Source organism: Paraburkholderia bannensis (genome assembly GCF_014200455.1).
In the GTDB taxonomy this organism is placed as follows: Bacteria; Pseudomonadota; Gammaproteobacteria; order Burkholderiales; family Burkholderiaceae; genus Paraburkholderia; species Paraburkholderia bannensis_A.
The window spans coordinates 170913-228583 of record NZ_JACHBW010000012.1 but is presented as its reverse complement, the minus strand read 5'-3'; the positions used below and the strand labels follow the sequence as shown (position 1 = coordinate 228583).

49 protein-coding genes and 1 pseudogene (1 of these 50 only partly in view) are annotated in these 57671 nt (G+C 63.1%); 38 read left to right on the top strand and 12 right to left on the bottom strand.

The window, feature by feature from the left end:
• Positions 1-222: 222 nt before the first annotated feature.
• From F4827_RS21150 to F4827_RS21140, 3 genes are all read left to right on the top strand, one after another.
• Complete coding sequence (locus F4827_RS21150; RefSeq protein WP_183726719.1) at positions 223-1710, top strand: sugar ABC transporter ATP-binding protein; 1488 nt, start codon at positions 223-225, stop codon at positions 1708-1710.
• Between the two features lie 151 nt (positions 1711-1861).
• On the top strand, positions 1862-2797 hold the full coding sequence (locus F4827_RS21145) for an ABC transporter permease (protein ID WP_183726823.1): 936 nt from the start codon (positions 1862-1864) through the stop codon (positions 2795-2797).
• A gap of 78 nt (positions 2798-2875) precedes the next feature.
• On the top strand, positions 2876-3952 hold the full coding sequence (locus F4827_RS21140) for a substrate-binding domain-containing protein (protein WP_183726718.1): 1077 nt from the start codon (positions 2876-2878) through the stop codon (positions 3950-3952).
• Between the two features lie 83 nt (positions 3953-4035).
• Here the strand turns inward: F4827_RS21140 and F4827_RS21135 are convergent, their stop codons facing one another.
• Complete coding sequence (locus F4827_RS21135) at positions 4036-4398, bottom strand: cupin domain-containing protein (protein WP_183726717.1); 363 nt, start codon at positions 4396-4398, stop codon at positions 4036-4038.
• 367 nt (positions 4399-4765) lie between these two features.
• On the opposite strand from F4827_RS21135, the gene F4827_RS21130 reads away from it, so the two are divergent.
• Entirely contained in the window at positions 4766-4990 is a 225-nt protein-coding gene (locus F4827_RS21130) for a hypothetical protein (RefSeq protein ID WP_183726716.1), read from the top strand.
• Positions 4991-5115: 125 nt separating this feature from the next.
• Here the strand turns inward: F4827_RS21130 and F4827_RS21125 are convergent, their stop codons facing one another.
• Positions 5116-5775 (bottom strand): glutathione S-transferase family protein, encoded by a 660-nt coding sequence (locus F4827_RS21125; protein ID WP_183726714.1) that lies wholly within the window; start codon positions 5773-5775, stop codon positions 5116-5118.
• A 214-nt stretch (positions 5776-5989) separates the two neighbouring features.
• Here F4827_RS21125 and F4827_RS21120 point away from each other — a divergent pair, with 214 nt between their 5' ends.
• Both F4827_RS21120 and F4827_RS21115 read left to right on the top strand, forming a co-directional pair.
• The gene (locus F4827_RS21120; protein WP_183726711.1) at positions 5990-7369 is read left to right on the top strand and encodes a polyhydroxyalkanoate depolymerase; all 1380 of its coding nucleotides are present in this window, start codon (positions 5990-5992) and stop codon (positions 7367-7369) included.
• 137 nt (positions 7370-7506) lie between these two features.
• Positions 7507-8682, top strand: coding sequence for a diguanylate cyclase (locus F4827_RS21115; protein ID WP_183726709.1), 1176 nt, complete (start codon positions 7507-7509; stop codon positions 8680-8682).
• A 40-nt stretch (positions 8683-8722) separates the two neighbouring features.
• Here the strand turns inward: F4827_RS21115 and F4827_RS21110 are convergent, their stop codons facing one another.
• A complete protein-coding gene (locus tag F4827_RS21110; RefSeq protein WP_183726707.1) occupies positions 8723-9484 on the bottom strand; it encodes a YkgJ family cysteine cluster protein in 762 nt (253 codons plus the stop codon).
• A gap of 280 nt (positions 9485-9764) precedes the next feature.
• On the opposite strand from F4827_RS21110, the gene F4827_RS21105 reads away from it, so the two are divergent.
• The 4 genes from F4827_RS21105 to F4827_RS21090 all read left to right on the top strand — a co-directional run bounded on the left by F4827_RS21105 (position 9765) and on the right by F4827_RS21090 (position 14923).
• Positions 9765-10181: a universal stress protein gene (locus F4827_RS21105; RefSeq protein ID WP_183726704.1), complete on the top strand. Its 417-nt coding sequence runs from the start codon at positions 9765-9767 to the stop codon at positions 10179-10181.
• 268 nt (positions 10182-10449) lie between these two features.
• Positions 10450-12273, top strand: coding sequence for a methyl-accepting chemotaxis protein (locus F4827_RS21100; RefSeq protein WP_221303750.1), 1824 nt, complete (start codon positions 10450-10452; stop codon positions 12271-12273).
• Positions 12274-12391: 118 nt separating this feature from the next.
• Positions 12392-13108 (top strand): gluconate 2-dehydrogenase subunit 3 family protein, encoded by a 717-nt coding sequence (locus F4827_RS21095; RefSeq protein ID WP_183726700.1) that lies wholly within the window; start codon positions 12392-12394, stop codon positions 13106-13108.
• A 45-nt stretch (positions 13109-13153) separates the two neighbouring features.
• A complete protein-coding gene (locus F4827_RS21090) occupies positions 13154-14923 on the top strand; it encodes a GMC family oxidoreductase (protein WP_183726698.1) in 1770 nt (589 codons plus the stop codon).
• Positions 14924-14931: 8 nt separating this feature from the next.
• Here F4827_RS21090 and F4827_RS35470 read toward each other — a convergent pair whose 3' ends face one another.
• Entirely contained in the window at positions 14932-15126 is a 195-nt protein-coding gene (locus F4827_RS35470; RefSeq protein ID WP_260175343.1) for a hypothetical protein, read from the bottom strand.
• Between F4827_RS35470 and F4827_RS21085 the strand changes: the two genes are divergently transcribed.
• The 6 genes from F4827_RS21085 (at position 15118) to F4827_RS21060 (ending at position 21481) form a co-directional block, all read left to right on the top strand.
• The gene (locus F4827_RS21085) at positions 15118-16287 is read left to right on the top strand and encodes a cytochrome c (protein ID WP_260175342.1); all 1170 of its coding nucleotides are present in this window, start codon (positions 15118-15120) and stop codon (positions 16285-16287) included. The two genes, F4827_RS35470 and F4827_RS21085, sit on opposite strands and share 9 nt — an antisense overlap.
• Before the next feature lie 273 nt (positions 16288-16560).
• Entirely contained in the window at positions 16561-16941 is a 381-nt protein-coding gene (locus F4827_RS21080) for a helix-turn-helix domain-containing protein (protein ID WP_183726696.1), read from the top strand.
• A 2-nt stretch (positions 16942-16943) separates the two neighbouring features.
• Complete coding sequence (locus F4827_RS21075; RefSeq protein WP_183726694.1) at positions 16944-17768, top strand: IclR family transcriptional regulator; 825 nt, start codon at positions 16944-16946, stop codon at positions 17766-17768.
• A 122-nt stretch (positions 17769-17890) separates the two neighbouring features.
• Entirely contained in the window at positions 17891-18325 is a 435-nt protein-coding gene (locus F4827_RS21070) for a phosphate-starvation-inducible protein PsiE (RefSeq protein WP_183726691.1), read from the top strand.
• Positions 18326-18674: 349 nt separating this feature from the next.
• The gene (locus F4827_RS21065; RefSeq protein ID WP_183726688.1) at positions 18675-19625 is read left to right on the top strand and encodes a choline ABC transporter substrate-binding protein; all 951 of its coding nucleotides are present in this window, start codon (positions 18675-18677) and stop codon (positions 19623-19625) included.
• Positions 19626-19834: 209 nt separating this feature from the next.
• Positions 19835-21481, top strand: coding sequence for an APC family permease (locus F4827_RS21060; protein ID WP_183726686.1), 1647 nt, complete (start codon positions 19835-19837; stop codon positions 21479-21481).
• Between the two features lie 164 nt (positions 21482-21645).
• Here F4827_RS21060 and betA read toward each other — a convergent pair whose 3' ends face one another.
• Genes betA through betI form a run of 3 tightly spaced genes read right to left on the bottom strand, consistent with a single transcriptional unit; the run spans position 21646 to position 25487 of the window.
• Complete coding sequence (gene betA, locus F4827_RS21055; RefSeq protein ID WP_183726684.1) at positions 21646-23364, bottom strand: choline dehydrogenase; 1719 nt, start codon at positions 23362-23364, stop codon at positions 21646-21648.
• Between the two features lie 25 nt (positions 23365-23389).
• On the bottom strand, positions 23390-24859 hold the full coding sequence (gene betB / locus F4827_RS21050) for a betaine-aldehyde dehydrogenase (protein ID WP_183726682.1): 1470 nt from the start codon (positions 24857-24859) through the stop codon (positions 23390-23392).
• 16 nt (positions 24860-24875) lie between these two features.
• Positions 24876-25487 carry a transcriptional regulator BetI gene (gene betI, locus F4827_RS21045; protein WP_183726680.1) on the bottom strand — a complete coding sequence of 204 codons (612 nt, stop codon included), beginning with the start codon at positions 25485-25487 and terminating at the stop codon, positions 24876-24878.
• A gap of 272 nt (positions 25488-25759) precedes the next feature.
• Between betI and F4827_RS21040 the strand changes: the two genes are divergently transcribed.
• From F4827_RS21040 to fdhA, 8 genes are all read left to right on the top strand, one after another.
• Positions 25760-26902, top strand: coding sequence for a porin (locus F4827_RS21040; protein ID WP_183726678.1), 1143 nt, complete (start codon positions 25760-25762; stop codon positions 26900-26902).
• A gap of 717 nt (positions 26903-27619) precedes the next feature.
• Positions 27620-29005, top strand: a complete 1386-nt coding sequence (locus tag F4827_RS21035; RefSeq protein ID WP_183726676.1) for an L-serine ammonia-lyase — start codon at positions 27620-27622, stop codon at positions 29003-29005.
• 31 nt (positions 29006-29036) lie between these two features.
• Complete coding sequence (locus F4827_RS21030; protein WP_183726674.1) at positions 29037-30281, top strand: sarcosine oxidase subunit beta family protein; 1245 nt, start codon at positions 29037-29039, stop codon at positions 30279-30281.
• Positions 30282-30311: 30 nt separating this feature from the next.
• Positions 30312-30626, top strand: a complete 315-nt coding sequence (locus tag F4827_RS21025) for a sarcosine oxidase subunit delta (RefSeq protein WP_183726672.1) — start codon at positions 30312-30314, stop codon at positions 30624-30626.
• On the top strand, positions 30623-33631 hold the full coding sequence (locus F4827_RS21020; protein WP_183726670.1) for a sarcosine oxidase subunit alpha family protein: 3009 nt from the start codon (positions 30623-30625) through the stop codon (positions 33629-33631). The genes F4827_RS21025 and F4827_RS21020 overlap by 4 nt, the downstream gene beginning before the upstream one ends.
• Positions 33621-34265: a sarcosine oxidase subunit gamma gene (locus F4827_RS21015; protein ID WP_183726668.1), complete on the top strand. Its 645-nt coding sequence runs from the start codon at positions 33621-33623 to the stop codon at positions 34263-34265. The genes F4827_RS21020 and F4827_RS21015 overlap by 11 nt, the downstream gene beginning before the upstream one ends.
• Positions 34262-34705: a dihydroneopterin aldolase gene (locus F4827_RS21010; protein WP_183726666.1), complete on the top strand. Its 444-nt coding sequence runs from the start codon at positions 34262-34264 to the stop codon at positions 34703-34705. The genes F4827_RS21015 and F4827_RS21010 overlap by 4 nt, the downstream gene beginning before the upstream one ends.
• A 100-nt stretch (positions 34706-34805) precedes the next feature.
• Positions 34806-36002, top strand: coding sequence for a formaldehyde dehydrogenase, glutathione-independent (fdhA, locus tag F4827_RS21005; RefSeq protein ID WP_183726664.1), 1197 nt, complete (start codon positions 34806-34808; stop codon positions 36000-36002).
• Positions 36003-36127: 125 nt separating this feature from the next.
• Here fdhA and F4827_RS21000 read toward each other — a convergent pair.
• Positions 36128-37165, bottom strand: a pseudogene (locus F4827_RS21000) (GlxA family transcriptional regulator); the annotation flags it as partial.
• 527 nt (positions 37166-37692) lie between these two features.
• Between F4827_RS21000 and F4827_RS20995 the strand changes: the two are divergent.
• From F4827_RS20995 to F4827_RS20935, 13 genes are all read left to right on the top strand, one after another.
• On the top strand, positions 37693-38967 hold the full coding sequence (locus F4827_RS20995) for a serine hydroxymethyltransferase (RefSeq protein WP_183726660.1): 1275 nt from the start codon (positions 37693-37695) through the stop codon (positions 38965-38967).
• Between the two features lie 21 nt (positions 38968-38988).
• Positions 38989-39960 carry a dipeptidase gene (locus tag F4827_RS20990; RefSeq protein ID WP_183726658.1) on the top strand — a complete coding sequence of 324 codons (972 nt, stop codon included), beginning with the start codon at positions 38989-38991 and terminating at the stop codon, positions 39958-39960.
• Between the two features lie 49 nt (positions 39961-40009).
• On the top strand, positions 40010-40552 hold the full coding sequence (locus tag F4827_RS20985) for a DUF5943 domain-containing protein (protein ID WP_183726656.1): 543 nt from the start codon (positions 40010-40012) through the stop codon (positions 40550-40552).
• A gap of 104 nt (positions 40553-40656) precedes the next feature.
• Positions 40657-42720 (top strand): NADH:flavin oxidoreductase, encoded by a 2064-nt coding sequence (locus F4827_RS20980; RefSeq protein WP_183726654.1) that lies wholly within the window; start codon positions 40657-40659, stop codon positions 42718-42720.
• Positions 42721-42723: 3 nt separating this feature from the next.
• The gene (locus tag F4827_RS20975; protein ID WP_183726651.1) at positions 42724-44658 is read left to right on the top strand and encodes a (Fe-S)-binding protein; all 1935 of its coding nucleotides are present in this window, start codon (positions 42724-42726) and stop codon (positions 44656-44658) included.
• Positions 44659-44662: 4 nt separating this feature from the next.
• Entirely contained in the window at positions 44663-45832 is a 1170-nt protein-coding gene (locus F4827_RS20970; protein WP_183726649.1) for an electron transfer flavoprotein subunit alpha/FixB family protein, read from the top strand.
• The gene (locus F4827_RS20965) at positions 45829-46641 is read left to right on the top strand and encodes an electron transfer flavoprotein subunit beta/FixA family protein (RefSeq protein WP_183726647.1); all 813 of its coding nucleotides are present in this window, start codon (positions 45829-45831) and stop codon (positions 46639-46641) included. The genes F4827_RS20970 and F4827_RS20965 overlap by 4 nt, the downstream gene beginning before the upstream one ends.
• 93 nt (positions 46642-46734) lie before the next feature.
• On the top strand, positions 46735-48036 hold the full coding sequence (locus tag F4827_RS20960; RefSeq protein ID WP_183726645.1) for an SRPBCC family protein: 1302 nt from the start codon (positions 46735-46737) through the stop codon (positions 48034-48036).
• A 1-nt stretch (position 48037) separates the two neighbouring features.
• Positions 48038-49177: a hybrid-cluster NAD(P)-dependent oxidoreductase gene (locus F4827_RS20955; protein WP_183726643.1), complete on the top strand. Its 1140-nt coding sequence runs from the start codon at positions 48038-48040 to the stop codon at positions 49175-49177.
• Between the two features lie 123 nt (positions 49178-49300).
• Positions 49301-50158, top strand: coding sequence for a glycine betaine ABC transporter substrate-binding protein (locus tag F4827_RS20950; protein ID WP_183726641.1), 858 nt, complete (start codon positions 49301-49303; stop codon positions 50156-50158).
• 127 nt (positions 50159-50285) lie between these two features.
• Positions 50286-51506, top strand: a complete 1221-nt coding sequence (locus tag F4827_RS20945) for a glycine betaine/L-proline ABC transporter ATP-binding protein (protein ID WP_183726639.1) — start codon at positions 50286-50288, stop codon at positions 51504-51506.
• Positions 51499-52395, top strand: a complete 897-nt coding sequence (gene choW, locus F4827_RS20940; RefSeq protein WP_183726636.1) for a choline ABC transporter permease subunit — start codon at positions 51499-51501, stop codon at positions 52393-52395. Before F4827_RS20945 ends, choW begins: the two co-directional genes overlap by 8 nt.
• Positions 52396-52505: 110 nt before the next feature.
• The gene (locus tag F4827_RS20935) at positions 52506-53519 is read left to right on the top strand and encodes a GlxA family transcriptional regulator (protein WP_183726634.1); all 1014 of its coding nucleotides are present in this window, start codon (positions 52506-52508) and stop codon (positions 53517-53519) included.
• Between the two features lie 42 nt (positions 53520-53561).
• Here the strand turns inward: F4827_RS20935 and F4827_RS20930 are convergent, their stop codons facing one another.
• Positions 53562-54680, bottom strand: coding sequence for a GlxA family transcriptional regulator (locus F4827_RS20930; protein WP_183726632.1), 1119 nt, complete (start codon positions 54678-54680; stop codon positions 53562-53564).
• Between the two features lie 297 nt (positions 54681-54977).
• Between F4827_RS20930 and F4827_RS20925 the strand changes: the two genes are divergently transcribed.
• Complete coding sequence (locus F4827_RS20925) at positions 54978-55268, top strand: hypothetical protein (RefSeq protein ID WP_260175340.1); 291 nt, start codon at positions 54978-54980, stop codon at positions 55266-55268.
• 45 nt (positions 55269-55313) lie between these two features.
• Here the strand turns inward: F4827_RS20925 and tssE are convergent, their stop codons facing one another.
• From tssE to tssK, 3 genes are all read right to left on the bottom strand, one after another.
• Entirely contained in the window at positions 55314-55745 is a 432-nt protein-coding gene (gene tssE / locus F4827_RS20920) for a type VI secretion system baseplate subunit TssE (protein WP_183726630.1), read from the bottom strand.
• Between the two features lie 92 nt (positions 55746-55837).
• A complete protein-coding gene (locus tag F4827_RS20915; protein ID WP_183726628.1) occupies positions 55838-56503 on the bottom strand; it encodes a DotU family type IV/VI secretion system protein in 666 nt (221 codons plus the stop codon).
• Positions 56500-57671 carry the 3' portion of a type VI secretion system baseplate subunit TssK gene (gene tssK / locus F4827_RS20910; protein ID WP_183726626.1) on the bottom strand. Its footprint extends 190 nt past the window's final position, so only the last 1172 of its 1362 coding nucleotides appear in the window; the start codon falls outside the window, past its right edge; it ends in the stop codon at positions 56500-56502. The genes F4827_RS20915 and tssK overlap by 4 nt, the downstream gene beginning before the upstream one ends.

Below are 57671 nucleotides of genomic sequence, written 5' to 3'. Positions count from 1 at the left end.
ATCGGCGTACGGATGTTGGGCTATCTACCGATTCTAGAGACGGGCTGCGTGCAGCAGAACCAAGCGTTTCGCATAACCATATGGAGCGTTGCGCAATACTGCGTGACCTGGCGCTTTAGCAAAAGCGCTCGCATGGATATGAACATCGCTTCGTTGGGAGCGTGCGTGCGGCTCGCTACGATGATCGGCAATTCAGATTCGTCCGCCCGGAGCCGCCGCGCCATGTCCGCCCCCGTATTGACCGCCCGTGCAATCGCGAAGCGCTTTGGCGCGACCACTGCGCTCGCGCGGCTGGACCTGTCGATTGGGGCGGGCGAAGTGGTTGCGCTGATGGGCGCAAACGGCGCGGGCAAGTCCACTTTCGTGAAAATCGTGAGCGGCGTGCAAGCCGCCGACGAAGGCGCGATGACGCTCGACGGGCAAGCCTATGCGCCCGACTCGCCGCTGGCCGCGAAACGCCTGGGCGTGGCGACGGTGCATCAGTCCATCGCCGACGTGGTTGTGCCCGACCTGTCGATTGCGGACAACCTGCTGCTCGACGAACTCTGCGGCGGCGTTGCCACGATCTGGACGCCGCGCGCCCGCCGTCTTGCGCGTGCACGCGAACTGGCGGCGCGCGTGGGCCTGGAAGGCGTCGATCTCGACGCGCCGCTCGGCACGCTTTCGCTGGCGGCGCAGCAGCGCGTGGTGCTGGCGCGCGCGCTGGCCACGCGCGCGCGCCTGCTGATTCTCGACGAGCCCACCGCCAGTCTTTCCGCCGCCGAAGCCGAACGTCTCTATACCTTGATCGATGGGCTGCGCGCCGAAGGCGTGGCCGTGCTGCTGGTCTCGCACCGGCTGGCCGATCTGCGCCGGTTGGCATCGCGCGTGGTGGTGATGCGCGATGGACGCATCGTGGCCGCACAGGATGCGCCCATCGATTTTGATACCGCGCTGGAGACGATGATCGGGCGGCGTCTGCCCGACACGACTGCCGCGAAGGGCGAAGTCGCGCAGCACGCCAGGGCGGCGCTCGAACTGCGGGGGCTGCAACTCAGTTCGCATTCCGAGCCATTCGATCTCGACGTGCGCGAAGGCGAAATCGTCGCCGTAGTCGGACCGGTGGGCGCGGGCAAAACGCGTCTTGCACAGGTGATCTTTGGCGCGACGCGCGCGAGCGCGGGCGCGATGCGCCTCTACGGCGCACCATGGCGCCCCCGCACGCCGCGCGAGGCGATTCGCGCGGGCGTCTTTCTGGCGGGCGAGGATCGCTGGCGCAGTTCGCTCTTTCCCGATGCCGTGCCGTTCGCCTCGATCGCGGGCAGCATCGGCTTTCCGTTTCTGCCGCGCTGGAGCCGCGCGGGCGTCGCTGGCATCGTTTCGCGGGCGAAGGAGCGCGAGGTCGCGCGCGAATTCATCGACACTTTCGGCATTCGCTGCAACGGTCCCGACGACCGCGTGGCGCGCCTCTCGGGCGGCAACCAGCAGAAGGTACTGCTCGCGCGCTGGCACGCCGAACCCGCGCGCGTGCTGCTGCTCGACGAGCCGTTTCAGGGCGTCGATGCGGGGGCGCGCGCCGATATCGCCGCGACCCTGCGCCGCCGCGCCGCCGGGCGCGCCACGCTGGTGTTCGTGAGCGATCTCGAAGAAGCGCACGAGGTGGCGGACCGCATCGTGTATTTCGATCGCGGCACGCTTGAGCGCGCCACCGACACTCTGACTTCAACTTGAGACTCCCAACGTGAAATCCGGCACACCGACGCTCGCTAACGATTCCGCGCAATCCGCACCCTCGGCACAAGGTCGCGCCACTACGCTTTCGCGCCGCCGCGCCGCGCTTGCGTGGCTCGAACGCCTGAGCCTGCTGAGCGTACTCGCCGCCATGAGCGTGCTGTTCGCGGTGCGCGAACCGGCGTTCGTGAGCGTCGAGAATCTTTTCAGCATCCTGCAGGCCGTGTCGATCGTGGCGCTGCTCGGCATTGGCGTGACCATCACGCTGGCGGCGGGCGGCTTCGATCTTTCGGTGGGCAGCGTGGCCGCCACCGCCCAGATGGCGGCGAGCTACGTGCTGGTGGTCTGGCACGGCAACGCATGGGAGGCGGCCGCGGCTTGCCTCGCCCTTGGCGTCGCGGCGGGTCTCTTCAACGGCGTGCTGATTACCCGCCTGCATGTGCCCGATCAACTCGCGACGCTGGGCACGCTGTTCCTGCTCGCCGGGCTGCAACTGATTCCCACGGGTGGACGCTCGCTCGCCACCGGCACGATCCTGCCCGACGGCAGCGAGGCAAGCGGCACGTTCCCCGCTGCATTTCTCGCGCTAGGCCGCGCGCGTCTGTTCGAAATCGTGCCCGCGCCGGTACTGGTGCTGCTGGCGCTGACGCTGCTGGTCTCGGCGGTGATGGCGTTGACGCGCTGGGGCCGGGTGATTTACGCGATCGGCGGCAACGAAACGGCGGCGCGCCTGGCGGGTGCGCCTGCCGCGCGCTATCGCGTGGCGGCTTACGTGGCTTCTGGTGCGATTGCTTCGCTTGGCGGTCTGCTGATTGCGGCGCGCGTGGGACGCGGCGACGTCAGCGCGGGCCATTCGCTGCTGCTCGACGCCGTGGCGGCCGCGCTGGTGGGCTATGCCGTATGGGGCGTGAAGCGGCCCAACGTGCCGGGCACGGTGATCGGCGCGGTTTTCGTGGGCGTGCTGCTCAACGGTCTTACCATGCTCAATGCGCCGTATTACCTGCAGGATTTCATCAAGGGCGCATTGCTGGTGGTTGCGCTGGCGTTCACGTTCAGCATCGGACATCGCGGCGGCGCGCGCGTTTAAGGCAGCCAATCCAGCGCTGCGCAATTCACGGCTTCAGATAAATAACCATGCAATCCTGATGATATGGAGAGGGGAATCATGAAGGCAGCAAAGCACGCATCGGCGCCTCGTCAAGCACTTGCCCGTGCGGTCGGCACGCTCACACTCTGCGCGGCAGCCCTGCTGGGCGCGGGTGTGGCGCACGCGGGCGCACTCAAAGGCGCACCCGCGCCGTTCGACAAGGGCGGCGTGAAGATCGCGCTGGTCAACTACCTGTCCGAAGGCGACTTCTTCCAGGCCTACGAGGCGGGCGCGCAGAAGCAGGCCAAGGCGCTCGGCGTCGATCTGCGCATCTATGAAGGCCGTCAGGACGCCGCGCAGCAGCGCGATCAGATCCAGCAGGCGATCAACCTGGGCGTATCCGCGATCATCGTCAATCACGGTCTGCCCGAATCGCTCAAGGACGTGGTGCAACAGGCGCTCGACAAGGGCATCAAGGTGGTGGCCTTCGACGTCGATCTGGCCAATCCGCGCGTGCCGCAGATCGAGCAGAGCGATCACGATCTGGCCTCGCTGCTGCTGCAACAGGCAGTGAAGGACAACGGCGACGCGTTCTCCGCGGGCTATGTGTATGTGGCGGGCTTCGCGCCGCTCGATCGCCGCGATGCGGTTTGGCAGGCCTTCAAGAGCGCGCATCCGAAGGTGCACGAGCAGGCGCGCTGGGGCACCGTGGATAACCCCATCGCGCAATCGGTGGCGAACCAGGCGTCGGCGGCGTATCGCGCGCATCCGGATATCCGCGTGGTGATCGCGCCTTATGACGAGTTCGCGCGCGGCGCGAGCCTGGCGGCGGGCGAGGCGAATCTCGGCGGCAAACTGCGCATCTATAGCGCCGACATTTCGACCGCCGATATCGAGGCGATCCGCGCGCCCAACAGCGCCTGGGTCGCGACGGCAGCGACCAACCCGGCGGTGGTGGGCGCGGTGTCGGTGCGCGCGGCGGCGCTGGAGGTGGCAGGGCAACCGCTCGACCATCACATCACGGTCAAGCCCACGCTCGTCACGCGCGACGATCTCGTGAAGAACGATATCCATACCATCGCGGAACTGGGCGCGAAGTTTCCGGCGTTCCGCGTGAGCACCGCAGCGACGGCGGGATGGATTCCGGTGGAGTGATTCCGGCTGAATTCGCGGGAATCCAGCGACAGCAAAAGCCCCGTGCCGCGCGGCTACGGGGCTTTGTTACTTCAAGGGCCGCGTTAGCCCTTGAATTCGACGGAAACGAACACCTTTTTGCAGCGCTCGACCACTTCCCAGGTGCCTTTGAAGCCCGCCGGGATCAGAAACCGATCACCCGCGCGCACGGTGCGCTCAGCACCTTCCTCGTCGCGCAGCACCGAGACACCTTCGAGAATTTCGCAGTACTCGTTCTCGGTGAAATTCACCGTCCACTTTCCCGTTTCGCTTTCCCAGATGCCGGTGGAAAGCTGGCCGCAGGCGCTCGTGAAGTGCATATGCGCGGCCTGGCGCGGCACGCCGGAAATCACGGCTTCGGGCTTCGGCTCCCATTCGAGGGTCTCTTTGGCGGGCTGCGAGTAATCGACGATATCCAGAATGCGCATGATGATCAGCGTAGTGAAGGGACTAGCTTGATACCCCGACAAAATGCGGCTGGCAAGCCAGGCGCGGCCCGCATCGGCATCTGGCGGTTCATCGTTGCGTCAAAGCTGGAATGAAAAAATATAATTGATCGATGAAATAAGGCTGGTTTTCTTCATGATCGAGCGCTTCCATGACGCGTGCCGTTTCCTGCATGCATTCCACGCAAACTCCACGCAAACTCTATTGGATGGCGGCGCAAATGGGCTGAGGCGTCGCCCTGATCGGGCATCACGGGCGCGTCTCGGGGCGCTTTTGTCGATGGCTTTAACGTTGCGTGCACAACTGTTATAACCTGTCGGCAATCACGAGAGCGGGAGCTTGCACGCTATGGCGGAAGAATATCGATTCGATGTATTTGGCCGCAGGATGGCCATCGCCAGGAACGAGGGGGCGTGGGTCGCGTACCTGATCGGCGAGGAGGGCAAGCGCAGACGCGCATCGTTTGAGATCCCCGATTGCGTGGCCGCCGATGAGCTCGCGCAGTACCTGGACGATATCTTTCACGAGGATGCGAGCCCGGAAAGGCCAACTGTGGTGTCAATCCTACGGTGACCTCGCAGATACAGGCGCTCGAACAGTAGCACGGGGTTCAGCTATTTCACCGGCGCGGCCGGCGTGTGGAGCCTTCGGAGGTGGGGCTCGATCTGTTGCCGGTCGCTGCGTGCCGATCGCGGCGATCAGAACTCCATGTCGAGCTCGTCGATATCCACGGTTTCCGACTGCGCCGCTGCGATCCATTCGGCCACATAGGGCTGCTTGAGCACGCGCAGGCAATATTCGCCGATATCGGCATCGATCGGCACTTCGTAGGTGAGCAGGCGCGTGACGACGGGCGCGTACATCGCGTCGGCCGCGCCGATTTCGCCGAATAGCCAGGGGCCGCCATATTGCGCGAGGCACTCGCGCCAGATCGCTACGATGCGTTCGATATCGGCCTGCGCGCGCGACCAGATGCGAAAGTTCGGAAAGTGGCCGCGCAGATTCATCGGCAACGCGGAGCGCAGCGCACTGAAGCCGGAGTGCATTTCCCCGCAGACCGATCGGCAGTGCGAGCGCGCCTTGCGCTCGACGGGCAGCAGTTTCGCATCCGGGCAGATTTCGTTGAGATATTCGCAGATGGCGAGCGTGTCCCAGACTTCGATGCCGTCGTGCCGCAGGCAGGGCACGAGGATCGAAGGCGAGAGCAGCAGGAGTTCGGCGCGCGCGGCGGCATCATCCACGGGCACGGTCACCGTTTCGAATTCCAGGCCCGCGAGCCTTGCGAGCAACCAGCCGCGCATCGACCACGACGAATAGTTGCGGCTGCTGATCGTGAGGCTCGTATTTGTCTGATTCATGCAGGTCTCCTGAGCACTGCGCACATGGCACGGGCGCGGCGCACCGCGAAGGTCGCCGTCATGCACTACCTTGAAGCACGCAGACCGCGCTGGCGTGGCCTGCGATGCCGCGCATGACGAGGCATGCAAATGCGGGTGCAAGGCCCATGCCAATGGGCTGCGTGTTGGCATAGCTATTGCCTGCCATGCAGGAACACTCTTGCTTGGGCGCGCTATGAATCTGCTGGCTTATCCCGCGTATCAGGCGTTCGCGGATCTCATGCTGCCGTGGCGCGCTGCCGCGTCGCTCACGCGCGCTACTTTGGCTGCGTGGCCCGACCTGTGGCCGGCAATCAATACAATCAATACGCGTGAGATCGACGCCTGGTGTGAATTGATCGAACTGGCCGGGCTTACGCACGCACGGCCGCCTTTCGGCATCGATTCGGTGCTGGTGGATGGCGAGCGCGTGATGGTGACCGAGGAAGCGGTCAAGCGCACGCCGTTCGCGACGCTGCTGCGCTTTCGCAAGGAGCGGCAGGACGCAGGCGCACCGCAGCCGCGCGTGCTGCTGGTCGCGCCGATGTCGGGGCACTTCGCCACGCTGCTGCGCGGCACCGTTCGCACCATGCTGGCCGATCACGATGTCTATATCACCGACTGGCACAATCCGCGCGACGTGCCGCTGGCGGCAGGGCGTTTTGGTTTCGACGAATACGTCGAGCATTTGATGGCCTTCATTCGCCGCATGGGCCCCGATGCGCATCTGGTGGCGATCTGCCAGCCCACCGTGGCTGCGCTTGCGGCGGTGGCGCTGATGGCCGCCGATAACGACCCCGCGCAGCCTGCGAGCATGACGTTGATGGCCGGTCCCATCGATTGCCGCGTGAATCCCACCGCGGTCAACGATCTCGCCAATAGCAAGCCAATCGAATGGTTCGAGCGCAATCTGATCGGCCTGGTGCCAGGGGGCTTTGCGGGCGCACGCCGGCGTGTTTATCCGGGCTTCGTGCAACTGGGCGCGTTCATGTCGATGAATCTCGAACGGCATCTCGCCTCGTTTGCCGATATGCGCCGCGAGCGCGCCCAGGGCGACGCCGCGAAAGCGCAGGCGATCCGCGTGTTTTACGAGGAATACTTTGCGACCAGCGATCTCACGGCGGAGTTTTATCTGGAGACCGTGCGCACGGTGTTTCAGGAATACGCGTTGCCGCTTGGCAAGCTCAAGGTTGGCGAACGGCTGGTCGAACCGCATGCGATTCGCCATACGGCTCTATTGACCGTGGAGGGCGAAAAAGACGATATCTGCGCGGTGGGGCAGACGGTGGCGGCGCAGGAATTGTGTTCGGGGCTGCGGCCCTATATGAAAACCCACCACGTCCAGACGGGCGCGGGCCATTACGGCGTGTTTAACGGGCGGCGCTGGGACACCCAGATTTATCCGCTGGTGCGCTCGACCATTCATGCACACGAGCCACGCGCGCGGCGCATCGGCACGGCATCTTCTACGTCCGAGGCGCTCGGAGCCAGTCAGGTGACCTTGCGCGGCTTGCTCGATGCCGAAGCGCATGCGGCGGCAGCCATCGCCAAGGCCGCCGAAGTCCAGCCAAAATAAGGCGCGCTCGATGTCAAGGTGGCGCCGACGCAGCGCCGGGCGCTTGTGAAGTCGCCAATGACTCATTGCGTAAAACCGCACTAAAGCCGCATGGCGGAATTGCCGATAAGCACGGGATATCCACCCCCGGTGTTCCTGTGACCGAATCCAACCCTATCGGCGAGCGTCTGCGTTCGCTCGTGAACACCGTCCAGCGCAACGAGCGCGCGCTCCAGCGTTTCCAGCAGATCGAACTGCGCCTGATCGAGGCCGAGGATTTCGCGGCCTTTCTCGACATTCTGACCGGCGAACTGGTGCAGGTCTTCGATCTGGGCGCGGCGACGCTCTGGCTCGACGATGGCGCGCGTCTGGCCGCCGAACTGCACGCGGCCGTCGCGCAGTCCGCTGCGGCAAGCGGGCGACTGCGTTGGGGGCGCACCGAGGGGCTCGATTTGCCCGGGACCGCGCCCCAACTCGGGCCGGTGGCGCTGTTCAGCGCACCCGCACGTGCGGCGCTGCTCGGCGCGACGCCCGAGAGCGCGAGCGCTGCGATCCTGCCCTTGCGTCATCGCTCGGGTCTGCTCGGCTATCTGAGCCTCGTGAGCGAGAGCGGCGAACGCTTTGCCGAAGGCATGGCGACGGATCTATTGGCGCGGTTCGCGGGCTTCGTCAGCGCAGGGCTCGTGAACGTGGCGCAACGCGAGCAATTGAAGCATCTGGGCATGACCGATTCGCTGACAGGCCTGCCTAATCGCCGATATTTCGAAATGCGGCTGGAAGAGGAATTGCAGCGCGCCGCGCGTCAGGCGGTGTCAGTCGCGTGTCTCTTCATGGACCTCGACCACTTCAAGCAGGTGAACGACACGCATGGTCACGCGGTGGGCGACCGCGCGCTGGCGGCCGTAGGCGCGTGCATACGTTCGGCGGTGCGGTTGGGCGAAACGGTGGCGCGTTTCGGCGGCGAAGAATTCGTGGCCGTGCTGCAAGGCGACCGGGCCAATGCGCACGTGGTGGCCGAACGCGTGCGCCGTGCCGTGGAAGCGCTGGTCGTGCGCGATAACGAAGGCGGCGAAGTGCCGGTCACGCTGTCGATCGGCGTGGCCGTAACGCCGGGCACGACGGCGGACAAGGGCGCGGCGGCGCGCGCGCTGATCGAGGCGGCGGACGGCGCGCTCTATTGCGCCAAACGCGCGGGACGCAACCGGATCGTGTTCGCGCAGCACGAGGAGTATGAAGAGCACGAAGGGCACGAAGGGCACGAAGAGCGCGAAGCGTGCGAACAGGATGAGATCATCGCGGCTGCGTTGCCTGATGAGACAACGCCGCAGCCGTGATTCAAATAACGCGTGTAATGGGCGTTTTTAGATCGCGGATTTAAAGCCCAATATACTGGCGGCTTTCCCGGCTTGCATCGACATCCATCACGCCGAGCGCGCCTACCTGAATCAGCGTATCCACCGTTGCGCGACGATTCGATACGAACGTCCACGACCGCTCGCTCGCGCCAGGCGCGCACGCATCGTTTTGCACCTCGATCAGCGCCTCAAGCAGGCGCGTGCGCTCGGGCGTCACGATCACAAAGCCTTCATTGGCCACTGCAGCCTGGTCGAGCCCCAGACGCTCGCACAACGCGCGTTTCATCTCGACGGAGCCTTCGTCGGCGCGGCGGCTCGCGTCGATCGCATCGCGCGTGACGGCATCGACCAGCACGCCATCGAGGGCAAATGGCGTCGGCGCCTGCCATGCCTCTTGAGGGCAGAGCTTGAATTCCGGCTTCAACGCGAAGAACGGGTTGATTTCCGCGGGATAGACGCGACAAACCAGCGGACGCTGAGCGTAAATGCCACAACGCAGGTCCTTGCCGAGATTCGGGCAGGGGCCAGAGAAGGTCGCGGCCAGCGTCATGCCCACGCGGATCGGCAATTCGCCGCTGCTCGCCGCGAAGGTGCGCCTGCGTTTATAGGCCGCGTAAGCGTTGTCGGCCGCGGGTTCGACGGGCCACGGCAGGGCTTCGCAGAGCAGATCCACTTGTCCGCCGCGCTCGATCCAGAGAACGGCTTCGGGGAAGGTGAGCGGCAGGCGCAGGTCGGTGCAGCATTTGCCGCAGCCGGTGCAATCGAAATGGGTGCTGTCCAACGCAGGGGATCCTTTTAATCACGCGCCCCAGCAGGCCGCGTCGGACTAGACAATAGCGCGCCTGAAGGAAAGGCGATGTAAGGATCTGTGGGGGAGTTTTGGCTTAGTTTGGTGGTTTCGCATTACAGCGCTGTCAGCTTTCGGCCGCCGTTTACGCAATCTATGCAACGGCGGCCGCGATCTTTACGGGCTTCCTGCTACGCGGGCGGTATCGTGCAATCAGAGGTATCAAGCATTCTGAAAGCCTCGATTCATCATTCCATCAACCTGCGAGCCGCCCGTGCTGAAACTGCTGATACCCATACTTGACCAGAAAGGCGCACTCGAAGCCGCGCGCCACAGCGCCTTTCTCTTCGCGGAACACTGCGTCAGTGAAGTGGAGATTGTCGAAGTGCTCGACGATCTGGGTCATGACCGCAGCGCGGCATTCCATTCGCCCGGCGCACTGCGGCGCATCGAAAAGAAAGCCATGAAAAACGCGCTGCTACAGACGCGCGCGATTCTCGACGATGCGGGCGTGCCCTACACATGGACACGCGTATGCGGTCCCGCCGAGCGCATCATCGCCTCATACGCACAGAAGGGTCAGGCCGATATCGTCGTGCTGGACGCAAGCGGGCTGGGCTTTTTCCGCAAATGGGCCGTCCTTGCACGATTGCGCCGCCTCCTCCCTACACCTGTCACATTGATTCAATAAACGCACGCGCGTGCGCGTTATGTCGCCGTTCAGCGCAAGCCGTCGAATTTTTAACTAAAGTTTTACTTCCAAGTGCCGATACTCCGGCTGTCATGGTGACGAGCGAACATAAACGTCGCGCCGTGATGGTCGATTGCGCGCGCAACCAATAAAGCACACAGGTTTCAAAAACCGGCGGAGCATCGATCGAAAAAAACGACCATACCTGGGTCCTGGTGGCGACAGCAAACGGAAGAGACAATTTTTTAATTCTAAGGGTTTGTCTCTTATGCAACTTTCGCGACTTAGAGTGGGGACGCGTCTCACTGTGGGTTTCGGCGCGCTGCTCGTGCTGTTCGCCGTTGTCGTTGGATCTGCGTTGTTCGTCCTGCACTCGCTCAATACGGTCATCTACTCGGGACTGAATATCGGCACCGCCCAGATCGGTTTGCTTGGCCGTGCGCTGGGCAAGGCGCAAGGCGCGTCGCTGGCGATGCAACGTCTGATCGTTGCGCACGATCCCGCCGATATGGAGGTGCAAAAGCGCAATGTAGAAGAAAAGCTGGGCGACTATCACGAAGCCATGACGCGCATGCAGAACCTGTTTGCGCAGAGCGACACCACGGACGCCAGGGAGCGCGATTACATCGCGCAGATCGTCCAGCTGGGCGAAGTTGCGGAGCCGCTCGTCAAGAAGAACGCCGAACTGGGCATGCAGGGCGACCCGGGCGCGCCGGACATGCTCTCGAAGCAAACCGGCCCGGCGCTGTCCACCTGGACCGATGTGCTCGGCAAATTCCGCGACTACGAAGTGAGCCGCGCGTCCGATGCCGCCGCCAATGCAGACGCGATGTATAGCACGGGACGCAATGGTCTGATCGGCGCGTCGCTGCTGGGGCTGATCGTTTCCATCGGCTTTGCTGTGCTGATCACGCGCAGCATTCTCAGCCAGCTTGGCGGCGAGCCGGATTACGCGCAGGACATCGCGCGCCATATCGCCGAAGGCCGCCTTGACATGCCCATCGATATCGACGCACGCGACCATACCAGCCTGCTGTACTCGCTGCGCCAGATGCGCGATCAACTCGCCAGCACCGTGCGCGGCATTCGCGATGCCACCGAAAGCGTGCGCATCGCTTCCGTCGAGATTGCCGCCGGCAATACCGACCTCTCGGCGCGCACGGAGCAGCAGGCGGCATCGCTCGAAGAAACCGCGTCGAGCATGACGCAGATTACGACTGTGGTGCGCCAGAGCGCGGAAAACGCGCGCGAAGCGGCGGGCCTCACGACCACGGCAATCGAAGTGGTCGATGCAGGCGCAACGACTGTTGAAGGCATGGTCAGCACCATGTCGCATATCAGCCAGAACTCCAGCAAGGTTTCGGACATCACCACGCTGATCGAAGGCATTGCGTTCCAGACCAATATTCTCGCGCTCAATGCGGCGGTGGAAGCCGCGCGTGCCGGCGAGCAGGGGCGCGGCTTCGCCGTGGTGGCCAGCGAAGTGCGCAGCCTCGCGCAGCGCTCCGCAGCGGCGGCCAAGGAGATCAAGGACGTGATCGGCGCGTCGGCCAACTCGATCGAAGGCGGCGCGCGGCTGGCTTCCGAAGTGAGCGCCGCGATGGCGCAGATCAAACAGTCGATCCGTCACGTTTCCGATATCGTCAGCGAAATCTCTGCCGCTGCGCAAGAGCAGAGCACGGGCATCGCGGAAGTGAATCAGGCGGTCGGCCAGATGGACATGGTCACGCAGCAGAATGCGGCGCTGGTGGAACAAGCGGCGGCTGCGTCGAAGTCGCTGGAAGATCAGGCCGAGCGTTTGCGTACGGTGGTGTCCGTATTCCGTCTTTCGGCGCCGGCGCGCGAAATGGCTGCTTCAGTGGCTTCGGTCGCTTCGGTCGCTTCGGTCGCTTCAATCGCGCCGCAAGCGGTGGCCGCTCAAGGCGCTCTTGCGCGACGTGCGCCCGTTATGCGCGAGCCCAAAGCGCCCGCGCCACGCGTGCAGAAAGTTGCGCGCACATCGAAAGAGCCGCAGGCAGTCATGGCCCCTGCGCCAGTGCGTGAAGCTGCTGTCACGGCGGGCGATCCCAATCAGGATTGGGAAACCTTTTAAGGCCGCGCGTGCGGGGTTTCAACACCCCGTACGCCAATACCCATTCATATTCCAAGCGCCGTCGCCGCATGACGCGCGCTTCCCGGTCTGATTCATAAAAAAACGGAGCGGCTTCACAATGTCGTCCCCCCCATTCTCACGACGCAAATTCCTGGTTTCCTCGCTGCTCGCGTTGCCTGCGTTGGGCATTGCCGTGCACGGCATGAGTGCGGCGCAGGTCGCGGAAATCGCCGCGCCTGATCTGGCCGCCTATCATCCGGTGTTTTTTTCCGCCGACGAATGGCGCTTTTTGCTGGCCGCATGCGACCGCCTGATTCCCGCCGATGGTCGCGGTCCCGGCGCACTCGAAACCAATGTGCCGGTTTTCATCGACCAGCAATTGCACGGCGAATTCGGCCACGAGATCTATCTGCAGGGCCCGTTCGACGTCAAGGCGCCGCCCACGCTCGGCTATCAATTGCCGTACACGCCGCAGGAGATTTACCAGCGCGGCATCAAGATCGTCGATAGCTGGTGCCAGCAGCACTATCAGAAGCGCTTTAGCGAACTCGACACCGCGCAGCAGGATGCCGCGCTCAAGGCCTTGCAGGGCAACGACATCGACTTCGCACAATTTGGCGAGCCGGCGCTCAAAGGCAGCCAGTTCTTTGGCGAAATGCTCTCGGATTCGAAGAACGGCTATTTGTCCGATCCGATCTACGGCGGCAACAAGGGCATGAAAGCATGGATTGCCATCGGCTTTCCGGGGGCGCGTGCGAGCTTTCTCGAATGGGTGACGCAGCACAACGTGAAATATCCGCTTGGCCCGGTGAGCCTCACCGGCATTCGCGCCTGATTCGCGCCCGCTCATGACCAAGACAGCATAGATCCAGGGAATATCGTGGCAAATATCACCAATGACGCGGTGGACGTCGTCGTAGTAGGACTCGGCTGGGCCGGCTCGCTCATGAGCATGGAACTCGCTCAGGCAGGCCTCAAAGTGCGCGCGATCGAGCGCGGCGAAGACCGCAGCAATAGCGACTTCGCCTATCCGAAGCCCGCAGACCAATACGCTTACGCGGTGCGCAACAAGGTCATGGTCACGCCGCGCGACGGCGCGCTGACCGTGCGACACTCGGCCGGCGACACGGCGCTGCCGACCAGAAAATGGGGCGCTTTCGTGCCCGGCACGGGTGTGGGCGGCTCGGGGCTGCACTGGACAGGCGTGCTGATCCGGCCGACCCCGACCGACCTCAAGCTCAAGACCTACGCCGATCAGGCCTATGAAAAAGGCCAGCTCGAAGAAGGCATGCAGGTGCAGGACTTCCCGTTCACGTGGGACGAGATCGAGCCGTATTACGACTTCTTCGACAAGGTCTGCGGACTGTCGGCGAACACCGGCAATCTGCGCGGCAAGATCATGGAAGGCGGCGACCCCTTCGAAGGGCCGCGCTCGAATCCCGCGCCGTTGCCCGCGCTCGAAGACACGCTCAATACCTCGATGTTCGCGCACGCCGCGCGCAAGCTTGGCTATCACCCGTTCCCGAACCCATCGGCGAATGTTTCGCGCGCCTGGACCAATCCGTACGGCTGCCAGATCGCGCCCTGCAATTACTGCGGTTTTTGCAGCAAGTATCCATGCCTGAACTTCTCGAAAGCATCGCCGCAAACCGCCGTGCTCGATGCGCTCAAGCGCATGGACAACTTCTCGTACCGCACCAACGCCAACGTGCTGCGCGTGGAGATGCACCCAGACGGCAAGACGGCCAGGGGTGTGACCTACGCCGACGAGCACGGCAACGAAGTGTTCCAGCCCGCGAAGATCGTCGTGCTGGCGGCATTCCAGTTCGTCAATGTGCGTCTGATGCTGCTCTCGGGCATCGGCAAGCCTTATGACCCGGCTAGCGGCAAGGGCGTGATCGGTCGTAATTACGCATTCCTGAGCAATGGCGGCGCAACGCTGTTCTTCAAGGACAAGAACTTCAATCCGTTCGCCACCGCAGGCGCAACCGGGCAGATGTTCAATGATGTGTCGCCCGGCAATTTCGACGGACCGTCGCTGGGGATTATCGGCGGCGCGAAGATCCATAGCTCGCAGTCCTCGGGCGCACCCATCGGCACCGCGCTGCCCAAGGGCACGCCGGCCTGGGGCAAGGGCTGGAAAGAGGGCATGCAGGACTGGTACGGCCATTCGATGAAGATCAGCATCACGACTAGCTGCATGTCGTACCGCGATCACTACGTCGATCTCGATCCCAATTACAGGGACCCGTGGGGCCAGCCGCTGCTGCGCATCACGTTCGACTGGAAGCAGAACGAGCTGAAACTGCAGCAGTATCTGCGCAAGATCGTGCTGGACGTAACGAAGGAACTCAATCCGGACAGCTATAGCGAGAGTTTCCTGTCGCTCGACTCGCACTGGGACATCACCAAATACGTGTCCACGCACAACGTGGGCGGAGCGGTGATGGGCGATTCGCCCGAGACCAGCGCGTTGAACCGCTATCTGCAGAGCTGGGACGTGCACAACGTGTTCGTGCCGGGCGGCAATGCGTTCCCGCAGAACTTCCAGGCAAATCCCACGGCCACGATAGGCGCGATCACGCTGTTCGCCGCGCGCGCGATCAAGGAGCAGTACCTCAAGAACCCCGGCCCGCTCGTGCAAGCATGACCATGAAACTATTCAAGACTTTGACGGCTGCAATCATGACGCTTGCGGCGGGGTTGAGCATGAGCGCAGCGCAGGCTCAGGGGCAGACCCAGACCCAGACCCAGACCCAGACCCAGACCCAGACCCAGACCCAGACCCAGACCCAGACCCAGACCCAGACCCAGACCCAGACCCAGACCCCGGATCAGGACGCGTTGATCCATCAGGGAGCGTACCTCGCGCGCGCGGGCGATTGCATGGCCTGCCATAGCGCGACCGGCAGAAAACCCTATGCGGGCGGCCTCGCAATCGAAAGCGGTCTGGGTACGATCTACTCGACCAACATCACGCCGGGTGCGCGCCACGGCATCGGCCAGTACACGGAAGCGCAATTCGCGAATGCGTTACGCAAGGGCGTACGCGCCGACGGTACGAATCTTTATCCGGCGATGCCTTATCCTTCGTACGCCAAGCTGACCGACGCCGACGTGCACGCGCTTTACGTGTATTTCATGAAGGGCGTCGCAGCGGTCGACGATCCCGCACCGGTCACCCGGCTGAGCTTCCCGTTTAACCAGCGCTGGGGCATGGCGCTGTGGAACTGGGCGTTTTCATCGGATCAGCCTTTTATCGCGCCGGCAAACGCGAACGCCGAAGTACAGCGCGGCGCGTATCTGGTCGAAGGGCTGGGCCATTGCGGCAGTTGCCACACGCCGCGCGGCGTGGCGATGAACGAAAAGGCTTTCGACGGCGGCGATGTGCGTTATCTCTCGGGCGGCAGCCTCAATGGCTGGAGCGTGCCGGCGCTGCGCGGCATCGCGAAGTGGTCGCGCGCGGATATCGTTGATTATCTGCAGATGGGGCGCAACAGCAAGGCGTCGGTCGCGGGCGAGATGACTTCGGTGGTCTATAACAGCACCTCGCATTTGAGCGATGCCGATCTTAATGCGATTGCAGCTTATCTGCAGAGCCTTGGCGGCGATGCGGTGGTGGCATCCGCCCAGGCGGCGTCGAGCGATACGGCGGCGCATCTCACGGCGGCGAAGAACCTCACGCTGGGCGAGCGGCTATATCTCGACAATTGCAGCGCGTGTCACTTCGTGCATGGCGGCGGTGCGCCGCGCGTGTTCCCGCGTCTGGACGGCGCGAGCGTGGTCAATGCGTCGAGTCCCGACGCGCTGCTGCACGTGATCCTTGCGGGTGCGAAAACGCCTTCGACGGCGAAGGCCCCTTCCGTGCTGCCGATGCCTGGCTTCGCGGCGCGTCTGAACGACGACGAAGTGGCTGCGCTGGCAACCTTCGTGCGCGGCGGCTGGACGAATCGCGCGGCGGCGGTGGATGCGGGCGAGGTACGCAAGGTGAGGGCGGCCTTGGCAGCAAAATAATGCCGTAGCGCAATATCAACTGCGGCAATCAGATGGCCGGTGATTTAAAGGACGATCGTTCTTTGAATCACCGGCCGTTTTGCTTATGCGCGTGCCCGGAGCGCAGACATGCGTAGCGCTACTAAAGATAGCCACAAAAACTTCACGCGGGCCGCCATAAAGCGCTCCCAGGCGATCGCGCGATCGTAGTAGCATTTCGGGAGGTAAGGTGTCCATCGCTTAAGCCCCATAAACAGCGCACCATCCCTTCGAGTCGCTCAGACGGAGACGCCCATGGCTCCCGACAGGCTCCAATCGCCGACGCCGCGCGCAAGGCGTCACGACAACACGCAAAGCGCAAACGATATTCGGGCCGCCACGCCCCAGGGAAAACGCGCAGAGAGCGAGCCGATGGTCGTGCCGCTCGCGCGCGGTCTGGCCATTCTCTGCGCGTTTGGGCGAGGCCGCGCCTGGCTCGGCAATCTCGACATCGCACAGGAAACGGGCATCCCTGCGCCCACGGTATCGCGTCTGCTCCATTCGCTGCTGGTGCTGGGCTACGTGCAGCAAGACGAGGCGACCCGCCTGTACGCGCTCGCTCCCGCCGCGCTCGCACTCGGTTACGCCGCCATTGCCGATCCGGCGCAGCGCTCGCTGGACGCCCCCCGGGGGTGACCATGCCGCACGACGCGCCGGTCACCTTGACACTCGATCGCGGCCTGCAAGTGCTGCGGGCCTTCCGCGCCCACAGCGCGTCGCTCTGCGCTAGCGAACTGGCCCAGCGCACGGGGCTGCCGCGCACGGCCGTAGCGCGGCTTGCGGCCACGCTGCTCCATCTCGGCTATCTGCGCCACGCGGCGGGCGGTACGCGTTTCGAACTGGCCTCCGGCGTGGCTGGCATCGGGCAGGCCTGGCTCGACGCCGATCCGATTGCGCGCGCCGCCACGCCGGTCATCCAGGCGCTCGCCGACAAACTGGACATGGCCGTCGCGCTCGCGGTGCCGGACCAGCTCGATATGCTCACCGTGGCGTATGGCGCGGCGTCAGGGGGATCGACGGGATCGACGGGATCGACGGCGTGCGTCGAATCGCCGCGCGTGGGAGTCGGCAGGCTCGCGCCCATGGAGCGCACCGCCATAGGGCATGCGTGGCTCTGGGGCTTGCCCGAATACGAGCGCCGCCGCTATTTTCTGCGCCTGCTGGAGGCGGCCGGCGCGCAAGCCTCAATGATAAGGAAAACTATCGAATCGTCATTTGAAGCACTGAGAGAGTGGGGCGTATGCGCGACGCAGGAGATTTTTGAGCAGGCCGCATATGGCTCAATTGCGTTGCCGCTGCGAGCCGGGCAATGGCGCATGCCAATGGCGCTTGGTGTCACCACTACTGAATCCGCGCCGGATCTCGCGGCTCTGCGCGCACGCGCCTTCCCCGATCTGAGCCACGCGGCGCGCGAACTCACCGTACTGCTGGCCGATATTCGCGTGGGGCCGCCGGGTCACTAAAGCGTCTCCGATGTCGTCGTTAGCTTACAACACGATTTCATTTGTATTTCCTTGCGTTCATATTCTCGCGATACGATTGCCCGTTCGGTTTGACTGAATTGATTCGAAGGAACTCAGGGCATATGAAATACGAACACGCGTTGCAGAAAGCGATCAAGGGGCGGCTCGAAAGCGCGATGGAAATGGCTGAGCTGTTCGGCCTTTTCATCATCGGCATCGGCACGGTTGCCGCGATGGTGCATCTGATCTGGCGCATGGTGAACTCAGACGGCGTGTCGCTGACCGATCTGCTGCTGATGTTCCTTTACCTCGAAGTGTTCGCGATGGTCGGCCAGTATCTCAAGGCGGGTCAATTGCCGGTGCGTTTCCCGCTCTACATTGCGATGGTGTCGATCGCGCGGGATCTGATCCTGCGCGCGGGCATGAATACCGAACTGCATCTGCTCGCCTCGGCGGGCGCCATCGTTCTGATCGCGCTGGGTGTGCTGATGATTCGCTACGGCCAGTTCAAATACCCCAGTGATACGGTCGCACAGAAGACCGAAGAAACCCGGTAATTCCGCAAGAATTCAAGCGGTTCGAACTGGAGCCGCTCGATTCAAAAACGCTTGTCTCTCCGCTTGAACGTCGCGTGCGCTCGCACGCGGCCTCCCGACTCTCCTCACAATCGCTCCAAAAGCGTCAGGTTTTCGTAACCCCGACGCAGGCTTTCGCGGCTTGTGCGCCGCCCCAAAGCCGCCTCTTTCTCCCTTGTCGCTTCCGCGCAAGTCGTCGTCGCGTTTGCTACGTTCGCGCGCATTTTGCCGCGCGAGGATTGAGCATCGGACGGCCTCGCAGGCCGCATGGCTCGCAGCGCCGCTCCGCCACACGTTAGCGATCGATACGACGACTACCAAGGAGAATGAGATGGCCCGATTCAGAACAGTCCCGGTTTGCGCCGCCGCGCTGACGGCGTTCGCGTGCTCCAGCGCCTTCGCCGCCGATCCGGCCGCGTGCAAGAGCGTGCGCTTCGCCGATGTCGGCTGGACCGATATCGCCGCGACGACGGGGCTTGCCTCGACCATTCTCGCGGGCCTGGGCTATGCGCCCACCACCACGCTCGCCTCGGTGCCCATCACGTTTGCGGGCCTGAAGTCGAAACAGATCGACGTGTTTCTTGGTTACTGGTCGCCCACCATGGACCCGATCATCGAGCCTTTCGTGAAGGCCGGCACGATCAAGGTGCTCAATACGCCCAATCTCACGGGCGCGAAATATACGCTGGCCGTGCCCGATTACGTTTATCAGGGTGGCCTGCATTCGTTTCAGGACATCGCCAGATACGCGGACAAACTGCAAGGCCGTATCTACGGCATCGAGCCGGGCAACGACGGCAATGCGCTGATCCAGAAAATGATCAGCGCCAATCAGTTCGATCTGGGCAAGTTCAAGCTGGTGGAGTCGAGCGAGGCAGGCATGCTCGTGCAGGTCAATCGCGCGATTCGCGACAAGCAATGGATTGTGTTCCTCGGTTGGGAGCCGCATCCGATGAATGTGCAGATGAAGATCGACTACCTCACCGGCGGCGATGCGGTATTCGGCCCGAACTATGGCGAAGCGCGCGTGCTGACTGCCGTGCCGCCCGACTACAGCGCGCGTTGCCCGAATGTCGCGAAGCTCGTTTCCAACCTGCAATTTACGACCTCGATCGAAAATCATCTGATGGTGCCGATCATGAACAAGGAAGACCCGCAGAAGGCCGCCGCCGCGTGGCTCAAGGGCAATCCGCAGGTGCTCGATAAATGGCTCGCGGGCGTGACGACGCTGGACGGCAAGCCCGGTCTGCCGGCTGTGCGGGCCTACGTGGGCGCGCAGTGACGTAGCAAATGAGGTAGCGAATGAGGTAGTGCATAAAAGCAGTCGAACAGGGCCGCAGGCATGGAGTGTGCGCACTCTCGCCCTTTTTGTCTGCGGATTTCCGCCGCGAATTGTGTACGTGTAGTGCGCTGCACGGCAGCGGAAATCAGAGCAGGCACCGATAGGCCCGGTAATTTTGTTCGATTAGCGTTGAACAAAGGAGGAGATAGATGGAGCAAGCAGGAATCAGCACAGGCAGCGCGGAACAAGGCCGCGCGAGCGAGAGCCCGGGCTCCGGACTGCGGCGCGGTCTCACCTGGAAAGACGCGTTCTGGGTGACGAGCGGCGTGCCTGCGGGCGTGCTGTTCACTCTGGGCGGCGTGTGCGCCACCGTCGGCCAGCCCGCATGGGCGATCTGGATCGCTTCGATCACGATGGGCCTGATCCAGAGTGCAACCTACGCTGAAATTTCAGGCCTTTTTCCACACAAGTCGGGCGGCGCATCGGTTTATGGCGCGATTGGCTGGGTGCGCTACAGCAAACTGGTCGCGCCCGTTTCCGTATGGTGCAACTGGCTCGCGTGGTCGCCCATGCTCGCACTCGGTTGCGGACTGGCCGCGAATTACGCGCTCGCCACGCTGTTCCCGCCAGAAGCGGCCGTGCGTCAATGGCACTGGACCATTGCCAATCTGGGCTTTATCCAGCACGGCCTCACGCTGCGCATCAACGCTACGTTTCTGATCGCGGCAGCGTTCCTGCTCATCACTTTCCGATTGCAACATAGCGGCGCATCGAAAGCGGCGCGCACGCAAAAGATCCTGGGCATCGCATCGCTCACGCCGCTCCTGATCGTCGGCATCGTGCCGTTCGTGACGGGCGACATTCCCAGCCAACGCCTGTTCCCGCTGCTGCCGCTGGGTCATGATGCGCGCGGCAATCTCACGGCGTCGCTATTTGGCGCATGGAATGGACAGGGCGTGGTGATGGCGCTTGGCGCGATGTTCATGGCGGGCTGGGCATCATACGGCTTCGAAACGGCGGTCTGTTATACGCGCGAATTCCGCGACCCGCGCCGTGATACGGCGCGCGCGATCTTCTGGTCGGGCGCGTTGTGCCTCGTCGTGATGACGCTGGTGCCGCTTGCGTTTCAGGGTGCGCTCGGCACCCAGGCGATGCTCGATCCGGCGATCGGCGACGGCACCGGCGTCGGTACGGCCATGGCCTCGATCGTTGGCGGCGGCGCGTGGGTGGGCAACATGGTGGTGGTCATGCTGATGCTCTCGATCCTGCTGATCGTGATGACATCGATGATGGGTTCGTCGCGCACGCTCTATCAGGCTTCTGTCGATGGCTGGTTGCCGCGTTATCTTTCGCGCGTGAACGAACACGGCGCGCCCACGGCGGCGATGTGGACCGACCTCGGTTTCAATCTGATTCTGCTGGCGATGTCCGATTACATGACGGTGCTGTCGATCTCCAACGTCTGTTACATGCTGTTCGTATTCCTGAATCTCCAGTCGGGATGGATTCATCGCATGGACCGTCCCACGTGGCATCGGCCGTTCCGTTGCCCGGCGTGGTTGTTGGCGGCCGGTGCGGTGTGCGGGTATGCCAATCTCGTGTTCGTGGGCGCGGGCGCGAACCTGCAAGGCGAAAACACTTTGCGCGATGGGCTCTTTGCCGTGCTGCTGATCGTGCCGGTGTTTGCCTATCGCCACTACTGGCAGGATCGCGGCCGCTTTCCGGCGGGTAGCGCGCATGACATGGAACTGGAAACGACTGCGCGTAGCGCGTGGAAGTCGCTGGCGCCTTATGGCGCGCTGGTGCTGGCCGCGTTGACGGTTGCGGTTTCGCATTCCTTTGCGGCGCGGGTTTAAACGCGCATTAAAGCCAGCATTCGAAATTGGATCGGGAATGGCGGCGTGACCTGTGACTGGAAGTCCAGTTTCGGGTCGCGCCGCTTGCGTTCATCGAGGAGTTGAAAAAGCCCCTGATCTGCCTGCAGATCAGGGGCTTCGCACTTCAGCGATGCTTGGGTCTGCTAGACCGTTGCGGGCTGTCCGCTATACCCGGACATGGGCTGCGCCACCACACCGCCACGCGCGGGCGCGCCGTTCGCCACGTAATACGGGGTATTCACGCGTTCGAGCGCCGCGCGGCCACGAATGCGATCGGCGATCTTCTCGGCCATCATGATGGTCGGCGCGTTGAGGTTGCCGGTGGTGATCAGCGGCATGATCGACGCGTCCACCACGCGCAGGCCGTCGATGCCATGCACGCGTCCTTCGGCATCCACCACGGCCATATTGTCGTAGCCCATCGGGCAAGAACAGGACGGGTGGTAAGCCGTTTCCGCGCGACTACGCACGAAGGCGTCGATCTGGGCGTCGGTTTGCATATCCGCGCCAGGATTCAACTCACGGCCACGGAAACGATCGAGCGCGGGTTGCGCGATGATCTCGCGCGTGATGCGGATAGCGTCGCGGAACTCGCGCCAGTCGAGCGCCTCGGCCATATAGTTGAAAAGAATCGACGGATGCTGGCGCGGATCGCGCGAGCGCAGTTTCACGCGTCCACGGCTAGGCGAACGCATCGATCCCACATGCGCCTGAAAGCCGTGCATTTCGATGGCGTTGCTGCCGTTGTAATTGATCGCGACCGGCAGAAAGTGATACTGGATATTGGGCCACGGATCGTCGTCGCGTGTGCGGATAAAGCCGCCTGCCTCGAAATGATTACTCGCCCCGATGCCGGTGCCGCGCAGCATCCATTCAAGGCCAATCGCCGGTTGATTGCGCAGCTTCAGTGCAGGGTAAAGCGAGACCGGTTCCTTGCACGCGTACTGCATGTACATCTCCAGGTGGTCCTGAAGATTGCGGCCCACGCCCGGCAGGTCCAGCACAACGGGTATATCGAGTTCTTTCAGCCATTCGCCGGGACCGACGCCGGAGCGTTGCAGAATCTGCGGCGAAGCAATCGCGCCTGCGCACAGCAGCACTTCGCGGCGTGCATGGCGCGTCACGCGCGCGGGGCCGTCCATAAAGACGACGCCGCGCGCGCGCTTGCCGCTAAAGAGAATGCGGTCGGTGACGGCGTGCGTGACAATGTCGAGGTTGGGCCGATGGCGCGCCTGGTCGAGATAGCCGCGCGCGGTGCTCGCGCGCCGCCCCCTGGCCGTGACGGTGCGATCCATTGGGCCGAAACCTTCCTGACGGTAGCCGTTGAGATCGTCCGTGCGCGGGTAGCCCGCCTGCACGCCCGCTTCGATCATCGCTTCGAAAAGGGGATTCACGCCAGGCTTGCTGGTCGTCACGTGTACGGGGCCATCGCCGCCGTGATATTCGTTTGCGCCGACATCGCGCGTTTCCGCCTTGCGAAAATACGGCAGGCAGTCCAGATAGCTCCAGTTTTCCAGACCTTTTATCGCGCTCCAGCCATCGTAGTCGAGCGCATTGCCGCGGATATAGCACATGCCGTTGATGAGCGACGAACCGCCCAATCCCTTGCCGCGACCGCATTCCATGCGGCGGTTGTCCATATGCGGTTCGGGATCGGTTTCATAGGCCCAGTTATAGCGGCGTCCCTGCAAGGGGTAGGCGAGCGCCGCGGGCATCTGCGTGCGAAAGTCGAAGCGATAGTCGGGACCACCGGCTTCAAGCAGCAGCACCTTGACGTCGGGGTCTTCGGTGAGACGCGTGGCGAGCACATTGCCCGCCGATCCCGCGCCGATGATGATGTAGTCGTACTCCTGCGCGGCCATCTGCGGTTCCTCCTCTGCGGCGCGTTTAGAAGACAGGCTGATACGGTCCCAGTTCAACCTGCACGGACTTGATGCGCGTGTAATGCTCCAGCGTGGTGATTCCGTTCTCGCGGCCCACGCCCGACTGCTTGTAGCCGCCTACGGGCATTTCGGCGGGCGATTCGCCCCAGGTGTTGATCCAGCAAATGCCGGCTTCCAGCCGGTGAATCACGCGATGCGCGCGCGAAAGGCTTTCGGTGACTACGCCGGCGGCAAGACCATAGAGCGTATCGTTCGCGCGCTCGATTACTTCGGTTTCCTCATCGAATGCGAGAATGCTCATGACTGGGCCAAAAATCTCTTCTCGCACGATCTGCATGTCGTCGCGGCAATCGGAGAACACCGTCGGCTGGACGAACTGACCGTGCGCGAAAGCGCCGTCTACAAGACGTGCGCCGCCGGCAAGCAGCCGCGCGCCTTCGCGCTTGCCGCTTTCGATATAGCCCAGCACCTTTTCGAGCTGCGCGGCGCTTGCGAGCGGGCCGAAGTTGGTGGCGGGATCGGCGGGCTGGCCCACGCGGATGCGCGCCACGCGCTCGATCACGCGCGCTTCGAAAGCCTCGCGCACGGCGCGATGCACGAATACGCGCGTGCCATTGGTACACACCTGGCCCGCGCTGAAGAAGTTGGCCGTCACGGCGATGTCGGCGGCACGGTCGAGATCGGCGTCTTCGAACACGATGAGCGGCGACTTGCCGCCCAATTCCATCGTGACTTCCTTGAGCGACGAGCCGCCCGCTGCGGCCATCACTTTCTTGCCGGTTTCCACGCCGCCGGTAAACGAAATTTTCCCGATGCCGGGATGCGTGCTGAGCAGGGCGCCCACGCGTGCATCGCCTTGCACGACGTTGAACACGCCAGCCGGCACGCCCGCTTCGACATAGATCTGTGCAAGGCGTGAGGCGGACAGCGGCGTGATCTCGCTGGGCTTGAAAATCATGGCGTTACCGGCTGCCAGCGCGGGCGCGGACTTCCAGCAGGCGATCTGCAGGGGGTAATTCCACGCGCCGATGCCGGCTGTCACGCCCAGCGGCTCGCGCCGCGTGTAGACGAAAGAACTCTCGCGCAACGGAATCTGCTGGCCTTCGAGTGCGGGCGCGAGACCCGCGTAGTACTCGATCACGTCCGCGCCCGTGACGATATCGACGCTGCGGGTTTCGGCGATCGGCTTGCCGGTATCGAGCATTTCGAGTTCAGCGAGTTCGTCGTTGCGCTCGCGCAGCAACTCCACGGCGCGGCGCAGAATGCGCGAGCGCTGCATCGCGGTCATGGCGGCCCACACGCGCTGAGCGTCACGCGCGGACTGCACCGCGCGGTCGATATCGGCGGCGCTGGCCTGCTGGACGGTCGCGAGCGTCGCGCCCGTGGCCGGATTGCGGGTTTCGAAGGTTTCGGCGCTGGTGGCGTCGGTATAGGCGCCGTCGATGAAGAGGCGTTCGAGGTGGATCGCAGTCATGCGGGGTCGCTCCGGTTCAGGCGTGCTGGCGCGCACGCGTGCCAGCGTGCGTGTCCAGCAGAAGGTCGATGTAGTCGTTGGCGAGGCGCAGCGCGGCTTTGGTATCGAACGGCTCGCCGGTGGTCGCACCGCGCAGCCACAGACCGTCGATCATCGCGGCGAGGCCGGTGGCGGCGCGCCGCGCGGCCGTGCGCGGCATGGCCTTGCCGAATTCCGCGCAAAGGTTGGAATAGAGCCTGCGCGTATTGACGTGCTGAAGCCGCCGCAGGGCCGGTACGTGCATGCTCTCGGCCCAGAACGCGAGCCAGGTTTTCATCACCGGGCCGCTGACCTGCGAAACGTCGAAATTGGCTGCCACGATGGCGCGCAAACGCGCGCGAGGCTGCGGCCGCGCGGCCTTGAGCCGGCGCTGGGCGGCCGCGCCGAGATCGCGCAGCACGTGGCGCATGGTGGCTTCGAGCAACGCGTCCTTGCCGCCGAAATAATGGCTGACGATGCCCGTGGAAATGCGCGCGCGCTGCGCAACGGTAGCAAGCGTCGTACCGGACATACCGGCCTGATCGATGCTTTCGAGGGTCGCATCGATGAGCTGGGCGCGGCGGATTTCCCGCATTCCGAGTTTGGGCATGGCCACTCCTGGCGCATCTTGAAGGCCTCTACTGTAATTATTTTTTATTGAACGATCAATCAATAAAAAACCTGGGCGCATCGCGCGTGACGCAACTGGACAGATGCACGGCGGGTTTGCGATGGTCGTCGCACCTCATGTCGCTACAGGGCTGGCGCCCGTCGTTTGAGCGCAAGTCGGGCGAGATTTGGCTTTATACGTTTTGCAGGTCCGTGCGCTGCATGCAGCATGCGGCCCTTCAACCGTAGTGTGAGTCCGGAGAGACCGACACCATGAAAAGAACGAATACGGCGGCACTGAGCGCCATTGCGCTGGCGACGATGCTGATGTCCAGCGCCTCTTATGCGCAAAGCAGCGTGACCCTCTACGGCATCATCGACGGCGGCGTGACCTGGGTGAATAACGCCGGCGGCTCGCATCAGGTCAAGTTCGACGACGGGATTTCCTATGCGAACCGTTTTGGGCTCAAGGGCACAGAGGATCTGGGTGGCGGACTGAAAGCCGTGTTCGAACTGGAGAGCGGGTTTCACCTTGGTAATGGGCAGATCGCCAACGGTGGATCGTTGTTTGGGCGCGCGGCTTATGTGGGACTGCAGAGCGATTGGGGCACGCTCACGTTCGGCAACCAGATCGATATGACGCAGGAGATGGTTTATCTGTTCAACGTCACGGCGTGGGCGAGCGGTTATGCGATCAATCAGGGCGACTTCGACCGGATGAATGGCGACCATCTGCCGAATGCGATCAAGTTCATGTCGAATACGTATGGCGGGTTCCAGTTTGGCGGCATGTATTCGTTCAGTAATACGCCAGGGGACTTTCATACCGGAAGCGCGTGGAGCGTGGGAGCACAGTATCAGCATGGCGACTTCGCGATGGGCACTGCGTATACGCAGTTGAATAATCCCTCCGGGATTTATGCGTTTGATCCTTACGCAATGATTGGCGTGCGGTCGTTTTTTGGGCGGCCTACGGTGAGTGTCGATGCTGCTACAGGGGCTGTTACCGATCTTTATGCCAGCGATTCGTTTCCTGTCGATAAGCAGGGGACGTTTGGGATTGGTGCCAGTTATGTGATCAACGCCGTTACGCTTTCTGGGGATTTTACTTATACGCAGATCAAGGCGTTTGGGGAGAGCGAGCATATGCTCGTGGCTGAAGGGGGTGTCAACTGGCAGGTTACGCCGGCTTTTAGTGCTATCGGTGGGTATCAGTACACCCATTTCGATGGGCATCACTGGAATCAGATTTCTGCCGGGTTGCATTATCTGCTTTCCAAGAATACCGATGTTTATGTTTCCGGGGATTGGCTTAAGGCTTCGCAGGGCGTGGATGCTGTTATTGGGTATAGTTTTACGCCGTCTTCTACTACTACTCAGGCTGATGTGCGGGTGGGGGTCAGGCATTCGTTCTGAGCTTTCTTTCGCGATTCGTGGTGGTGTGGGCATTTCCTTGTTTTCTTGTCGGTATGCGAGCGTTGCCCCTGTGCGGGGCGGCACCTACTTTTCTTTGCAGCGGCAAAGAAAAGATAGGCAAAAGAAAGCCGCTCACACCGCTAATGTGACGCCGTCCACCACTAACCTGATAGCAGAGTGGTGACTGGGCATTGCTCGCGCCACGCGCCGTAAAACGAAGTGACAAGGCAGTCACACATCCCGTTGCTCGCTGCGCTCGCAACGGTTGGGTTTGCGAGGGAAGGCGCAAACCGAAGGTTTGCTGCTATGCCCAACGGGGCGCGCAGCGCCCCCGGATGTGCGGGCGTTACCACTCCGATATTGGGCGCGTGGAGCGGGCGCTGCCCGGGCGCCACTCTGTTTATAGGCTGAAGGTGTACCGCGAAGCACTGGCGGTGTGAGCGGCTTTCTTTTCCCCCTTTTCTTTGCCGCTGCAAAGAAAAGGGGGTGCCGCCCCGCACAGGGGCAACCCTGGCATACCGACAACAAAACAAGGAAATGCCCACACCCAAATAAACCCCACCGAAAAAAGCACACAACTGACGTCCCCATCATAACCCCATGCCGCTTTTGTTCTATCGGCAAGCGCAGCAAATTTGGTCTACTGACACTCATCACAGCGCAAGCGGCCAAACAAAACCCAACCCCAACCCCAACCCCAACCCCAGGGATAACCAGATGAACGTCAGCGTCTTCGACCTGTTCAAGATCGGCATCGGCCCGTCGAGCTCGCACACGGTGGGTCCGATGATCGCCGCTTGCCGCTTCGCATCGCATATCGAAGACGCCAATCTGCTCGGTTTCGTGCGCCGCGTGAAGGCGGAACTGTACGGTTCGCTAGGCGCCACCGGCAAGGGCCACGGCACGGACAAGGCGGTCCTGCTCGGTCTCGAAGGCAATCTCCCCCATGCCATCGATCCGGACAGCATCGAGCCGCGCCTGGCCGCAATTCGCCGCGAGCGCGAACTGCTGCTGCTCGGCAAGCACGCTGTCCGCTTCGATGAGCGCGAGTGCATCGGTTTCTATCGCAAGACCATGGGCGGCGCCAACACGCTGCATTCGAATGGCATGCGTTTTCAGGCCTTCGATGAACAGGGGCAGTTGCTGGTGGAGAAGGAGTATTACTCGGTGGGCGGCGGTTTTGTCGTCAATCGCGAAGGGGATCGCGTCAACGGCGTGCGCGGCGCGCAGGAGGTGCCCTGGCCGTTTCGCACCGGCGATGATCTGCTGCGCGTGTGCCGCGAAAGCGGTCTCTCGATCGCCGAGGTGGTGTTTGCCAATGAATGCGCGTCGCGTTCGCCCGAAGCCGTGCGCGAAGGTCTGATGGAGATCTGGCAGACCATGGCCGCTTGCGTGGAGCGCGGTTGCCGAATTCGTGGCGAGCTGCCGGGGCCCATGCAGGTGCGTCGCCGCGCCGCTGATCTGTGCGCGAATCTGCGGGCGCGTTCGGAAGAGTCGCTGCGTGATCCGCTTTCGATGCTCGACTGGGTCAATCTCTACGCCATGGCCGTGAACGAGGAAAACGCCGCCGGCGGGCGCGTCGTGACGGCACCCACTAATGGTGCGGCCGGTGTGATTCCCGCCGTGCTCCATTACTACGTCAAGTTCACGCCGGGCGCGAACGATCAGGGCATCGTCGATTTCCTGCTCACGGCGGCGGCCATCGGCATCATCTACAAGGAAACGGCCTCGATTTCAGGGGCCGAGGTGGGCTGCCAGGGCGAGGTGGGCGTGGCCTGCTCGATGGCGGCGGCGGCGCTCGCCGCCGTGATGGGCGGTACGCCCCTGCAGGTGGAAAACGCCGCCGAGATCGGCATGGAACACAACCTGGGCATGACCTGCGATCCGGTGGGCGGTCTCGTGCAGATTCCCTGTATCGAACGTAATGCGATGGGCGCAATCAAGGCGCTCAACGCTTCGCGCATGGCGCTCAAGGGCAATGGCGAGCACTACGTCACGCTCGATAACGTCATCAAGACCATGCGTGAAACGGGCGCGGATATGAAAACCAAATACAAGGAAACGTCGCGGGGCGGTCTGGCCGTGAACGTCATCGAATGCTAATTGCAAAAACGCGCAACGAAGGAACCGTGAAATGAGCCGCTATTCGATATTCAGTCTGTTCCGCAACGGGTTGTCGTATCACGAGAACTGGGAGCGGCAATGGAAGAGCCCGGAGCCGAAAAAGGAATACGACGTGGTGATCGTCGGCGGCGGCGGGCATGGTCTGGCCACGGCCTATTACCTCGCGAAGGAGCACGGTGTAAAAAACATCGCGATCCTCGAAAAAGGCTGGATTGGCGGCGGCAATACGGCGCGTAACACCACCATCGTGCGCTCGAACTATCTCTGGGACGAATCGGCCGCCCTGTACGAAAAGGCGATGAAGCTCTGGGAAGGACTCGCGCAGGACCTCAACTACAACGTGATGTTCAGCCAGCGCGGCGTCATGAATCTCGCGCATACGCTGCAGGACGTGCGCGACACGGAGCGCCGCGTGAATGCGAACCGTCTGAACGGCGTCGATGCCGAGTTTCTCACGCCCGCGCAGATCAAGGAAATCGAGCCGACCATCAACCTCAACAGCCGCTATCCGGTGCTGGGCGCGTCGATCCAGCGCCGCGCCGGCGTGGCGCGTCACGACGCCGTGGCGTGGGGTTTCGCACGCGGCGCCGATCGCCTGGGCGTCGATATCATTCAGAACTGCCAGGTGACGGGCATCCGCCGTGACGGCTCGCGCGTGACGGGCGTGGACACGGTCAAGGGCTTTATCAAGGCAAAAAAGGTTGCCGTGGTGGCCGCGGGCAACACCACCACGCTCGCCGATATGGCCGGCGTGCGTCTGCCGCTCGAAAGCCATCCGCTGCAGGCGCTGGTTTCCGAGCCGATCAAGCCGGTCGTCAACACGGTCATCATGTCGAACGCCGTGCATGCCTATATCAGCCAGTCCGATAAGGGCGATCTGGTGATTGGCGCGGGCGTCGATCAATACACGGGGTTTGGCCAGCGCGGCAGTTTCAACATTATCGAAGGCACCCTGCAGGCCATCGTCGAAATGTTCCCGGTGTTCTCGCGCGTGCGCATGAATCGCCAGTGGGGCGGTATCGTCGATGTCTCACCGGACGCCTGCCCGATCATCAGCAAGACCGACGTAAAGGGTCTCTATTTCAACTGCGGCTGGGGCACGGGCGGTTTCAAGGCCACGCCGGGTTCCGGCTGGACCTTCGCTCACACCATTGCCAACGATGAACCGCATCCCTTGAATGCAGCGTTCTCGCTGGACCGTTTCTACACCGGCCATCTGATCGACGAGCACGGCGCAGCCGCCGTTGCGCACTGATCACCCACGGACCTGTAAGGAGTACATCACATGCTGCTGATCGAATGTCCGTGGTGCGGCCCGCGTGCCGAAGCGGAATTTACCTGCGGCGGCGAGGCGGAAATCGCCCGTCCGCTCGAAACCGAAAAACTCAGCGACAAGGAATGGGGCGATTACCTGTTCATGCGCCATAACCCGCGCGGCGTGCACAAGGAGCAATGGCTGCACGCTCAGGGCTGCCGCCGCTGGTTCATGGTAACGCGCGATACCGTGAGCTACGAGATTCACGGTTACGAGAAATTCCGCACGGGCAGCACGCCTGCCGCGAACGGGCAAGATAAAAGCACGCAAGGGAGCAAGGCATGAGCCAGAAAAATCGTCTGGGCGGCGGCGGTCGCGTCAATCGCGCGATTCCCTTGACCTTCACGTTCAATGGCCGCACGTATCAGGGCTATCAGGGCGACACGCTGGCATCGGCGCTGCTCGCCAATGATGTGCATTTCGTGGCGCGCAGCTTCAAGTATCATCGCCCGCGCGGCATCGTCACGGCCGACGTGGCGGAGCCGAATGCCGTCGTGCAACTCGAAACCGGCGCATATACGGTGCCGAATGCGCGCGCCACGGAAATCGAGCTTTATCAGGGGCTGGTTGCGAACAGCGTGAACGCCGTGCCGAATCTGGAAAACGACCGCATGGCCGTGAACCAGAAGTTCTCGCGCTTCATGCCGGCGGGGTTCTACTACAAGACCTTTATGTGGCCGCGTAAATTCTGGCCGAAGTACGAGGAGAAGATTCGCGAAGCGGCGGGTCTGGGCAAGGCGCCCGAAACACTCGACGCCGACCGCTACGACAAGACCTTCGCGCACTGCGACGTGCTGGTGGTGGGCGGCGGTCCGGTGGGCCTGCTCGCCGCGTTGACGGCGGGCCGCAGCGGCGCACGCGTGATTCTCGTCGACGATCAGCGCGAACTGGGCGGCAGCCTGCTCGCAGGCAAGACCGAAATCGACGGTCGCCCCGCGATTCACTGGGTCGAAAAGGTCGAAGCCGAGCTTGCGGCGCTGCCCGATGTGCAGATTCTCTCGCGCAGCACGGCGTTTGGTTATCAGGATCACAATCTCGTCACTGTCGCGCAGCGTCTGTCCGAGCATCTGCCGGTCTCGACGCGCCGGGGCTCGCGTGAACTGCTATGGAAGATCCGTGCGAAGCGCGTGATTCTCGCCACAGGCGCTCACGAGCGGCCTATCGTATTCGGCAATAACGATCTGCCGGGCGTGATGCTGGCCGGGGCTGTGTCGACCTATATTCATCGCTACGGCGTACTGCCGGGCCGCAATGTCGTGGTGTTCACGAACAACGACGCGGGCTATCGCTGCGCGCTCGATCTCAAGGCTTGCGGCGCGGCGGTCACCATCGTCGATCCGCGTGGCCAGAGCACGAGCGAGTGGCAGGCCGCTGCGCGCCGCCAGGGCGTGAAGATCATGAACAATGCGGCGATCATGAGCGCGCGCGGCAAGACGCGCGTGAGTGCGGTCGAAGTAGTGGCCTGGAACAAAGGCCAGACCGGCGCGAAGCAGGCCGATCTGCCCTGCGATCTGGTGGCGATGTCGGGCGGCTTCAATCCGGTGCTGCACCTGTTCGCGCAGTCGGGCGGCAAGGCCACGTGGAGCGATGCGAAATCGTGCTTCATTCCCGGCAAGCGCGTCCAGCCCGAAGTGAGCGCGGGCGCGGCAGTGGGCGAATTCAGCCTCGCGCGCGGTCTCACGCAGGCCGTCGATGCGGGCGTGGACGCGGCGCAATCGCTCGGTTTTGCGGTGACGCGCCCCACGGTACCCAAGGTCGCCGATCCCGCCGAAGCCCCGCTGCAACCGCTCTGGCTCGTGGGCAGTCACGCAGCCGCAGCACGCGGGCCGAAGCAGTTCGTCGATTTCCAGAACGACGTGGCCGCCGCCGATATCCTGCTGGCTGCGCGTGAAGGCTTCGAATCGATCGAGCACGTGAAGCGCTATACGGCGATGGGCTTTGGCACCGATCAGGGCAAGCTCGGCAACATCAACGGCATGGCGATTCTGGCCAATGCGCTGGGCAAGTCGATTCCCGAGACGGGCACCACCACGTTCCGCCCGAACTACACACCGGTTACTTTCGGCACCTTCGCAGGCCGCGAACTGGGCGATATGCTCGACCCGATCCGCAAGACCTGTGTGCATGAGTGGCATGTCGAGCATGGCGCGCTGTTCGAGGATGTGGGCAACTGGAAGCGTCCCTGGTACTTCCCGAAGAAGGGCGAAGATCTTCATGCTGCGGTCGCGCGCGAATGCCTGGCGGTGCGAAATAGCGTGGGCATTCTGGATGCGTCGACGCTCGGCAAGATCGATATTCAAGGCCCGGACGCCGCGAAGCTGCTCAACTGGGTCTACACCAACCCGTGGAGCAAGCTGGAAGTGGGCAAGTGCCGCTATGGCCTGATGCTCGACGAAAACGGCATGGTGTTCGACGACGGCGTGACGGTGCGCCTCGGTCAGGAGCACTACATGATGACCACCACGACGGGCGGCGCGGCGCGCGTGCTCACGTGGCTCGAACGCTGGCTGCAGACCGAATGGCCGGATATGAAGGTACGTCTGGCTTCCGTGACGGATCACTGGGCCACGTTCGCGGTGGTGGGCCCCAAGAGCCGCAAGGTGCTGCAGAAGGTGTGCGCCGATATCGATTTCGCCAACGCCGCGTTCCCGTTCATGTCGTACCGCAACGGCACGGTGGCGGGCGCGAAGGCGCGTGTGATGCGCATCAGCTTCTCGGGCGAGCTGGCCTATGAAGTGAACGTGCCGGCCAACGCGGGCCGCGCCGTGTGGGAAGCCTTGATGGCCGCAGGCGCGGAATTCGACATCACGCCTTACGGCACGGAAACGATGCACGTGCTGCGCGCGGAGAAGGGTTACATCATCGTCGGTCAGGACACCGATGGATCGGTCACGCCGTTCGATCTGGGCATGGGCGGCCTGGTCTCGCAGACCAAGGACTTTCTGGGCAAGCGTTCGCTGTCGCGCTCGGACACCGCGAAGGAAGGGCGCAAGCAGTTCGTCGGTCTGCTCACGGACGACGCGCAATACGTGCTGCCCGAAGGTGGCCAGATCGTTGCGTCCGATGCGCGCGCCGCCGCGGACGGCACGATGCCGATGATCGGCCACGTCACGTCGAGCTACTACAGCCCGATTCTCAAGCGCTCGATTGCGCTTGCAGTCGTGAAGGGCGGTCTTGGCAAGATGGGCGAAAAGATTGTGGTGCCCATGGCCGATGGACGACGCGTGAGCGCCACGATCGCCAGCCCGGTTTTTTACGACACGGAAGGGGTGCGTCAGCATGTGGAATGAAACGAGAGAACCGATGCCCCTCGCGGAGCGTGCGGCGGCTGTGAAACTGGAGTCGCCCTTCATCGGCGCTGCGGATGTACTGGGCGCACACGCGGCGCGGCCCTCCAAAGCCTTTGCGATGCGCGAACTGCCGTTCCGCGATCTGGTGATGGTGCGCGGCGAGCCGGGCGACACGGCGTTCACGAACGCGTTCGCGCAGACCGTGGGCTGCGCGTTGCCGGTGCAGCCGAATACGCGCTCGCTGGGCGCCGACTACGACGTGCTCTGGCTTGGCCCGGACGAGTGGCTGGTGCGTTCGGCCGGTCCTGTTCAAGCGGGCGTACTCGAAGAAAAGCTTATCGGGGCATTGAGCGGCAATGAGGGTTCGTGGGCCACCGCAGTCGACGTCGGCAGCGGATATACGGTGGTCGAACTGACGGGTACGCGCGTGCGCGAAGTGCTTTCGCGCGGCTGTCCGCTCGATCTGCATCCGCGTCTGTTCAAGGAAGGGCAGTGTGCGCAGAGCTTCTTTTTCAAGGCGTCGATCGTGCTGATTGCCACGGGCATCGACCGCTTTGAAGTCGTCGTGCGGCGCAGCTTTGCCGATTACTTCTGCCGCATTCTGCTCGACGCCGCCGCGCCGCTGATGTCATGAAGCTCGTCGATGAAGGGCTGGTGCAGGCGCTTTCGCCGCATGTGCCACGCGCGCCGGGCGGCCGTGGCTGGAACGTGTTCGTCGAAGGCTTGAGCGTGCCGGTGCGCATAGGCATTCACGGTTATGAGCATGAAGCGCCGCAGCCCGTTGTGATCGACGCGCAATTGGGATACCGCTGCGAGCCGCACGAAGCCGCTGACTGGATCGATTACGACGGCTGGTGCACACGCGTAGCCGACTGGCTCGCGCATCGGCCGCATACGCGCTTGCTCGAAACGCTGGTTGCCGATCTCGCAGCGTTTTCGTTTCGCGAGTGGCCGGCGTTGCACACGCTCACGCTGGCCGCGCACAAGCCGAAGATCCGGCCGGGCACGAAGCGCGTGGGCGTTTCGCTCGACTGGACGCGCGCGGATTACCTCACGTGGAGCGGTGCGAAGTAAGGACCCGAAGTAAGAACCCGAAGTAAGGACACGAAGCAGGAAACATCTGCAAAAACAGGGAGAAACAGAAGCAAGACCCATCACAAAGGAGACAGCAACGATGAGCAGTAATCGAGGCGTGGTGTATCTAGGAGCGGGCAAGGTCGAAGTGCAGAATATCGACTACCCGAAAATGGTCGATCCTTCCGGTCGTTCGATCGGCCATGGCGTGGTTCTGAAGGTGGTCAGCACCAATATCTGCGGCTCGGACCAGCATATGGTTCGCGGCCGCACGACGGCGCCCGTGGGTCTTGTGCTCGGCCACGAGATTACCGGCGAGGTGGTGGAGGTGGGCCGCGACGTGGAGACGCTCAAGATCGGCGACCTGGTGTCGGTGCCGTTCAACGTGGCGTGCGGTCGTTGTGCGATGTGCCGCGAGCAGCACACGGGCGTGTGCCTCAACGTCAATCCCTCGCGCGCGGGCGGGGCGTATGGTTACGTCGATATGGGCGGCTGGATTGGCGGCCAGGCGGAATATGTGCTCGTTCCTTACGCCGATTTCAATCTGCTCAAATTCCCCGATCGCGATCAGGCGATGTCGAAGATCCGCGATCTCACTTGTTTATCGGACATTCTGCCGACCGGTTATCACGGCGCGGTCACGGCTGGCGTGAAGCCGGGTTCGACCGTTTATATCGCGGGTGCTGGGCCGGTGGGCATGGCAGCTGCAGCTTCGGCGCGTCTGCTGGGCGCGGCCTGCACGATCGTCGGCGATATGAATGCGGAGCGTCTTGCGCACGCAAGGGCCATGGGTTTCGAAGTCGTCGATCTGTCGAAGGACGCGACGCTCGGCGAGCAGATCGAGCAGATTCTCGGCAAGCCGGAAATCGATTGCGCCGTGGATTGCGTGGGTTTCGAAGCGCATGGTCACGGCGCGTCGGGGCATTCGGAAGAAGCGCCGGCCACGGTGCTCAATTCGCTGATGGAAATCACGCGGCCTGCAGGCATGATCGGCATTCCGGGTCTGTATGTGACCGACGATCCGGGCGCAACCGATGTGGCCGCGAAGCACGGCAGCCTGAGCATCCGCTTTGGGCTGGGCTGGGCGAAATCGCACACGTTCCATACGGGCCAGACGCCGGTGCTCAAGTACAACCGCAACCTGATGCAGGCGATTCTGTTCGACCGCTTGCCGATTGCGAAGATCGTCAATGTGACGGTGATTTCGCTGGAAGAAGCGCCGGAGGGCTACAAACAGTTCGATGGCGGCGCGCCGCGTAAATATGTGATCGACCCGCATCGGATGCTGGCCGCATGACGCTTTGAAAGGCGTTATTCGCGAGCATTAACAAAGGCAACCCGGAATTTCGAGCTGCCTTTTTGTGTTTCGGTGTTTAGGTGCTTCTGTGTTTCAAAAAACGCTGTTTCAATTTTTTGTAGCTCTCAGGCGTGCACCGGCAAAGCCGGTAAATGCCGCAGCGGCGCATCCACGCCCGCCATCGGCGCGACGCGTTTGCGCCGTTCGCCCGTGGGTGCGATGCCGAAAGCGTCGCGATAACTCTTGCTGAAGTGACACGCCGACTGGAATCCACACGCCATGGTGATCTGCATGATCGACATATCGGTTTGCAGCAGCAGCTCGCGCGCGCGGCGCAGGCGCAGCGTGAGGTAATAGTGCGTGGGCGTCATGCCCAGGTGTTCGTGAAAGAGCCGTTGCAATTGCCGCTGCGACATGTTCGCCAGCCGCGCCAGTTCTTCGCGCGACAGCGGCTCTTCGATATTGCTCTCCATGAGAGAAATGACTTCAAAGAGCGACTTGTTGGCCGAACCCAGCCGCGCGACCAGCGGCATGCGCTGCTGCGCACTGGTATCACGGATATGTTCGACCACGAATTGTTCGGCGATCTGCGTGACGCGCGCCGTGCCCACGCGCGGCGTGATGAGGTGCAGCATCATGTCGAGCGGCGCCACGCCGCCCGTGCAGGTCACCCGATCGCGGTCAATCACGAACAGCTCTTTGAGAAAGCGCGTGGAAGGAAATTCTTCCTTCAGCGCCGACATGTTTTCCCAGTGAATCGCGCAGGCATAGCCCGCCAATAAGCCCGACTTCGCCAGCGCATAAGTGCCGGTGCACAGACTGCCAAGCGCCACGCCTATGCGCGCGAAGCGGCGCAGCGTATTCAGGTGCGCCGCGCTGGTGACGTGCTGCACGTCGATACCGCCGCATACGAACACAATATCGGGTTGCCCGGCGCATTCGGCCGGGCCCGTGTCGAAACCGATGCCGCTGCTTGAGGTAACCGTGCCGCCTTCGGGGCTGATGAGGGACCAGCGGTAGAGCGGCTGGCCGCTCAGGTAATTAGCCATACGAAGCACTTCGATCGCGTTGGTGAAGGCGATCATCGTGAAGTTCGGCAGCGGCATGAACGCGAAATGCGCTAGCGACGCGGTGCGCTCGGGTGACATGGGGAACCATTCCTTTTATTCGATGGCGGCGCTTGGGGCGCAACCAGGCTACGGCATTCTGGAGTCGGGCGCCATGGCTGTGCCATGCGGCAAAACCCTGATGAGTCCGGCTCCTTACAACGAGCTTCGAATCTGCTGCTGATCTTGTACTGGTCTGCTTTGGTTCTTTTCCCCAGAAGAAACGGTTGTGCTATTCGCAGCGCATGAAGCGCATGGCTAACAACCTTGAGCGGCGACTAGACGTACCGGGGAATGGCCGTTTCGAGTGTACGAGAAATTTATTTGGATCAGAAAAAATTTGCAGCCGCGTGACCCGGGGCGCGTGAGTCAACCGGGTTCCTGCCAGGTTCCAGCCAGGCTCAAGCCAGAACCCCGCACGACTTGTGAAAAACGGACGCCGATGGCGGAAAAGGAAAAGAACGCGTCTGAATTCGGATATCGATCAAAAAGCCGAACGACAAGAATAGAGCCGTCGGTAGCCACTCAGGCGCAAAGCCCCGCCAGGGCAGGTTCCCACTCCCATCTCTCGTCATGGATGCCCTATGTCGAATTCGCAAGCTTTCTTCTCGCAACCGCTCGCCCAGCGCGATGCCGCGGTGCGCAACAGCCTCCTCAAAGAACTGGAGCGTCAGCAGTCGCAGGTGGAATTGATCGCCTCGGAAAACATCGTTTCGCGCGCCGTGCTGGAGGCGCAGGGTTCGGTGTTGACCAATAAGTATGCGGAAGGCTATCCCGGCAAGCGTTATTACGGCGGCTGCGAATTCGCCGATGAAATCGAAACGCTGGCAATCGAGCGTCTCAAGCAGCTTTTTGGTGCAGGTTTCGCCAATGTGCAGCCTCATTCCGGCGCGCAGGCCAACGGTGCGGTCATGCTGGCGCTTGCGAGGCCAGGCGACACGGTGCTGGGCATGTCGCTGGACGCGGGCGGTCACCTCACGCACGGCGCGAAGCCCGCGCTGTCGGGCAAGTGGTTCAACGCGGTGCAATACGGCGTGAATCGCGACACGATGCGCATCGACTACGACCAGGTCGCGGAACTGGCGCAGCAGCACAAGCCGAGTCTGCTGATTGCGGGTTTTTCCGCTTACCCGCGCGAATTGGACTTCGCGCGCTTTCGCGCCATCGCCGATAGCGTGGGCGCAAAGCTGATGGTGGACATGGCGCACATCGCCGGGATCATCGCGGCGGGCCGCCACGCCAACCCGGTCGAGCATGCACATGTGGTGACGTCCACCACGCACAAGACGCTGCGCGGCCCGCGCGGCGGCGTGGTGCTGAGCAACGACGAAGACATCGCGAAGAAAATCAACTCGGCCGTGTTTCCCGGCCTGCAGGGCGGCCCGCTCATGCACGTGATCGCGGGCAAGGCGGTGGCCTTCGGCGAAGCGCTCGACGCCAGTTTCAAAACCTATATCGACAACGTGCTGGCCAATGCGCAGGCGCTGGGCGAAGTGCTCAAGGACGGCGGTGTCGATCTGGTCACGGGTGGCACGGACAACCATCTGCTGCTGGTCGATCTGCGTCCGAAGGGTCTCAAGGGCGCCCAGGTCGAACAGGCGCTCGAACGCGCCGGCGTCACCTGCAACAAGAACGGCATTCCCTTCGATACGGAAAAGCCCACGGTCACCTCCGGCATCCGTCTGGGCACGCCCGCCGGCACGACGCGCGGCTTTGGCGTGGCGGAGTTCCGCCAGATCGGCGCGCTGATTCTCGAAGTGTTCGACGCCCTGCGCGCGCATCCCGAAGGCGACGCCACCACCGAGCAACGCGTGCGCCGCGAAATCTTCGCGCTGTGCGAACGCTTTCCCATCTACTGAGACCCGCGGAGCACCATCACGATGAGCACCCTGCACGACAACAGCATCATCATCGACGGCCTGAACATTTCGAAGTTCGAGCGCTCCGTGTTCGAGGACATGCGCAAGGGCGGCGTCACCGCCGTCAATTGTACGGTTTCGGTCTGGGAGGATTTCCAGAAGACGGTCGATAACATCGCGGAAATGAAGCAGCAGATTCGCGAATACAGCGAGATTCTCACGCTGGTGCGCACCACCGACGACATCGTGCGCGCCAAGAAGGAAAACAAAACGGGGATTATTTTTGGCTTCCAGAATTCGTATGCGTTCGAGGACAACCTTGGTTATATCGAGGTGTTCAAGGAACTGGGCGTGAACGTGGTGCAGCTTTGCTACAACACGCAGAATCTGGTGGGCACTGGTTGTTATGAGGCCGATGGCGGCCTGTCCGGCTACGGGCGCGAAGTCATTCAGGAAATGAACCGCGTGGGCATCATGGTCGATCTCTCGCATGTGGGCGCCAAGACTTCGTCCGATGCGATCGCAGCGTCGAAAAAGCCGGTGACGTATTCGCATTGCTGCCCGTCTGGTTTGAAAGAGCATCCGCGCAACAAATCGGACGAGCAGCTGAAGGAAATTGCCGATGCGAACGGCTTCGTGGGCGTGACGATGTTCGCGCCGTTCCTCAAGCGCGGCCCGGACGCCACCGTCGAAGACTATCTGGAAGCGATCGAATATGTGGTCGATCTGATCGGCGAGGATCGCGTGGGGATCGGCACGGACTTCACGCAGGGTTATACGACGGAATTCTTCGACTGGATCACGCACGACAAGGGCCGTTATCGCCGTTTGACGAACTTCGGCAAGGTGGTGAATCCGGAAGGCATCCGCACCATCGGCGAGTTTCCCAATCTGACCGCCGCGATGGAGCGCGCGGGCTGGAGCGAAACACGCATCAAAAAGGTGATGGGCGAAAACTGGCTGCGCGTGTTTGGCGAAGTCTGGAACGGTTGAAGCGCATGGCATGTGCGCCCTTAAAAAACCCCACGATCAGGAAGAAACGATGCAACCGCAACTGCCCATCGACGTGAATCCGGAAACCGGCGTCTGGACCACCGACGCGCTGCCGATGCTCTACGTGCCGCGCCACTTCTTCACCAACAACCACACCGCCGTGGAGGAAGCGCTGGGCCGCGATGCCTACGCGGAAATTCTCTACAAGGCCGGCTATAAATCCGCGTATCACTGGTGCGCGAAGGAAGCCGAAAAGCACGGCATCGAGGGCATGGCTGTGTTCGAGCATTACCTGAAGCGCCTGTCGCAGCGCGGCTGGGGTCTGTTTACGATCGTCGAAGCCGATCCGGCCAGCGCCCGCGCGCGCATCGAACTGCATAACTCATCCTTTGTGCTTGCCCAGCCGGAGAAGCACGGCACCGACGAAAAGCTTTGCTATATGTTCGCGGGCTGGTTCGCGGGCGCAATGGACTGGGTGAATGACACGACGCCCGACGGCAAGAAGGCGCCGCGCGCACAGTCGCGCGAAGTGCGCTGCGCCGCCGAAGGTCACGCGCATTGCGTGTTCGAGGTGTCGCCGCTCACGCACTGAGGCGCGCGCGTAGAACCTGAGAACAACGCGGCATCGCAATCAATCAGGATGCCGAACAAAACAGTCAGACCGCAATACACCCTGAAAGCCCGAGGTCGTCCGCGATGCGTTATCCCAACCTGTTCAAGCCTCTCACGCTCAACCAGCTGACCTTGCGCAACCGCATCGTCAGCACCGCCCACGCCGAGGTCTATGCGGAGCCGGGCGGCCTGCCAGGCGAGCGCTATATCCGCTATTACGAGGAAAAAGCCAAGGGCGGCGTGGGCCTGGCCGTGTGCGGCGGCTCCAGCCCCGTGTCGGTGGACAGCCCGCAAGGCTGGTGGAAATCGGTGAATCTGTCGACCGATCGCATCATCGACCCGCTCGCGCGTCTAGCCGAAGCCATGCATCGTCATGGGGCGAAGATCATGATTCAGGCTACTCACATGGGGCGCCGGTCGGCGTTTCATGGCGAGCACTGGCCGCATCTGATGTCGCCTTCGGGCATTCGCGAGCCGGTGCATCGCGGCAACGCCAAGATCATCGAAGTCGAGGAAATCCGCCGCATCATCGGCGACTTCGCGACCGCCGCGAAGCGCGTGCAGGACGCCGGCATGGACGGCATCGAGATTTCGGCGGCGCACCAGCATTTGATCGATCAGTTCTGGAGCCCGCGCACCAACTTCCGCACCGACGAATGGGGCGGCTCGCTGGAAAACCGTCTGCGTTTCGGCGTGGAAGTCTTGCAGGCCGTGCGCGAAGCGGTAGGCAAGGACTTCTGCGTGGGCCTGCGCATGTGCGGCGACGAATTTCATGAAGACGGTCTCGACCATGAGCAATTGAAGGAGATCGCCCAGGCAATGGCCGAAACCGGCCTGATCGATTATCTGGGCGTGATCGGTTCGGGCGCGGATACGCACAATACGCTCGCCAACTGCATGCCGCCGATGGCGTTGCCGCCCGAGCCGTTCGTGCACCTGGCGGCAGGCATCAAGTCGGTGGTGAAGCTGCCGGTAATGCACGCGCAGAGTATTCGCGATGCAGGCCAGGCCGAGCGCCTGCTCGCCAGCGGCATGGTCGATCTGGTCGGCATGACGCGCGCGCAGATTGCCGATCCGCATATGGTCATCAAGATCCGCGATGGCCGCGAGGACGAAATCAAGCAATGCGTGGGCGCGAATTACTGCATCGATCGCCAGTACAACGGGCTTGACGTGCTTTGCGTGCAGAACGCCGCCACCTCGCGTGAAGCCACCATGCCGCACGTCATTGCGCGTAGCCGTGGTCCGAAGCGCAAGGTGGTGGTTGTGGGCGCGGGCCCGGCGGGTCTGGAAGCGGCGCGCGTGGCGCGTCTGCGCGGCCATGACGTAGTGCTGTTCGAAAAGGGCGACGCCGTGGGCGGGCAGATCCTGCTAGCCGCGAAAGCCCCGCAGCGCGAGCAGATGGCCGGCATCGTGCGCTGGTTCGACATGGAAACGAAGCGCCTGGGCGTGGACCGCCGCCTGGGCGTGGAAGCAAACGAAGCGACGATCTTCGCGGAGCAACCCGATATCGTTGTGCTCGCAACCGGAGGATCGAGCTTCACCCAGCAGGTGCCTGCGTGGGGCGTGGCAGAAGGCCTGGCCGTGAGTTCGTGGGACATTCTCTCGGGCCGTGTGGAACCGAAGCAGAACGTGCTGATCTACGACGGCGTGAGCACGCACGCAGGCGCGGGCGTGGCTGACTTTATCTCCAGCCGGGGCGCCAATGTGGAAATCGTCACGCCGGACGTGAAAGTGGCCGACGACGTAGGCGGCACCACCTTCCCGATCTTCTACCGCCGTCTCTACGCGCAGGGCGTGATTCATACGCCGAACTATTGGCTCGACCGCGTCTACGAGGAAAACGGCAAGAAGATCGCGGTGCTGCGCAACGAGTACACGGAGGAGCAGGAGGAGCGCGCCGTCGATCAGGTGGTGATCGAAAACGGCAGCACGCCCAACGACGCGCTCTACTGGAAGCTCAAGCCTGAGTCGCTCAATCGCGGCCAGGTGGATGTGCACAAACTCTTTGCGGCGGAACCGCAGCCCTGCCTTGCCGAAGAACTGGGCAATGGCCGCTTCCTGCTGTTCCGCGTGGGCGACTGCATCTCCCTGCACAACATCCACGGCGCGATCTACGACGCGCTGCGTCTCGTCAAGGACTTCTGAGCCATGAAGCCTGCCTACCTCATCACCGCGCTGCTGTGGCTTTCGATGGCAGGGCTCGCATTCGCGGTCGCGAAGCGCGCCGCTTACTGGCGGCTCGGGCGCGCGGCCGCGCCGGGAGTCTACGGCAAATTCGGCGTCGGCAATCTGTTCAGTATCCCGAAGCGTTATTTCGTCGATCTGCATCATGTGGTCGCGCGCGACCCGTACATTGCGAAGACCCACGTTGCCACGGCGGGCGGCGCGATTGGCGCACTCGTGCTGGTGTTCATCAACTATGGGCTGGCGATCTATTCGCCGTGGCTCGACAAGCTGATCCTGCTGGCCGCGCTGGCAATGCTGGTGGGCGCGGTGTTCGTGTGGCGTCGCCGTCATGCGAAGCAGGTGCCTGCGCGTCTCTCGCGCGGGCCCTGGAATACGCTGCCGTGGATGCTGGGGGCGTTTGCGCTGGGTATCGCGCTGTACACGGCGGTTCCGGCTGGCGCGATGTCGGGCGCGTTTGCCCTGATCTGCGCGCTGCTGATCGTGATTGGCGCTTATACGATGACGTTTGGCGCGGCCCAGGGCGGCCCGATGAAGCACGCGGTCGCGGGCCTGCTGCATCTGGCGTTTCACCCGCGCCAGGAGCGTTTTGCGGCCGATCGCACGGGCTGGACCGGCGAGGGCGAGGCGACGCCGCCCACCGCGCTCAAGCTGCCCGATATCGAGCAGAAGGAATACGGTGTTGCGAAGCCCGTCGAATTCCGCTGGAACCAGTTGCTGAGCTTCGACGCCTGCGTGCAGTGCGGTAAATGCGAGGCTGCTTGCCCGGCCTTCGCCGCAGGCCAGCCGCTCAATCCCAAGAAGCTGATTCAGGATCTCGTGACGGGCATGGCCGGCGGCACGGATGCGGCCTACGCGGGCAGCCCCACGCCCGGGATCGAGATTGGCAAGCATGGCGGCCAGCCCAATGGTCCGATCGTCTCGGGCCTGATCGAGGCGCAAACGCTCTGGTCCTGCACCACCTGCCGCGCCTGCGTGCAGGAGTGCCCGATGCTGATCGAGCATGTCGATGCCATCGTCGATATGCGTCGCAACCAGACGCTGGTCCACGGCACGGTGCCGGGCAAAGGTCCCGAGGTGCTGGCCAATCTGCGCGAGACCGGCACGATGGGCGGCTACGACAAGGGGGCGCGCTATGACTGGTCCGTCGATCTGAACGCACCGGTGGCGCAGCCGGACAAGCGCGTCGATATCCTGCTGGTGGCGGGTGAAGGCGCCTTCGATATGCGTTATCAGCGCACGCTGCGCGCGCTGGTGAAGGTGCTCAACAAGGCAGGTGTCGATTACGCGGTGCTGGGCGCGGGCGAACCGGATACGGGCGATGTAGCACGGCGTCTGGGCGATGAAGCCACCTTCCGCCAGATGGCGCGGCAGATGATGGCCACGCTTGGCACGCTGCAATTCGGCCGTATCGTCACTGCCGATCCGCACGTCATGCATAGCCTGCGCAACGAGTATCGCGCGCTGGGGGCACGTTATGAGGTGCTCCATCACACCACGCTGCTCGCCGAACTGGCCGATCAACGCCGCATCGAGCCCAAGGCGCTCGAAGCGCTGCGCGAGAAGCGCACCACGTATCACGATCCCTGCTATCTGGGCCGCTACAACGGTGAAACCGATGCGCCGCGCAAGCTGCTCAAGACCATCGGCATCCGCGTGGTGGAGATGGAGCGCAGCGGCATGCGCGCACGCTGCTGCGGCGGCGGAGGCGGCGCGCCGCTGACCGATATCCCCGGCAAGCAGCGCATTCCCGATATCCGCATCGCCGACGCGCGCGCCGTGGGCGCAGACGTCGTTGCGGTCGGCTGTCCTAACTGTACGGCGATGCTCGAAGGCGTCGTGGGCCCGCGCCCCGAAGTCCTCGACGTAGCCGAACTCGTCGCCGCCGCGCTGGAGTGAGCCGATGAACGCCATCAAACGAATCGATCCACGCCGGCCTTTTGTCATCACCGCCGACGGGCTGCGGCGCATCACGCTGGGCGAGCAGGGCAGCGCCGATCTCGCCGCCTTGCAGCGCGCCGCGCACGGTCATGGCGCAACTCCGGCGAAGCCGCGCCGCGAGGTGCGCGAGCGCAGGCAGGTGCTGCTGGCGGTCGCGCATAGCGAACGGGGCGCGCTCGACGATCACGCCTGCCAGGCGATCGCCGCTGCCGCCTTGCTCGCCGATGCGCACACCGAAGTGGCGCTGCTGGTGTTCGGCGAGCTGAAGGAGGATGTGGCCGCGCGCGGCGTCGACAAGCTGATCGAGTTGCCGGGCTTCGAGCGCCGCGTGTTTGCCCCCGAAAGCGAGCTGCGCGCCTTGCAGGCCTGCGCGGCGGTGCTCGCGCCGAAGCATGTTTTTCTGCCGGACAACGCCTATGGCGACGGCGATCTGGGCCGCCGCTTCGCCGCCGCCGCCGGGGCGAGCGTGGCCACGCACGTGGTCGAAATCGACGCGAAACATGTGGGCGTTTATGAGCAGGCGAAGCGGGCGTTCGCTACACGCGCGCTGCCCGATGTGATTCTGCTCGCTCCCAATGCGGTCGATACGAAGCTGCCTTTTGTTGGCGCGGGCGAGAAGCTGGCGGGAGACTTCATCCGCCCGGCCAATGCGCGCGCGCAGCCGTATCGCGATCTCGGGCTGGAGGATATCGACGCTGCCCAGGTCGCGCTGGAAGAGGCCGATTTCATTGTCGCCGCAGGCAATGGCGTGAGCGATGTGGCTTCGTTCGAGCGGCTGGCGGGCGTGTTCGGCGCGGCGATCGGCGCGAGCCGGGTGGCCGTCGACAACGGCCATTTCACGCGCGACAAACAGGTGGGGGCGACCGGCAAGACCGTGGAGGCGAGCGTGTATATCGCGTTCGGCATTTCGGGTGCGGTGCAGCATCTGCAGGGCATCAAGGACTGCCGCCACGTGATCGCCGTGAACACGGACGCGAGCGCGCCCATCGCCAAACGCGCCAATCTGACCGTCGTAGGCGACGCGCAGGCGACCATCGCCGCACTGATCGCCCAGGTACAGGCCGCGCGCGCGGCGCGTCAGCGCGGCGTGGCTGAAATAGAGGAGCGCAAACCCACAGGAGTCGCCGCATGAACAGCCACGCGAAAGCCAAACTGCAACGCATCGCCGTGCTGGTTTCCACGGGACGTCATCCCGTGAGCGGCGCGCCGCGCTACAGCCGCAACGACGCCGCAGCGCTCGAACTCGGCCGCAGGCTCGCACAGCGGCACAATGCGCAACTCGACGTGATCCACGCAGGCGATCCCGCCGACCCCGCCTTGCCCGAATACCTCGCGCTGGGCGCGCAACAGGTGGAAGTGCTCAGTTGCACCGCGGCGACCGACGCCGCCCAGGCGCTCGCCACCCGCGTGCGCGAGCACGATCTCGTGCTCACCGGCACGCGCGCCGAGGGCGCGCACGACAGCGGCATGCTGCCGTATCGCGTGGCGGCGCTGCTGGGGTATGCGCTGGTGGGCGCGGCGGTCGATCTCGAAGTCGAAGCTGGCCAGGCGCGCGTGCGCCAGTTTCTGCCCAAAGGCTTGCGCCGCCGCGTGGAAGCGGCCTTGCCCGCCGTGGTGGCGGTGCATCCCCTCGCTGAAGCCCGGCCCGCTTACGCCTATGCGCGGTTGCGCGCCGGAACGGTCAGGGCGTCTGCCCTCGGCGTCGCCGCGCGCGTGCCTGCAGTGGAAGCCGCCCCCGAAGCCGCCGCCTGGCAATCGGGCCCCGTCGAGCGCAAGCCGCTCAAGCTCGCCGCCGCCGAACGCCGCTCGGGGCACGCCCGCATGCTGGGCGCGACCACGACCGAAAGCCGTGGCGGCAACGTCGTAAATGCGGGGACTTCGGTCGAAAAAGCACAAGTGATCCTGGCGTATTTACGCGAGCATCAACTCATCGACGACTGATTTCGCCTTGGGGCCGCGGGCCAGGACGAATAAGGTCGGTAACGACGCATGCACTAAACAGACGCATCAAGGACGCAGAATCCGGAGCACACGATGAACGTATCGGTAGACGTATCGTTGGACAGCGTGGCACGCATGCGCGCGCTGGTGGAGCGGCGCAAAGCCGGTTATAGCCTCGAAGCGCCTTTCTATCTGAGCGAGGAAATTTTCGCGCTCGATATGCAGGCGATTTTCAGGGAACACTGGATTCAGGTGGCCGTGGAGCCGGAACTTCCGGAGCCGGGCGACTATGTGACGGTCGAGCTGGGCCGCGACTCGATCCTGATCGTGCGCGACGACGACATGCAGGTGCGCGCGTTTCATAACGTGTGTCGCCATCGCGGCGCGCGCCTGTGCAATGAAGAAAAGGGCACGGTGGGCAATATCGTCTGTCCGTACCACAGCTGGACCTACAACCTGAGCGGCGATCTGATGTTCGCCGAGCATATGGGCGAACAGTTCGACCGCTGCAAGCACAGCCTGAAAAGCGTGCATGTGCGGAACCTGGCAGGACTGATCTTCGTGTGCCTGGCCGACGAACCGCCCGCCGATTTCGACCTCATGCGCGCGGCGATGGAGCCGTATCTGCTGCCGCACGATCTGGCCAATTGCAAGGTGGCGGCGCAGGTCGACATCATCGAGAAGGGCAACTGGAAGCTCGTGATGGAGAACAATCGCGAGTGCTATCACTGCGTCGCGAACCATCCCGAACTGACGATTTCGCTCTACGAATACGGCTTTGGCTATCAGCGTTCGCCCGCCAACGCGCAAGGCATGGACGCCTTCGAGCGCACCTGCGTGGAACGCGCGCGCCAGTGGGAGCAACTGAACCTGCCGTCGGTCGAAATCGAAAAGCTGCTGGATGTGACGGGCTTTCGCACACAACGTCTGCCGCTCGATCGCAGCGGCGAATCGCAGACGCTCGACGCCAAGGTGGCCTGCAAGAAACTGCTGGGCGAATTCCGCAGCGCCGATCTGGGCGGCCTGTCGTTCTGGACCCAACCTAATTCCTGGCATCACTTCATGAGCGATCACATCGTATCGTTCTCGGTGATTCCGCTGTCGGCGGGCGAGACGCTGGTGCGCACGCGCTGGCTGGTGCACAAGGACGCGCGCGAAGGCATCGACTACGACGTGGCGAATCTCACGGCGGTCTGGAACGCCACCAATAACCAGGACCGCACGCTGGTGGAGTATTCGCAGCGCGGCGCGGCCAGCAGCGCCTACGAGCCGGGCCCGTATTCGCCTTATACCGAAGGGCTGGTGGAAAAATTCTCGGCCTGGTATGTGGGCCGTATCGCCGCGGCGCTCGCGCGCAAGCGGACCATTCCCCTGCGCGTGGAAAGCGGAGTCTGACATGATGCGAGATGCGGCCCAATTCGATCCGGCCCACAGCCGCGTAACGCGCCCGGCTTTCTGGGGCGCGTTACCGGAGAAGTGGACGAGCGACGCCGAGGAAACGCTGGAATGCTGTCACGTGCGTCAGGAAACCCATGACGTAAAGAGTTTCTTCCTGCGTTCGCCCCAAGGCCGCACGTTCTCGTTCGAGCCGGGCCAGTTCGTCACGCTCGAACTGGAGATCGACGGCGAGACGCTCAACCGTTGCTACACGATTTCGTCTTCGCCCGCGCGGCCGCACACGCTGTCGATCACGGTCAAGCGCGTGCCGGGCGGCAAGGTCTCGAACTGGCTGCACGACAATCTGATGCCGGGCGCGATGATACGCGTGCTTGGGCCCGCCGGCGAATTCACCTGCGCGCGTCACGCCGCGCCCAAATATCTGTTTCTTTCGGCAGGATCGGGCATCACGCCGCTGATGTCGATGAGCCGCGCCTATCACGATCTTGCCGAAGATCGCGACATCGTCTTCGTACACAGCGCACGCACGCCCGACGATGTAATCTTCGCGCGCGAACTCGAATTGATTGCCGCGAGCCATGCGAGTTTTCGCACCTCGTTCGTGTGCGAGCGCGTGGGCGCGCGTACGCATTGGTCGGGCGTCACGGGCTTTCTCACGCTGCCGCTGCTCAAACTGATCGCGCCTGACTTCATGGAGCGCGAGATTTTCACCTGCGGCCCCGCGCCGTATATGAAGGCCGTACGCGACCTGCTGGACGAAGCGGGTTTTGCGCGCGAGCGTTATCACGAAGAGAGTTTCTCGTTCGAGACGCTGGCAGTGGAGTGTGCGCCTTTACATGCGCCGGATGCCGGGGCAGCGGCTGCAAATGAAGCCGCCACTTTCAAGGTGACGTTCGCAAAGAGCCATCGCGAGATCGCCTGCGGCGAGCATCAGCACGTGCTGGCCGCGGCGCGCGCGGCGGGCGTGCGTCTGCCTTCGTCGTGCGCCCAGGGGATGTGCGGCACCTGCAAGGTCAAGCTCATCTCCGGCGAAGTGGACATGAAGCACAACGGCGGCATTCGCCAGCGCGAAATCGATCAGGGCATGGTGCTGCTGTGCTGCAGCACGCCGCGCTCGGATCTCGTCGTCGATAAATAAATCCGCCAATGCGCACCGCGTCGCGGCTGGACAAGATCGCGTCGGAAAACAACGGTATGGGCCATTTGTGACGGGTGAATCTGGAGGTGTAGGGCGCTTGTGCCCGAATCACAGGAGATTGCCGTGAAGCTGCTCGCAAAATGGTTGGGCATGGGTGTGATGTCGATGGCGTTGGGCGCTAGCGCCCTCGCGGACAGCAAGCCGACGCTGAAAATCGGCTATGTGGAAGGCTGGGACGACAGCGTGGCCACCTCGAATGTGGCGGCGCGCATCATCGAAAGGCGCCTCGGCTATCAGGTCGAACTCGTGCCGGTGGCCGCCGGCATCATGTGGCAGGGCGTGGCGCGCGGCGATCTCGACGCCACGTTGTCCGCCTGGCTGCCGGTCACCCAGGGCGCGTACTGGGATCAGTTCAAGGGCAAGGTGGTCGATCTGGGCACCAACTTCCCCGGCGCGAAAATCGGCCTGGTCGTGCCGCAATATGTCAGCGCAAAGAGCATCGACGATCTCAACGCGCAGAAGTCGGCCTTCGCCGGGCGCATCGTCGGCATCGACGCCGGTGCAGGGGTAATGAGCAAGACCGATCAGGCGATCAAGCAATACGGTCTGAACTATACCGTCATGCCCAGTTCGGGCAGTGGCATGACGGCGGAACTGGCGCGCTCGGTCAATGCGAACAAGCCGGTGATCGTCACGGGCTGGACGCCGCACTGGATGTTCGCCAAATACAAGCTGCGCTTCCTGGAAGATCCGAAGAACGTGTTTGGCGCGGCCGAGCATGTGGATAGCGTCGTGAATCCGGGACTTGAAAACAAGGCTCCGTCCGTGGTCGCCTTCCTCAAGAAGTTCCAGTGGAAGCCGGGCGAGATCGACAGCGTGATGCTGGCGATCCAGAGCGGCACCAAACCCGACGCCGCCGCCGACAGCTGGATTGCCGCGCACGGCGAACGCGTGCAGGACTGGGTGGCGTCCGCGCAATAGTGGCTGGCAGGCGCAAGGTTTTCAGGTCACACAGTAAGGCATCCGAAACGTGTCGCCGTGCGCCGCGCCGGCATGCATGTTCAGACACAGTGCGGGCCGGCGCCTGCATCACGAGGAGATGGACTCGATGATATCCCCCAAGATCGTGGTCGACGGACTCTGCAAGGTGTTCGGGCCCAACCAGAAGATGGCGCGCGAGATGCTGGCGCGCGGCGCGACCAAGGACGAACTGTTCAAGCAGACCGGCTACGTGCTGGGCGTCAACAATGCGAGCTTCGAAGTCAACGAAGGCGAGATTTTCGTGCTGATGGGGCTGTCCGGCTCCGGCAAGTCGACGCTGATCCGCCTCATCAACCGGCTGGTGGAACCCACGGCGGGCCGCGTGGTGATCGATGGCCGCGATATCGCGGCGGTGCGTAAATCGGAACTCGTTTCGCTGCGCCGCACCGACATGAGCATGGTGTTCCAGTCCTTCGCGCTGATGCCGCAACGCACCGTGCTGTCCAACGCGGCATTCGGTCTGGAAGTGGCGGGCATGGGCCGCAAGGCGCGCGAGCAGCGCGCACTGGACGTGCTGGAGCAGGTGGGACTGGCGGCCTTCGCGCACAAGCTGCCCGCCGAGCTTTCGGGCGGCATGCAGCAGCGCGTGGGCCTTGCGCGCGCGCTCGCGGTCAATCCCTCGCTGATGATCATGGACGAGGCGTTTTCCGCACTCGATCCGCTCAAACGCAAGGAGATGCAGAACGTGCTGCTGCAACTGCAGAAGGAACAGCGCCGCACCATCATGTTCGTCTCGCACGATCTGGAAGAGGCGCTGCGCATCGGCACCCGCATCGCCATCATGGAAGGCGGGCGCATCGTGCAGATCGGCACGCCGCGCGAAATCATCAGCAATCCCGCCGATGAATACGTGCGTGCTTTCTTCGACGGCGTGGATACCAGCCGTTACCTGACCGCAGGCGATCTGATGCAGGCCGAGCGCGTGCCGCTGGTGCGCTCGCTCGACGCCACCAGCGTGGCCGCCTCGCTCAACGGCAGCGCCGATTACGCTTTCGTGCTGGACGCCGAACGCCGTATCAGCGGGTTCGTCACGCGCGATGCGACTGGCGCGGCCACGCCGCAGCTCAAGAAAATCGAATGCATTTCGCGCGGCGCGCCGCTCGAACAGGTCGTGTCGCGCGTGTGCGCGAATCCGGTGGCGCTGCCGGTGGTCGATGAAGAGGGCCGTTTCTGCGGTTCGATCGATCAGGCGGCGGTGCTCAAGGTGATGATGCGCAATGGAAGCCATCAGAGCAGTCATAGCGGGAGTGTTAACGGCAGTGTTAACGGGAGTCAGCGTCATGTCTGAGATCATTCCGCTTGGCCGCTGGGTGGACCAGTCGGTTCACTATCTGCTCGACCACGATGCCAATACCTTCGATACCATCGGTCGTGCGATCGAGCGCTTCGCGCAACTGATCGAGCAAGGTTTGCAGGGCATTCCGATGCCGCTGCTGATGGCGATTTTCGTGGTGGGCGGCTTGTGGCGCGTGGGCTGGCGCTTCGCGATATTCGCGCTGGCGTCGCTTTTGTTGATCTATGCGACCGGCTTCTGGGATCAGACCGTCGTGACGCTCGCGCTCACGCTTTCATCGACGCTGATCAGCCTGGTGCTGGGTGTGCCGCTGGGCATCTGGACGGCGAAAAGCAAGCTGGTGCAGACCATCGTGCGGCCGATTCTCGACCTGATGCAGACGATGCCGGCCTTCGTCTATCTGATTCCGGCTGCGATGCTGTTCGGCCTGGGCCGCGTGCCTGGCATTCTCTCGACGGTGATCTTCGCGATGCCGCCGGCCGTTCGGCTCACGAGCCTGGGGATTCGCCACGTGAACCGCGAGATCGTCGAAGCGGGGCAGGCTTTTGGCTGCACGCCGTGGCAACTCCTCTACAAGGTGCAGTTCCCCAACGCGCTGCCTTCGATAATGCAGGGCGTGAACCAGACCATCATGATGGCGCTGTCAATGGTCATCATCGCGTCGATGGTGGGCGCGGGCGGTCTGGGCAACGATGTGCTGGCGAGTATCCAGCGCCTCGATATCGGCCTGGGTTTCGAAAGCGGTCTTTCCGTGGTGCTGCTGGCAATCATTCTCGACCGCATTACCGAGAGCTTCGGCCGTGCGCCCGGCGCCGTGAAAGCCCCGCTTTTTGCAGGCCTCAAACAGGTGTTCCGCGTGCGCGCCGTGCCCGCCGAAGCCTGATCGGAAGGCACTGTTGGAGTTCTGTTTGTCCTCGCTTGAAGAGGCGAGCCACGGGTGGCTCGCCTGAATCGTCTCCACAGAAGGGGCGTAATGTGATTGCGGACATCAGTATGGATATCGACGCGGACATCGCCGATGCAGCACCACAGGCGGACCCGGCATCGTCGCAGGCATCGACGTTCAAGCATTTCGGTTTCCTGACTTTGCCGCACTTTTCGATGATCGCGTTTTCGAGCGCGATCGAGGTGCTGCGCATGGCGAACTACGTCGGTGACGGCGAGCACTATCGCTGGTCGATTTACTCGCTGGATGGCCAGCCCGCGCGCGCGAGCAATGGCATCACCGTGCGCCCGACCCAGGCGCTCGATCCCGACAATCTTCCCGATGTGATGATCGTGTGCGGCGGCATCCGCATTCGCGACGTAGTGGACGATGGCGTGCGAGCTGCGCTCGAACGCATCGCGCGCAGCGGCAAGCCGCTGGGCGGCATCTGCACGGGCGCCTATGCGCTGATGTCGGGCGGGCTGCTAGACGGCTATCGCTGTGCGGTGCACTGGGAGAGTCTATCGGCGCTGCATGAGGAGTTTCCACGCGTGCGTTTCGCCGATGAACTCTTCGTGGTCGATCGGGATCGCCTGACGTGTACGGGCGGCACGGCGCCGCTCGATCTGATGCTCGATATCGTCAGCGCGCGCTTCGGCCAGGCGCTGGCGGCAAAGGTCTCCGAGCAATTCATACTCGAACGTATTCGCGGTGCGAGCGATCTGCAACCGATTCCCGTCGATGCGCGCGTGGGCTTTTCCCGCGCCGAACTGGTGGAAGTCGTGCGCCTGATGGAAGCGAATCTGCGCGAGCCACTTTCGCTCGAAGAACTCGCGCGCCTCGTGCGGCTATCGCAGCGGCATTTGCAGCGCATGTTCAAGGCGTATCTGAACATCTCGCCGGCTCATTACTATCTGACGCTGCGCCTGAAACGCGCGCGCGAAATGCTGCGCACCACCGATATGTCGGTAGCGCATATCACGTCGAATTGCGGCTTCAATTCGCCATGTCATTTCAGCAAGGCGTACCGCGTGCAGTTTGGGCACGCGCCGAGTTTCGAGCGGCGCGCAGGACGCGCCTGAGCGATCGATCGATTAATCGATCCGGATTAATCGATTAATCAATTAATCCGGATCGACTTCGAGCGGCGTTTCCCCGGCGGGGACGCTGCTGCGCATGAAGTCGTCGAAGCTTTCGATGCGCGTGTCTTGCTGGCCGCTGCGCTGCTCGCGAAACATCATTGGCGGCACGCCAAACTGCTTGCGGAATTCGCGGCCCAGATGCGAGGCATCGGAAAATCCGCAGCTAGACGCGATATCGGCGACGGTGCGGTCGGAACTCCTCAGCAGCCACGCGGCGGTGCGCAGGCGCAGGCCGTTGGCGAAGCTGCGCGGGCTTTTGCCGGTTTCGGCCTTGAACAGCCGCTCCAGTTGACGCGGCGAGAGATTGAGCTTGCCTGCCAGCTCTTCCAACGGGACGTTGCGCCCGACGTGTTGTTCCATCAGCAGGATCGCGCGCTTGACCTTGGGGTGCGTGGCCGGATCGAGCCCCGGCGGATGCGGCTGCGGCGCATTGCCCTTCTGCAGTTCGCCCACCAGCAGGATGCGCAGCGCCTTCTGCACGGTCGCGTGATCGAAATGGCGCAGCAGTATCGCGGCGGCGACGTCGATCGAGGCGCGCCCGCCCGAACAGGTGATGCGGCGGCGATCGATCACGAACAGGCGGTCGGCCACCAGCGCATCGGCATTGACGGCCGGAAAGCGCTCGATGAAATCCCAGTAGTGAAACCAGCTCACGCATACGCGATGGCCGTCCAGCACGCCCGCGCGCATCAGCGTGAACGCCCCCGTGCAGATGCCCACCAGCGTCGCACCGCCCTGGGCCGCCGCGCGGATGAAGCGCAGCGTTGCTTCGCTGGCCTGCGGCCCGGAGTGCAGCAAGCCGCCCACCACGACCACGTAGTCGAACTCGCCGGCGTCCGGAAACGTCTCCCACGGCGCGATCTGGATACCGCAGCTCGCGCGCACGGGCGTGAGCGTTTCGCCGACGATGCGCCACGAGCAGCGCACCGGCTTGCTGTAATCGCCGTCGTCGGCGGACAGGCGCAGCATGTCGACGAAGCCCGAGAAAGCGGTGAGCGTGAAGTTGGGCAGCAGCACGATGCCGAAGCGGATGCGGCCGCCCGTCGTGGACGATGTCGACGAGGCGGGCGAGGCAGCAGGCGGGACGGATTCGGCGTGCATGGCGTGTCGGTGCGGCGGCAAGGTGGCTACGGGGCAAGGTGCTACTGGGGCAAGGTGCTACTGGGGCAAGGTGCTACTGGGGCAAGGTGCTACTGGGGCAAGGCGGCGATCGAAGCTAACGTTCTTAAACGGGGGACAAGGCCCGTCAGGCTAGCGTCGCCGATCCGGCGCACCTGCACTTGTCAATTTGCGCCATCTATCATCGCGAATGCGCGCGGCGGCGGCGCGATTCCATCGCCATGCCGCACGCGTTCTATCGGCGACGGGGGCGTGTGGGCGATGCTGGGGGCATCGGCCATGACGGCTTTGAACGCCACGACGACCGCCAGTATGCGCCCACAGACCGTCGAACTCTCGGAACGCGCCACCGCCGGCGACGCGCAGGCCGCGCTGGACTTGCTGGAACTCAGCATGGCGCGCGGGCATCGTCGTATCGCACTGCTGCGCTACCTGCAGGCCGAATATTTGAGCGCACCCTTGCAGGCGCACCATCACGACTACGTGCAGCGCGTGGCCCAACGTCTGAGCGCCGACGCGCTTGCGGGTCTCGCCGCTGAGGCACGGCGGCGGCGAGGAATTCAAGCCTGAGTCGATCCAGAAAGAACGGTTGGGTTACCGTTGTGAAGATGCCGTCTAGCGTTTCTGGGCGGGGTTAGCGAGCCGCTCGATACGCATGCGGCCAGGCGGCTCGAAATACGTCCCGAAGCGAACCAACCCGGCCTTTTTCAGATGACAGACCATCGTGAAGCTTACGAGCAAGCCGGGATCCGGGTTGTCATCAATCTCGACTCCGATTGAGCGCAGGCGCGGCTCGAACTTCAGCAGCGCGCCTTCCATCTGGTTGCGCAGGTCGTGGACCGAGGCCGGCAGATTCTTGTAGATCTCGGTGAGATCGGGCAGTCCAAAATCGGGAACATGTTTTAACGCGCCGGCGCGCGTGTTCAGAATGCGACGGATGTTCGCTTGAATGCTCAGGATTTCGAGTGTGTTGTTGTCGTGATCTTCGAGTGCCTCGCCATCGATGTGGCCGAGCAGCATCTCATAAAGGGACGGTCCCGCAGGCATCGTGCAGATCTCCTCAGGCAAGTGTTATTTCAGTCCTCGCTTGCGCGGCAACCGGGGCGTCGCGGTCGAAGAAGTCTGGGAGTCGGCGGACATCAGGCTTTCGCTGGCAGCAGATGGGAGGCCTGCAAATCGAGGCCTTGCCCGATCAGCATGAAGACGACGGCGCCGGCAGCGCACACGAGTCCCGCAATCGCCCACGGCGAGAGCCGATAGAACCAGTCGAGGCGATGTGTACGAGTCGCGTCAACGACAAATTCCGAAGCTCCTGAGGGAGACAGCTTCGCGAGACGTTCATCGAGCGAACGAATGATAGCCGCGCGTTGGGGCGCGCCCTCGCGGGCAAACTTTCCCTGGAAGCCCAGACCCAGCACCGTCGCATAACATTCGAGCAGGCCCACGTTGGGCGGCGCTTCACGCATGCGTGTGGCAAGACGGCTGTACACCTGCTCACCGGCGTTGTGTTCGCCGTACCTCTCGACCTGCAAGGGTGTTGCTTCCCAAAGCGGGCGGCTCTGCGTGGGCAGACAGGCAAGAACAGTTTCGTCGAGCAGGGCGCATTGCATGTAGAGTACGTCGCGTGCGACATCGACCGCCACCTCGCGTACCTGCAGAGCGGAGGCCAAGTCTTCGGTCAGCTTTTCGCAGAGCGCGTGCAGATCTTCAACGTCGTCTGTCGTGGCGCCCTGTGCGAGATGCGAGACCTCTAGCGCCGTGTTGCGGAGCAGGGCGGAAAGTGGAAGGGGGCCGTTGATGGTCATTTGCCACCCTGCGATGTCAGCACCGCATAGAGTTCAAGCGATGCAGCGGGAACACTTGCCGGCAGGTAGATCTGGCAGGTGCGCGCGGCGAGCATGCCGGCGAACAGCGGATCCTTCGAGTCGAGCGCGAAATACTGGTTCTCAAGCCGTACTGGAATGGCCGCAGGTACCCGTTGCACTGCGCAAAGCGGCACGGCGGGAAGTGCGGAATTGACGATATGGGCGATATCGTCTGGTGCGCCAATCTTGCACAGCCGCGGGATCAGCTTGACCAGTTCGAAAGCAGGCATCGACGCGCTCACCGACAGATACCAGTCCGCGCCCTCGAGCAGGCGATCGTCGTGAATCTGGCCGCTCCAGTACGTCGGCGCTTTTTTTAGCAGTCCGATAGGTACAACACGCGACGGAATGACGGCATCGAGCAGGTCGCGGATCAGAGCCTCGAGCTTCGAGAAAACCTCGTCCTGGCGGTCGTGCTCGTATGCCGGAATTTCGGCGAGATTGGTGCGCGTGGAAAAGGTCATCAGCGCGCCTGTGAGTTGCGCGAGGACGTGATAGAGCCGTTCTGGCGGCTGGTACGGATGATTCGCGAGAAAGCGCAGCTCCGGCCAGTGCGTATTCAGGCAATGAAGGAGCCAGAAAAGTGAAACGTCTGCCACACCGAATTCGGCAACGTCGTCGATACGTTCGCTGCGGCGTGCAGCCAGTGCGATGCTCTTCGCCTGGAGAATGTCGGCGATACGCGAGACCCGTTCTTCGTGCCGGGGATTGCCAGAGAGCGCAAGGCAGGGCGGAACCCAGTTTCGGTCAACCTCGAATATGCCGCGCTGACCGCGCACCAGGCGGACGATCGGGCAAACGATATAGTCCGCGTGAGATTCGAAATCGAACAGCAACTGAAGTGCGTGGCGCTCGACAGCTAGCTCCGCGTCCATCGAGCCGAGCAGGTCCGGCACCTCGACGAATTCGCGGAAGTAACGCCGCGGCCGCGATACCGCTTCCCCATCCACGCGGCAATTGTTCCCGACGGCATCGAATAGCGGCAGCCCAACGTACACAATGGTGCTCTGTACATCAGGCCCGACATCGCGTGCAAGATCACGGGCGGGTGGCAAAACGTCCGCAATAAATGTGTCGATAGGCGTGCCATCTCCGAAGCGCAGTTTAA

What these genes read in the sequence shown, in the direction of transcription:
- F4827_RS20965 (WP_183726647.1), top strand. Translation starts at nt 45,829, where the DNA reads ATGAACAGCCACGCGAAAGCCAAACTGCAACGCATCGCCGTGCTGGTT.
- F4827_RS20980 (WP_183726654.1), top strand. Translation starts at nt 40,657, where the DNA reads ATGCGTTATCCCAACCTGTTCAAGCCTCTCACGCTCAACCAGCTGACC.
- F4827_RS21145 (WP_183726823.1), top strand. Translation starts at nt 1,862, where the DNA reads ATGAGCGTGCTGTTCGCGGTGCGCGAACCGGCGTTCGTGAGCGTCGAG.
- F4827_RS20960 (WP_183726645.1), top strand. Translation starts at nt 46,735, where the DNA reads ATGAACGTATCGGTAGACGTATCGTTGGACAGCGTGGCACGCATGCGC.
- F4827_RS21120 (WP_183726711.1), top strand. Translation starts at nt 5,990, where the DNA reads ATGAATCTGCTGGCTTATCCCGCGTATCAGGCGTTCGCGGATCTCATG.
- F4827_RS20990 (WP_183726658.1), top strand. Translation starts at nt 38,989, where the DNA reads ATGAGCACCCTGCACGACAACAGCATCATCATCGACGGCCTGAACATT.
- F4827_RS20915 (WP_183726628.1), bottom strand. Translation starts at nt 56,503, where the DNA reads ATGACCATCAACGGCCCCCTTCCACTTTCCGCCCTGCTCCGCAACACG.
- F4827_RS21130 (WP_183726716.1), top strand. Translation starts at nt 4,766, where the DNA reads ATGGCGGAAGAATATCGATTCGATGTATTTGGCCGCAGGATGGCCATC.
- F4827_RS21060 (WP_183726686.1), top strand. Translation starts at nt 19,835, where the DNA reads ATGGAGCAAGCAGGAATCAGCACAGGCAGCGCGGAACAAGGCCGCGCG.
- F4827_RS21075 (WP_183726694.1), top strand. Translation starts at nt 16,944, where the DNA reads ATGCCGCACGACGCGCCGGTCACCTTGACACTCGATCGCGGCCTGCAA.
- F4827_RS21150 (WP_183726719.1), top strand. Translation starts at nt 223, where the DNA reads ATGTCCGCCCCCGTATTGACCGCCCGTGCAATCGCGAAGCGCTTTGGC.
- F4827_RS21035 (WP_183726676.1), top strand. Translation starts at nt 27,620, where the DNA reads ATGAACGTCAGCGTCTTCGACCTGTTCAAGATCGGCATCGGCCCGTCG.
- fdhA (WP_183726664.1), top strand. Translation starts at nt 34,806, where the DNA reads ATGAGCAGTAATCGAGGCGTGGTGTATCTAGGAGCGGGCAAGGTCGAA.
- betI (WP_183726680.1), bottom strand. Translation starts at nt 25,487, where the DNA reads ATGCCCAAACTCGGAATGCGGGAAATCCGCCGCGCCCAGCTCATCGAT.
- F4827_RS21140 (WP_183726718.1), top strand. Translation starts at nt 2,876, where the DNA reads ATGAAGGCAGCAAAGCACGCATCGGCGCCTCGTCAAGCACTTGCCCGT.
- F4827_RS21100 (WP_221303750.1), top strand. Translation starts at nt 10,450, where the DNA reads ATGCAACTTTCGCGACTTAGAGTGGGGACGCGTCTCACTGTGGGTTTC.
- F4827_RS21025 (WP_183726672.1), top strand. Translation starts at nt 30,312, where the DNA reads ATGCTGCTGATCGAATGTCCGTGGTGCGGCCCGCGTGCCGAAGCGGAA.
- F4827_RS21020 (WP_183726670.1), top strand. Translation starts at nt 30,623, where the DNA reads ATGAGCCAGAAAAATCGTCTGGGCGGCGGCGGTCGCGTCAATCGCGCG.
- F4827_RS21065 (WP_183726688.1), top strand. Translation starts at nt 18,675, where the DNA reads ATGGCCCGATTCAGAACAGTCCCGGTTTGCGCCGCCGCGCTGACGGCG.
- F4827_RS35470 (WP_260175343.1), bottom strand. Translation starts at nt 15,126, where the DNA reads ATGGATCAACGCGTCCTGATCCGGGGTCTGGGTCTGGGTCTGGGTCTG.
- F4827_RS21135 (WP_183726717.1), bottom strand. Translation starts at nt 4,398, where the DNA reads ATGCGCATTCTGGATATCGTCGATTACTCGCAGCCCGCCAAAGAGACC.
- F4827_RS21125 (WP_183726714.1), bottom strand. Translation starts at nt 5,775, where the DNA reads ATGAATCAGACAAATACGAGCCTCACGATCAGCAGCCGCAACTATTCG.
- F4827_RS21030 (WP_183726674.1), top strand. Translation starts at nt 29,037, where the DNA reads ATGAGCCGCTATTCGATATTCAGTCTGTTCCGCAACGGGTTGTCGTAT.
- F4827_RS20945 (WP_183726639.1), top strand. Translation starts at nt 50,286, where the DNA reads ATGATATCCCCCAAGATCGTGGTCGACGGACTCTGCAAGGTGTTCGGG.
- F4827_RS20970 (WP_183726649.1), top strand. Translation starts at nt 44,663, where the DNA reads ATGAACGCCATCAAACGAATCGATCCACGCCGGCCTTTTGTCATCACC.
- F4827_RS20975 (WP_183726651.1), top strand. Translation starts at nt 42,724, where the DNA reads ATGAAGCCTGCCTACCTCATCACCGCGCTGCTGTGGCTTTCGATGGCA.
- F4827_RS20985 (WP_183726656.1), top strand. Translation starts at nt 40,010, where the DNA reads ATGCAACCGCAACTGCCCATCGACGTGAATCCGGAAACCGGCGTCTGG.
- F4827_RS20995 (WP_183726660.1), top strand. Translation starts at nt 37,693, where the DNA reads ATGTCGAATTCGCAAGCTTTCTTCTCGCAACCGCTCGCCCAGCGCGAT.
- F4827_RS21095 (WP_183726700.1), top strand. Translation starts at nt 12,392, where the DNA reads ATGTCGTCCCCCCCATTCTCACGACGCAAATTCCTGGTTTCCTCGCTG.
- F4827_RS21015 (WP_183726668.1), top strand. Translation starts at nt 33,621, where the DNA reads ATGTGGAATGAAACGAGAGAACCGATGCCCCTCGCGGAGCGTGCGGCG.
- F4827_RS20930 (WP_183726632.1), bottom strand. Translation starts at nt 54,680, where the DNA reads ATGCACGCCGAATCCGTCCCGCCTGCTGCCTCGCCCGCCTCGTCGACA.
- betA (WP_183726684.1), bottom strand. Translation starts at nt 23,364, where the DNA reads ATGGCCGCGCAGGAGTACGACTACATCATCATCGGCGCGGGATCGGCG.
- F4827_RS21010 (WP_183726666.1), top strand. Translation starts at nt 34,262, where the DNA reads ATGAAGCTCGTCGATGAAGGGCTGGTGCAGGCGCTTTCGCCGCATGTG.
- choW (WP_183726636.1), top strand. Translation starts at nt 51,499, where the DNA reads ATGTCTGAGATCATTCCGCTTGGCCGCTGGGTGGACCAGTCGGTTCAC.
- F4827_RS21040 (WP_183726678.1), top strand. Translation starts at nt 25,760, where the DNA reads ATGAAAAGAACGAATACGGCGGCACTGAGCGCCATTGCGCTGGCGACG.
- tssE (WP_183726630.1), bottom strand. Translation starts at nt 55,745, where the DNA reads ATGCCTGCGGGACCGTCCCTTTATGAGATGCTGCTCGGCCACATCGAT.
- F4827_RS20925 (WP_260175340.1), top strand. Translation starts at nt 54,978, where the DNA reads ATGACGGCTTTGAACGCCACGACGACCGCCAGTATGCGCCCACAGACC.
- betB (WP_183726682.1), bottom strand. Translation starts at nt 24,859, where the DNA reads ATGACTGCGATCCACCTCGAACGCCTCTTCATCGACGGCGCCTATACC.
- F4827_RS21080 (WP_183726696.1), top strand. Translation starts at nt 16,561, where the DNA reads ATGGCTCCCGACAGGCTCCAATCGCCGACGCCGCGCGCAAGGCGTCAC.
- F4827_RS20955 (WP_183726643.1), top strand. Translation starts at nt 48,038, where the DNA reads ATGATGCGAGATGCGGCCCAATTCGATCCGGCCCACAGCCGCGTAACG.
- F4827_RS21070 (WP_183726691.1), top strand. Translation starts at nt 17,891, where the DNA reads ATGAAATACGAACACGCGTTGCAGAAAGCGATCAAGGGGCGGCTCGAA.
- F4827_RS20935 (WP_183726634.1), top strand. Translation starts at nt 52,506, where the DNA reads ATGGATATCGACGCGGACATCGCCGATGCAGCACCACAGGCGGACCCG.